This is a genomic window from Psychrobacter sp. 1044 (genome assembly GCF_904846525.1).
Lineage (GTDB): Bacteria > Pseudomonadota > Gammaproteobacteria > Pseudomonadales > Moraxellaceae > Psychrobacter.
In genome coordinates, this window is the sequence record NZ_CAJHAZ010000017.1 from 1 (window position 1) to 57671 (window position 57671).

The window sequence follows — 57671 nt, forward strand, 5'->3', positions numbered from 1 at the left end:
CCGATTGTACCGACGTTGACGTGTGGCTTTACGCGTTCAAACTTGGCCTTTGCCATGGGTATTTCCTCTTTTTTTGGGGTCAAATGCTAAGCTCGTATAAATACGATAACAAAGACGATCTTGACCACATTAAGATAATTGTTAAAAGGGTACACATACTAATGTGCAGACATTATAAGAAAATCACCGCCAATAACAAGTCTTTTAACCAATTATTGGCGTATTCTTCTACGACAACATAGAGATAATAGCTACATTGTCATATTTAATAGACGATTACTTACTCGTCATCATCTTTATTGTTGAATTTAGAGATGATGTCAGCAGCAACTGATTTTGGAATCTCAGCGTACTTTTGGAATTCCATTGAATAAGTAGCACGGCCTTGTGACATTGAGCGCATTTGTGTGGCATAACCAAACATTTCTGCTAATGGTACTTCGGCACGGATCTGCTTAGTACCGCCAGGTAGGTCTTCCATGCCCTGTACTAAACCACGACGACGGTTAAGATCGCCCATGATATCGCCCATATAATCTTCAGGCGTTTCAACTTCAACTTTCATGATTGGCTCAAGTAGCGCTGGATCTGCTGCCATGAAGCCTTTTCTGAATGCCATAGAACCAGCCATCTTAAATGATAGCTCATCCGAGTCGACGTCATGGTAAGAACCGTCATACAAGGTCGCTTTTACGCCAACCACTGGATAACCAGCAAGTACGCCATTTTTCATGCGTTCTCGGATACCTTTATCAACAGCACCATGGAATTCTTTCGGTACAGTACCACCAACAACTTCTTCAGCGAATTCATATTCAGTATCGCCCGCTGGATCAAGTGGCTCAAGACGTAACCAAACGTGACCGAATTTACCACGACCACCAGTCTGACGTACGAATTTGCCTTCTTGCTCAACCGTGTTACGGATCGTTTCACGATAAGCAACCTGCGGCGCACCGATGTTCGCTTCAACGTTAAACTCACGCTTCATACGATCCACAAGAATCTCTAGATGCAACTCACCCATACCACTGATGATTGTCTGACCAGATTCTTCGTCAGTGTGTACACGGAACGATGGATCTTCTTTCGCCAAACGACCTAAAGCGATTGACATTCTTTCTTGGTCAGCTTTGGTCTTAGGTTCAACCGCTAGGCTGATAACTGGATCTGGGAATTCCATGCGCTCAAGCGTGATAACATTTTGCTCATCACATAGCGTGTCACCAGTCGTTACATCTTTCATGCCGACCAATGCAGCGATATCACCAGTACGGATTTCTTGCAACTCTTCTTGAGAGTTAGCCATCATCTGTACGATACGACCAACGCGCTCACGCTTCATTTTAACTGGGTTATAAACGCTGCTACCTTGCGTTAAAACACCTGAATAAACACGAACGAAGGTTAAGTTACCAACGAATTTGTCATTCATGATTTTAAATGCTAAAGCTGAGAATGGCGCTTCATCTGACGCTTCACGAGTGCCTTCAGTTTCATCTTTGTCATCAAGGATACCTTTAATAGCAGGTACATCCATTGGTGCTGGAAGATACTGAATAACCGCATCCAACATCTTTTGTACACCTTTGTTTTTAAAGGCAGTACCACAAAGTAATGGAATGATTTGGTTATCAATAGTCAATTGACGAATAGCAACGTTGATCTGCTCCACAGACAACTCGCCATTTTCTAGATACTCATTCATCAATTCTTCTGTTGCTTCAGCCGCATTTTCTACAAGAATCTCACGATACTCTTCTGCTTTTTCTTGTAATTCAGCTGGGATTTCGCGCTCTTCAAACTCCATACCTTGAGATGCTTCATCCCAATAAAGAGCTTTCATCGTAACTAGATCGATAACGCCTTCGAAGTCATCTTCTTTACCAATTGGAATAACCAATGGCACAGGATTACCACCTAGACGAGTTTTGATCTGCTCAATGACACGATAGAAATCAGCGCCAACGCGATCCATTTTGTTTACAAATGCAAGACGTGGAACTTTATATTTATTTGCCTGACGCCATACGGTCTCAGACTGTGGCTGAACGCCGCCTACTGCACAATAAACCATGCAAGCGCCATCAAGTACACGCATAGAACGCTCAACTTCGATCGTGAAGTCAACGTGACCTGGGGTGTCAATAATGTTGATACGATGTTCGTCAAACTGTTTTGCCATACCTGACCAAAAACAAGTCGTCGCCGCTGAGGTAATAGTAATACCGCGCTCTTGTTCTTGCTCCATCCAGTCCATAGTGGCTGCGCCATCATGTACTTCACCAAGTTTGTGACTAACACCGGTATAGAATAAAACACGCTCAGTAGTGGTTGTCTTACCAGCATCGATGTGCGCTGAGATACCAATGTTGCGATAGCGTTTTAGGGGAGTTTTACGAGCCATAGTGTTTTCCTAGGAAAAGTCGTGTATATAATAATGTATTGTGTCTCTACCTCATACTCTATGACAAAGCGGTCAGCTTCATATTACTTACTGATTATTGAGCCTAATACGGACAAAAAAAGAGCAAATACTAAGAATAGTGCGGCATCAGATTTGGGATGCTCTCTTGTGACAAGCATGCTTAATTAAGAGAGACATCTTGATAGATGTCCGCCATCTCGCTGTTGATAGTCAAAAACTACTTACAACAAGATAAACGATGGCGGCAATCAATAGAATAAATAACAATGTAAGATTAGCTGACTTCAGCCAGCTAATCTAAAGCTACTACTAATAGACAGTAGCTTAGAAGCGGTAATGAGAGAACGCTTTGTTAGCATCTGCCATGCGGTGAACTTCGTCACGCTTTTTCATAGCAGCGCCTTTGCCATCAGCAGCATCATTCAATTCGCCAGCCAAACGCAAAGCCATTGATTTTTCAGAACGCTTAGCAGCAGCTTCAGCTAACCAACGCATAGCCAAGGCAGTACGACGGGAGGGGCGTACTTCCATTGGTACTTGGTAGGTTGCACCACCAACGCGGCGAGCTTTCACTTCTACCATTGGGCGTACATTTTCTAAAACTTCTTCGAAGAAAGATACTGGATCTTCGATTTTACGTTTTTCGCTTACTGTTTCAAGTGCACCGTAAACGATACGCTCAGCAGTAGATTTTTTACCATGACTCATTACATGGTTGATGAATTTTGCAACAGTTTGGCTACCAAACTTAGGATCCGGTAGGATCTCACGGGTAGCAACGACGCGACGTCTTGGCATAATAAATATCCTTTTCTTCAGGAGTGTCTGACATTCACAATCTCGCACCAATTAATATTGGATGGCGTTATATCGAGTTGTCAGTCAGCCTTACTGCACGGCGGTATGTTTTAACAGTGAATTACTAATTTAATAATACTGTCAACACCAGACCCATGCACAGTTAATGTTTGGTATAAAAAAGCTTAGCTAATAACGATTCGTTATTAAACTTTAGGCTTCTTAGCACCATATTTAGAGCGACCTTGCTTACGGTCTTTTACGCCTGCGCAATCTAATGCACCACGAACGGTGTGATAACGTACACCTGGTAGATCTTTGACACGACCACCACGGATAAGAACAACACTGTGCTCTTGTAAGTTATGACCTTCGCCGCCGATGTAGCTTGATACTTCATAGCCTGAAGTCAAACGTACACGACATACTTTACGCATGGCTGAGTTAGGTTTTTTAGGGGTAGTAGTATATACGCGAGTACATACACCACGACGTTGTGGGCACGCTTCCAACGCAGGAACTTTTGACTTTTCCTTGATGGTTTTGCGACCTTTACGAATCAATTGGTTAGTTGTTGCCATGAGGCATCCTTCTCCCGTTTGGTATAAAACAAAAAAATGGGGAAAAGCACCATCCATCTGACTTTAACGACAGATTTTGGTACACCCATTTTTAGGACAGTGTATTATAAAGAGTTGTTGCTGCTATTTCAACCACTTATGCGTGATTGCACTTTACAACATTTGATAGATATGCATTCACCCTACTACTATAACACTTTATCTATTTTTAGTTAAAAATCAGCTAAAAAGTAGATTGTCATACAGTATATCGAAAGTAGCATTACGAACGATTTAAATAGAATGTTTGACTATAAATAAATAGCAATTTATAAATACTAAATGGCGATATTATCTTGTTTTTCAAGAGAAAGAAGACACTATCGCCAAAATTAGTAGTAGATATCCAGCTCATAATCCTTCTATGATATAAGCTGGCTGAAGAAAGAAAACAGGTAAGTCTGATTATTTAGGTGTTCTTATTTGCTTTTCTTGTTAGCCGTCTTGTTTGATTTGCTGTCAGAGGATTTGTTCTGACTGCCTTGCTTATCATTGTTGTCATTGTCGTCTTTCTGCGTTTTTTTTACGACCTTTTCATCAGCTTCTTGATGGTTATTTTTTTCTTTAGTAGTATCTTTCTTGCTATCGGTATCCTTGCTTGACTCTTTCTCAGCATCTTGCTGCTTGTCATTGTCAGCTGTTTTGTTTACCTTAGCTTCATTACCGCTATCATCAGTGATTGCACGATTGGCAAGTTTGGCTTCTGGGGCAAAAGTCGCTTGAGCCACGCCAATCACTTCATCAATGAGCTGGCTGTTGTAGCGCATACCAACGATAACAGCGGTAACTGGTAAGAATTTGCGTATCCATGTTAAATTGATTTTATCCAAGTCAATACCGACCTGACTGGCAATACTGTCAACTTGTTCTGCATAAAAGTTGACGTTTTTATCCTTTAGACCTAGGTTTTTTAGCTCATTATGTAGACCACTGCTTTGGGCATTATCCAATAAGCCTTTGCCGATACCAATACCTGCTAGCAATGCTTGTTTTTCTTGCATCTTGCTCAGATCAGCATTCGCTAGCAGCTCGTATGCCATTTTGACGCCTTGCTTACCTGTGAGTGGTTTATTGTAGACAGCACCCAACTGATAGACGGTACGTAATGATACCAATAAAAGCCAAAGTGTATCAGCCAGCAGACCAGGAAGCCCAGCCAAACCTGTTAAGCCCCCTATCGTTGCCAATGCACGATTTTGATTGGCGATATCAGTGGCTAATGCATAACGCTCTTCATCATCTAAGCTTGCGATATTGGCGAAACGATGCTCATTAGGTAAATCAATCTGACTCCAATTAGAGGCAAGGTTTGCCACTTGTGCAAAAGCGCTATCGACCGTCGACTGAAAAAAACTGTTTGGCACTACTTTTTTGGCATATTTACCATAAGTGGCAAAACGTGGCCCTAATAATTGCTGAGTGGCTTTTAACGTTTGCTCACGGAATAAATCCTGCTGATAGTCTTCATCGCCTAAGTTGACTACTTTGTATTGACGCGGTTTGCCCGTCTTAGCATTCACGCTATCAATCATAGCGCCCACGCGCTCTAGATTGTTGCGAGTAAAAGAGCCAACGGTAGTGATACCTTTAGAGAGAGTGCTACGCTTCGCCATCTTGATGTCCTTAATGTGATGAGTAATTTTGTTTTATTGTAAGCGATTTATAATAATAGATGTGCCATTCTAGTCAATCACTATAATCGATGTCAGTGCGAACAATGTTATCGCAATCACAAATTTTGTATCCAAAAGTATCACTTAATGTATGATTGATACCATTGTGCAAGCTGTCTTAAGCCAAATAGTCTTTATAGATAACTTTAGACAGCAAGCGCGATTTTGTCGTTATTTTGCACTTGTACAAAGATTTTGGACGCTCGATACGTTATCATGTGCCATAACTCACAGTACACTTGTACTTCTATTTATAAGTAGTTCGTTACTTATAAATAATCAGTTACCAAGCATATAGTTTTACTATGATCATCACAATGACTGTAAAATGAGGCTTTGACGCTCACTACATCCTAATATTAAATAATAGAAATACATACTTAAAAACGATTATTAAAAGTAATTGTGAAAAATTGTTACTCATAAGGAATAGAATATGCGCCGCGTTGTTATCACTGGAGCAGGGATCGTCTCTTGTATCGGACATGATTTAGCCACGGTTACTGCCGCTCTAAAGCAAGGGCAGTCTGGCATTACATTTAATGAGGCTTATGCTGAGCATGGGTTTAAATCACACGTTAGCGGTAGTATCGACCAGTCGACGCTTGATACCAGTGGTATCGATCGTAAGTTGAAGCGGTTTTTTAGTGATGCCAGTCTATACGCTTATGTTAGTGCTTTAAACGCCATTGAGCAGTCTGGTTTGTCGCTTGAAACCATCAATAATAACCCACGCGTGGGCGTGGTCGCAAGCTCTGGCGGCGCATCGACAGAGAATATCGTCAATGCCATAGATGCCATGCGGGATAAAGGTCTGCGCGGTGTCGGCGCGATGGCTGTGCCAAAAACGATGGGCAGCTCAGTATCAGCGGCATTGGCAACAGGTTTAAAAATCCAAGGCGTATCATACTCGCTCACCTCTGCGTGTGCGACGTCGACGCATTGTATCGGTCATGCGGCTGAACTTATTCAGTTAGGCAAAGCAGATGTGATACTCGCGGGTGGTAGCGAAGCGGAACACTGGACACAGTCTTGTATGTTTGATGCGATGGGTGCAGTCAGTACGCAGTATAATGAGACACCGCAGCGCGCCTCAAGAGCTTATGATAAAGATCGTGATGGCTTTGTGATTGCTGCTGGTGGTGCGATGGTAGTGGTTGAAAGTCTAGAGCATGCCCAAGCACGTGGTGCCAATATACTGGCTGAAATCGTCGGTTATGGTGCCAGCTCTGATGGCGCTGAAATGGTTGCGCCAAGTGGTGAAGGTGCCGTGCGCTGTATGCAGCAAGCACTGGCCGAAGCTGGTTTGCAAACTGTCGACTATATCAATAGCCACGGTACTAGTACGCCACTTGGTGACATCACTGAGCTTAAAGCCATTGCTAAAGCATTTGGCGATGATATCAGTCAAGTACCTGCGATCAGCTCTACTAAATCTATGACAGGTCATAGCCTTGGTGCCGTTGGTGCGCAAGAATTAATCTATTGCTTATTGATGCTACAAGAAGGCTTCATTGCGCCCAGTATCAATGTTGATAATTTAGACCCTGCGGCTGAAGGCTTTGATATTGTCACCGAAATGCGTGAAGCCAAGCTTGAGACACTAATGAGCAACAGCTTTGGCTTTGGCGGTACTAATGCCACATTAATCATTAAAAAGTTTGACGCCTAACTATGCTCGCAGCACATCCTCTCAAAACTGAGCAAATAATGTCTGATCCATCGCCAGCTACTAAACCTAGCTGGCGTTTTGGTGACCTATCGGCTGCAGAACTTATGCCGCTGCTACAGCAGTATTTAATCGCACAAGATACTAAGGCAAACTGGCAATTGGTTTGGCTCAACAATGATGGCCGACCGGTGATTGGCTTATTGCCAAAAGTAAGCTGGTCTGTTTATGATTGCGCTGAAAACACGTCAAATTCGAACGAACAAGCAGCCCTTTATCAAGTCACAAAAACCTGCCGTGACGCCGTCCACAATGATATCACTCATATGAGTTATAACGACTGGCAAGATGAATTAATCAGTTATAGTCAAACTTATGAGATTGATAATGAAAACTCAGAATCAGTAAGCGATTTAAATGAAAAACCAAGTTATCATCATGGTCTGATAGGTTTTATTGGTTATGATATTGCGGCTCATGAGCTAAGCCCGGCCGCCAAAATTGAGCGAGCAGCACAGCCTTGTGCCGTATTAGGACATTATGATATTTACTTAGCACCTGAGAAAAATCATGGCAACACGGGTTGGAAATTAACGATAAAGGCAACTGCTAACGACTCTGATAATCAGCAAAAAAATAAAATTATCAAGGCACTTGTCTCTTATTTAGATATAGTAGATAAAAATCTGGCTGATAACTGTCTCAATAAAACGCAACTGACAGCATCACCACTGCCTGCTCCTTTAGTATTAAAGTCACGATGGCGCAAACAAGACTATCAACAAGCATTCAATCAAACCCAAAAATATCTACAGCAAGGCGACTGTTATCAAATCAACCTAACCCAAGAATGGCAAGGTTTTTTTGATCATAACCCTAGCGATAATAGCGCTTTGCCGATGCTGATTGATTACTTACCTGCTTTACATCGTAATACCCGAGCACCTTTTGCTGGATACTTAGCGGTTAATCCCTTTAACCGTGAAATCAAAAATAATACGTCCCAGCATCCGTTTGAATTATTGAGCTGCTCGCCTGAGTTGTTTTTTACATTTACCAAGGATATCGATACTGGCAAGCACCATATCATCACTAAGCCCATCAAAGGGACCATGCCGCGCAGCACTAATATTCAACAAGACCATGCTTATAAACAGCAACTGACTGATAGTGAAAAGGATCGCGCCGAAAATGTGATGATTGTCGATTTATTGCGTAATGACTTGGGTAAATATGCCAAGATAGGCAGCGTAAAAGTGCCGCAGTTATTCGCAATTGAGAGTTTTAGCAATGTGCACCATATGGTCAGCACCATTACCGCAGAATTACAGACGGACACTCACCCACTCGCCGTTTTGTTTGGTAGTTTGCCTGCTGGCTCGATTACTGGCACACCAAAAAAGCGAGCGGTTGAAATTATATCTGAGCTAGAAACTGCACCGCGCGGTGCTTATTGCGGCACATTGGGCTATATGAACTTTGATGGTAGTGGTCAATGGAATGTGCTCATTCGTACGCTGCAAGCTAACACTTCATCACATAATGAGTTGGATCAAAAAAGACATATCAGCTTATGGGCAGGCGGTGGTATCACTGTCGCCTCTGATTGCCATGCTGAATACCAAGAATGTTTGGATAAAGTCGGTAATCTATTAAGCGTTTTAACTCAAGAAAATATCCATAAATATCCTTAAGGTCGTTCTAAAAGTACGACCAAAGAAGTCCATCAAAAAGCCTGCTCAACACAATGTTGGCAGGCTTTTTGATCAATACAAGCATCGTGATGCAATTATAAAGATTTAAATCGCGAACCAGATATTAATCAGCAATGATTTCAGCCTCTTTTTGCAACATCTCTAGAGCATCTATCAAACGGTTGTTTTGCTCTGCTGTACCGGTAGTGATACGCAAATACTCATTGATGCGTGGCTTGTCAAAATGACGGACGATGATGCCTTGCTCACGTAACGCATTCGCTACCGTATTAGCATTACCGTCTTTAGGACGGGCAAAAACAAAGTTGGCATGCGATGGCAACACATCAAAACCTAACGCTGTCAGCTCTGCTGTCAGAGAGTGGCGTAAGTCGATGACTTGCTGGCAAGTCTGGGTAAAATACTCAACATCCAATACACTGGCAGTTGCCCCTACTTGCGCCAGCTTATCCAGTGGATAGCTATTAAAGCTGTTTTTCATACGGGTTAAGGCTTCAATCAATGAGGCATTACCAAAAGCCATACCAACGCGTAATCCAGCAAGCGAACGTGACTTTGAAAAGGTTTGGGTCACAAGAATGTTGTCAAACTCATTGATTAAACTCACTGCTGAAATTTCTGTATCTGAACTGCCATCAGCTGCCTGCGCAAAATCAATATAAGCCTCATCAATCACAATCACTGAATTTGAGTGCTCACTAGCCAGCTTGCGAATATCGGCAAGCGATAATAGCAGTCCAGTTGGGGCATTTGGATTGGCAATGATGATGCCGCTACAAGGCTGGCGATAAGCATCAGGATCAATACTAAAATCTTCTTCCAAGGCGATTTGTACCAGCTCGATACCAAAGGTCTGCGCATAGACTGGATAGAAACTATAGCTGATATCGGGTGCTAAAACAGGTCGCTCTTTTAGAAAAAAGCTGGCAAATACTAGCGCCAATACTTCATCAGAGCCATTGCCAACAAACACTTGGTTGATATCAATATCATAGAGTTGTGCCAATGCGGCACGCAAATCATCAGACTCAGGCGCTGGATATAAACGCAGATCATCCGCTTGCTGCTCTAGGACTTTTGCGATTGCCTCGCCTACTTTCGGTGACGGTGGGAATGGGTTTTCATTGGTATTTAATTTGCATAAATTTTCATGCTGAGGCTGCTCACCAGGAACGTAAGGTGACAAATTACGCGCTTTAGATGACCAAAGTCTGGTGTCTATCTTTAACTCACTCATAAGTTATCCTACTATTAGCCACATAAATTATTAAATATAAATCTCAAAAGTACAATTCAAAAGTAATCATTAAGCCACGTTACTGATAACGATAACGGGCTGAGCGCGCATGGGCTTCTAAGTCCTCACGTTGCGCTAAAATATCTGCGGTCTCAGCCAATGGCTTACTACCAGCTTCAGTACAATAAATAATAGAGGATTTCTTCTGGAAATCATAAACGCCAAGCGGTGAAGAGAAACGCGCAGTGCCAGAGGTTGGCAACACGTGATTGGGTCCTGCACAGTAGTCACCAATCGCCTCAGGCGTGTGACGTCCCATGAAAATAGCACCTGCATGACGAATATCGTTGAGTAGCGCATCAGGATGATCAACTGACAACTCTAAATGCTCAGGCGCAACCCTATTAATCACCGCCATACCTTCAACGCGGTCTTTAACCAGTATAAGCGCGCCACGATTTTTTAGCGAATCGCGGGCGATATCGGCTTTTGGCAACTCTGCCAGCGCTTTTTCAATTTCAGCCGCTACGTCTGCAAGCTGCTGTTCACTGGTCGTGACAAAGATAGCTTGAGCGATACGGTCATGTTCAGCTTGTGACAATAAATCCATCGCCAACCAATCGGCGCGATCTTGCGCCTCGCCCTCTGCATAGACCAATACTTCAGAAGGACCAGCAATCATATCAATCCCAACTTGACCAAATACTGCGCGCTTGGCGGCAGCAACATATTTATTACCAGGGCCAGTGATTTTATCCACCGCTGGAATCGTTTCGGTACCATATGCCAAGGCAGCAACCGCTTGCGCACCGCCGATGGTAAAGACACGGTCGACTTGTGCCAAATGTGCGGCGGCTAGCACCAATGGATTGAGCACGCCTTTTGGCGCTGGCACCACCATGATGACCTCTTTAACACCCGCCACTTTGGCAGGAATGGCATTCATCAATACAGAAGATGGATAAGAGGCCAAACCACCAGGGACATAGATGCCTACTCGATCAAGTGCAGTGACTTTTTGACCCAAGCGATTACCAAGCTCATCTTCATACTGCCAAGTCTCTTGTACTTGGCGCTCATGAAAGGTCTGCACACGCGTTGCTGCGGTGGTCAATGCGGATTTTACTGTATCATCAAGATTCGCAAACGCTTCAGCAAGCGTCTCTTTAGACAGCTCTAGCTCTTGCATTGTCGTCGCTGGATGCTGATCGAATTGCTGGGTTAACGCCAGTACGACGCGATCGCCATCATGCCGAACTTGCGCGATGATATCATCAACGGTCTTTAACAAATCGACATCATTGACGGTTTCAAAGGCAAGTAACTCTGTCAATTGACTGTCAAAATCGGCATCTTGGGTACTTAGTTGGCGCATGACTTAATCCTATATCTGAGCATAAAAGACTGCTGAAAATTAGCGATGTAAAAATGAGGGGTCTTGAGTATTAATAATAATTGTGATGGCTGATATACCAGTTTTTATATATTTAGTTTGTTCAGATTATACTAACCTCATACTTTCTGGCAAGCAAATACAACAAAACCAGTTTAGCACGCTATATCTATCTTATAGCGCTAAACTGGTTTAAAAATTTGTATGACAATGCTTGAGATTACCAATGATTAGTATCGTTTGATAAAGCATTGATTCATTAGGAATTAATTTATGAAGCGCTGGCAATACTGTTTTTAAAGCTATCTAAAATCGGCTCAAGTAACGCAAATTTACGCTTGTAGCTCACTTGATTGACGATAAGGCGTGAGGACACATCGCAAATATGATCGCGTGCTTCAAGACCGTTGGCGCGCAACGTATTACCTGTATCAACCACATCGACGATCAAATCACCCAATCCAACCAACGGCGCAAGCTCCATAGAGCCATACAGTTTAATCACATCTACTTGCTGACCTTGGCTGGCAAAGTAAGCGCGGGCAACATTGACGTATTTGGTCGCAATACGTAGGCGACGATTGGGTAGCGGCGCATCTTTTACGCCAGCTGTCATCAACTTACACTGAGCAATTTGCAAATCAAGTAACTCATAGACATGGTTGGCACCATGCTCAAGCAACACATCTTTACCCGCCACCCCAAAGTCAGCCGCGCCATGTTCAACGTAGGTTGGCACATCACTGGCACGCAAAATCAATACACGCACATTGGGGTTTGAGGTTGGAAAAATAAGTTTGCGTGAGGCTTCAGGATCTTCTAATAACTCAACACCAGCTGCGCGTAGCAGTGGCATGGTCTCTTCTAGAATACGACCTTTTGATAAGGCCAGTGTTAAACCTGAAAACTCATCATTTACTTCATTTAATAAACCATCATTTGGTAGGCTATTGCTTGCTTCAGTCATAATGACATAATGTCCATGTGCAGTTAACACCCCCGCTGAAGGGGGCTTTTAGTGGTAGGTTACTAATAATGGTAGATTGCTAAGCTATTCATATCAATGCCAATCGTATCAATCATTTAGGTCATGGATTTGATAAGCAAATCGATATTAGTCATTAGTATTGATACGTTCGATATTGACCCCAAGCGCACGCAGCTTTTCTTCGACATGCTCATAGCCACGATCGATATGATAAATGCGGTCGATTAAACTTTCACCTTCAGCAGTTGCCGCTGCCATCACCAATGACATAGACGCACGTAAATCAGTCGCCATCACAGGGGCAGCGGTGAAGTTTTCGACGCCTTTTACTACGGCCGTATGACCATCTACTTGGATAGAAGCACCTAGACGATTAAGCTCAGGGACATGCATGTAGCGGTTTTCAAAGATATTTTCGATAAAGGTACTCGTACCATCCGCCAAACACGCAATAGCCATGACCTGCGCTTGCATATCGGTCGGGAAACCTGGATGCGGCTGAGTACGGATATCAACCGCTTTAGGGCGACCTTTCATCTGCGCACGAATCCAACCATCACCAGTGGTAATAATGGCACCCATATCTTCGAATTTTTCTAACACAGGTGTTAGTAATAGCGCAGAGGTGTTTTTAGTCAACACATCGCCACGCGTCATGAGTGCGCCAGCAAGGTATGAGCCTGTTTCGATACGATCCGGTACAACCGAATACTCACAACCGTGTAAGCGCTCAACGCCTTCGATGGTCATAATCGAAGTGCCGATACCGCTGATTTTAGCACCCATCGCGACCAACATATTGGCCAAATCAACGACTTCTGGCTCAAGGGCACAATTACCTAAAACGGTCGTACCTTTGGCAAGTGCGGCTGCCATAATGACGTTTTCAGTACCGCCCACGGTAATCATATCAAAAGAGTAGTTACAACCAATCAGCTTACCACCTTTTGGCGCTTGTGCTTTTACGTAACCATTTTCGACACTAATTTCAGCACCCATCGCTTCAAAGGCTTTTAGGTGTTGGTCAACAGGACGTGAACCAATGGCACAGCCGCCAGGCAATGACACTTCTGCCTCACCAAAACGTGCCAGCAATGGTCCAAGCACTAAAATCGATGCGCGCATGGTCTTTACTAAATCATACGGTGCATAGAAATTATCGATATTCTTGGTATCGCAGGTGACAGTATCGTCCTGCTTTTGGATTTTGATACCCATACCACCGATCAATTCAATCAACGTCCGCACATCTTGTAACGATGGCACATTGTGCAATGTCGTTGGCGTCTCGGCCAATATCATAGCGGCAAGTAACGGCAAAGCAGCATTTTTGGCGCCTGAGATAGTAACTTCCCCTGCGATACGACTACTACCAGTGATTAAAAATTGATCCATAGAAGTGACAACCTAACGATGAGTATTAAAATAGTGAAAATCAGACCAATCACACCCAGCCAATATAATAGCCAGTCTAATAAGCCCAATCATATGTATAACGGTCTAGCCTTTGGATTGAACGTCCCATTCAGCAGGCGTCAGCGCTTGAATATTGAGCGCATGAATATCGCCACTGGCGATCTTATCATTGACTAATGCATAAATCGCCTGCTGACGTTGCACGGCACGCTTACCTTCAAAACTGGCATCAACCACGCGTACATCAAACTTATTACCTTGATTGGCAGCTTGAATAAAAGCGTCTGGGAAGTGAGTCTGTAAAAATGCAATCAAATCGTCAGCGTTCATGCTCATAGAATATTCTGCCTTAAAGTGTCAGATAGGGTATAGATTTAAAGTGACGACATTATAACAAGAGTTTAAGCATCTTACAGTACTGTCTTACGCAACTGCACCTAACTTCTGATTGCCATCCATTATTTGAGCATTTTATCCAAGTACGTCAGTACTTGCGCGCGTACATCATTGACCCAACGTAGCGGCGGTGCCATCGCACCAATACTGGTCGCATGACTGGCACCTTTTATTTCACCGTTTTCTACGGTGACGCCCGCCTCTTGCAACGCTTTGGTCATTTTAATCGTATTGGTCGCATATACCACTTTGTCTTTTTCGGCAGTCAACAATAAATACGGGGGCTGCTCGCCTTTGATTTGACGGTCTGGCATGACGTCATCTGGCGTAGCATCAGCAGCAAAGGCGGTGGCGCTATCAAATTTGCGGAAGTCATAACTATAAGGACCAGCAATACCCACGACCGCAGTAATATCCTCTGGCTTAATACCATAAGGCGCTAAAAAATCTTCATTGGCGACCGCTGCAACTGCGTTAAATGCACCAGCAGAATGTCCAATTACCGCCAAGCGTTTAGGATCAGCATGTAAGCTCGGAGCATTATTGATACTCCAAGCAATCGCTTGCGCCGTATCTTTGACATAATCAGGGTACACATGCTCAGGCGCTTTACGATAATTAATTACGGCGGTGACATAACCTGCTTGCGCCAAACTCTGACCAACAAAGGCATACTGTTCTTTATTACCACTCTCCCACGAGCCACCGTGGACAAACACCACCATCGGATAGCTATCATTAATCGCACCATCATTGATAGCGCTTTGGGCTTTCATCGCTTGTGCTAATGGCTTGGGATAATAAATATCCAAATCTTGATCGGGCTCATCACCATAGAGAATGTTTTTGCTGACGCCAACGCCGCCACTAGCAGTAATGCCATTGACGATAGCCAGTGGCGATAAGGCTTGCGCATTCTGGGTGGCTAGGGCAACGCTACCCAGTGCTAAGGCGGCGACACCTGTGAATTTTAGAATGCCTACTTTGCTAGCAGTATTATTAATCATGCTTTCATTATTTATTTTTTGACGGCTTTTATTATATTCTAAGCGCTTATTTGCATCCTTCATTGCCAGTATCCCTATTATATTTATACATGGATCAAAATTAACAGCACTGCGATAGCCCTTTTATAAAATAAGCACTAATCCTGTCTTATCTACTATTCGCTTTTATATCTTACTGGCTGGCTCAGACGTTCTCGTGTTTTTCCTGTTAACAGTGTTTAGGTTTCTTGTCATTAAACACGGTTTAAACTGACGGGGCAAATAGCTTACCCTACAAGCTATTTAGCCACTGTTTTTTTGTTTTATTAATAAATAACAGCTGTATTTTAGAATACTTTTTACTGATCTTGATACAGGTCTATATATGGGCTTGATGACGGTTGCTCAACGGTTGTGCCATCTTCGGTCACGACGATAGGAGTCGATGTAGCAACGGACGCTGGCGCTTCAGAATTATTAACGCTAGCAGCAGCTACCCCGTCCACAACGACTGGCGCTGAAGCAGGATTTACCAAGTTATTTTCAGACATAATGTCGTCTTTACTTATCTTTACGCCCCTGTCATCAACGACGGTCGTCAGCAGCACCAGCTCAGTCACACCAACGGTGCTATTGGCGATATCGATTAGGTGACTCTGCTGAGTCGGTGTCATACGTCCCATGATATAAACCACACCATCATTGGTCACGGCTTTGATCTGTGAGGCTTTGACGCCATCACTCGCGGCGACTTTTGCCAGCAGCTTTGAGGTGATATAGCCATCATGAACCGTCGAGCTATAGCCTTTAGACGCGCTGACGTTTAGCTCATTATAGACATGACGCACATCTGGCATAGAGCTGACGACTTTTTCGACTTCTACTTTGATGGCCTCAGTGGGTACTTCGCCTGTCAATAACACTTCACTATTAAAGCTATCAATACCCATACGACTGGTTTGTTGCAGGTCTTCTTTTAACCCATAAACATTGATTTTGACGGTATGTTCGATACTGCGATCCAGTAGTCTCTGCGGAATGGTACGCTCTGTCATCGGCACACCATACGTACCTTCTGTACTGTTGGTCAAATAATTGGTGGTACAGCCCGTAGTGACGATGCTGGTCATTAGCATAACGCCTATCGCGGTGCGGCTTGATGAGCCAAAAATAGCAGTGCGCAAATGCATCCGTGTCATGATTTACCTCTTAGAACATGAGTGTGACGATAGTATAAAGTCAATTGATTGAGCCAGTTTTAATCTAGTAACGTTTGTTTTGACAACTGTTAATTCAGTTAATAACAACTTAGCTACTTTACTTAATTTTTACTATCAGCGGTTAGGTTTTTGGTAACGCTCACTCGATGATAAGTACTTACTACCTTCTAGTTGGATTGCTTTTACATCCTATTATCACGTATCTGCTATAAAAGCACCTTTGAGCCATTGTGGTTGATTTGCTATGTTTTGACCACTGGTCTTAATATGAGTACCTACCGTATCATAAGCGATAACATCGAACCGGCAGTCATAATCCTCATACTCAGGATGCTGTTGCAAAAAATATTGCGCCGTTTTAATCACTTTACGTTGTTTGCTTGCCGTCACGCTCAGTGCAGCACCACCAAAACCTGAACGCTGCCGTTGACGCACCTCAATGAATACCAATGTCGACCATGCTGAACCTGTCTCCAGCATAATCAAATCCAGCTCACCCACTTTGGGCTGCTGCCAATTTTGGGCAATCAAAATCAATCCTTGCGATTGTAAAAACTCACACGCCTGCTGCTCGAACAGACTGCCTTGGCGCTGCTTTGGTGAAGTGAGGTTCAAAGGTTTATGACTGCACATAAGGTCGATGGGTCTCGTTAACATTTCAGAATTATCATAGCACATCATGCTAAACTAGCCACTTTCGCGTGCAGATGCTGGTATGGTGTTTTATGCTTTGCTTAAGCCCTATTTTTGACCAGTTTTGTCAGTCAGCGCGCCACATTATATTTTAATTCCCGCTTTTAATACTCCGAGGTTTTCATGTCTAGCCCTACCGCGATGCCAGCTTGTCTATATATCGTTGCCACGCCGATTGGCAATATGAGCGATATGACGCCGCATGCCATCGATGTTTTAAAACAAGTCGCCATCATTGCCTGTGAAGACACCCGTACCTCAGGTAAGCTATTGTCGCATTTTGGCATTGATACCAAAGGCAGTAAAGCCGACGACGAAAAAGAGTCAGAAGCTCCTAACACTAAAAATAATACCGATAGTAACGTGACAGACGCTGATATCGCGACCAAGCAAAAAGGTCATAACAAGCTTTGGGCATATCATGAACACAATAGTGCCATTCAAACACCCAAAATTATCGAGATGATCGGGCAAGGTCATTCGGTTGCTTTGATTAGTGATGCCGGTACGCCACTCATCAGTGATCCAGGTTATCAACTGGTACAGGCTGCTCATGCGGCTGGCGTTAGAGTCTCTCCTATCATTGGTGCCTCTGCTGCCATTGCCGCACTGTCAGTCGCAGGATTGCCCTCAGACCGCTTTAGCTTTATTGGGTTTTTACCTGCCAAAACCCACGGTCGCCAAAAGCAATTAGCAGCATTAAACTCACGTACTGAAACGTTGATATTTTATGAAGCACCGCACCGTATTATCGCCAGTTTAGAAGACATGGCGACTATATTTGGCGCAGATCGTGAAGTCACTTTTTGCCGTGAATTGACTAAGACCTTTGAGACTGTCCATAAAAGCACTCTTGGGGATTTGGTAGAATTTGTCAAAGCTGATGACAATCAACAGCGCGGTGAGATAGTCGTGGTCGTCGCTGGCGTGAATGTGGCGCAGGATGCGGATGACATCAGTATTCATGATAAATTATTGCAGCGCTTACTTGAGGACTTATCGGTTAAAAAAGCCGCTGCATTGGGCGCTGACATTACTGGCGTCAAAAAGAATGCGCTATATCAGCGCTTACTTGAGCTACAAGCTGAATAATTTTTGGATATTCATATTAAAGACAGTTATAAAACTATTGAGGAGAAGTGAGCAATGTACAATGTAATGGCGATAGGCAACGCATTGGTTGACCATGAATATGTATTGTCAGATGCGGCGCTAGAAGAGACTGATTTGACCAAAGGTAATATGACGCTGGCCGGTATCGACGAGCAACAGCAATTATTGGCGTATTTTAAACTGGCAGAAATTGCACCATCAAAGCAGGCTGGTGGTGGCTCAGCGGCCAATACGATGTACACCTTTGCAAGTTTAGGCGGCAAGCCATTTTATGCGTGCCGCGTCGGTGACGATCAACAAGGCGAGTTTTATCTCAAAGACTTACATGAAGCAGGTGTTGCAACTTCAGAGAAATCTATCCATGCAGGCGGAGTAACGGGTTCATGTGTGGTCGCAGTGACCGAAGATGGCGAGCGCACCATGCAAACTTATCTCGGTACTTCAAGCGAAATCACCGCAGAAAATGTCGATTTTGATGCGCTGACACAAGCTGACTGGTTATATATAGAAGGCTACTTGGCCATGACTGAGAGTATTCAGCCTGCCATGACTCAGTTGCGTCATCAAGCAGGGATTCATTCTGCAAAAATTGCCGTAAGTTTTGCTGATCCTGCCGTGGTGAAGTTTGCCAAAGACGGTTTACTCAATATGCTGGGCAATAAAGTGGCAGTGATATTCTGTAATAGTGAGGAAGCCAAACTCTTTACGGACAAAAAACAAGTCAAGGCAGCCGCACGCGCACTGCTTGAGTATTGCCAGACGGCAGTCGTCACTGATGGTGCCAATGGTGCAACGATCGCCCATAAAGCTGATGACAAATCAGAGATTGAGATTTATGAAGTTGCTACACCAATCGTTACTAATGTCATTGATACCAACGGTGCCGGTGATAATTACGCAGGAGCATTTTTATACGCGTTGTCGCAGCACTATAGCTTGCCTGAATGTGGTCGTCTTGCCAGCGAAGTGGCGGCGCAGGTGATTCAACAGTTTGGACCACGATTGGCCTCACAAGATTATAGAGATATTGCAAAGCGTGTACTATCTGCTTAACTTATAAAAATCTGTCATTGCCGATAATAAAAAAAGCCCATATCGATTGATATGGGCTTTTTTATTATCGGCAATGAGACAAATTATTCAGTTCACATTGCTCAGTTCACATGGTTCAGTTCAATAGAAAGCGTTTAATACTAAGCCGAGGCTAATGCTTGCGCAAGATCCGCTTTGATATCTTCGATGTGCTCGATACCAATTGATAGACGTACCATATCAGTGCTTACACCTGCATTTTCGAGCTCTTGCTCATTAAGCTGGCGATGCGTGGTCGTCGCTGGATGACAGGCTAGTGATTTGGCATCACCTATATTGACCAAACGAGTAATCAATTGCAGCGCATCGATAAAGCGTGCACCTGCTTCTAGACCACCTTTGACTCCAAAGGTCAAAATAGCAGATGGCGTACCTTTCATGTATTTTTTGGCAAGCTCGTGCTCAGGATGATCCGGTAAACCCGCATACTTTACCCAAGCAACCTTGTTATGGTCACGTAGATATTCTGCGACGGCTTGGGCGTTTTGCACATGACGCTCCATACGTAGACTCAATGTCTCCATGCCCTGCAAAATACCAAAGGCATTCAATGGGCTAAGTGCCGCGCCCGTATTACGTAGTGGCGCCACGCGAGCACGAGCGATAAATGCCGCTGCGCCCACGTCTTTGACAAAGTTCACACCGTGATAACTATGATCTGGCGTGTTTAATAACGGAAAACGCTCAGGATAGTCGCCCCATGCGAATTTACCACTATCGACAATCGCCCCACCAATCGACGTACCTGTACCACTCATATATTTGGTCAATGAATGAATCACGATATCCGCACCAAACTCAAAAGGACGACATAACGCAGGCGTGGCAACCGTACTATCAATCACGACTGGCACACCATATTCATGAGCAATATCACTTAATGCCTGAATATCTACGATATTGCCCAATGGATTACCGATGCTTTCGGCAAAGACCATCTTCGTCTTATCATCGATTAGATTACGAATCGCTTCAGGGTCTTTATGATCGAAGAATCGCACTTCGATGCCTTGACGTGGCAACGCATGGGCAAATAAATTATAAGTACCACCATACAAGGTCGACACAGCAACGATATTATCGCCCGCTTCACAGATGGTTTGAATTGCATAAGTGATGGCTGCCATGCCAGATGCTACGGCAAGGGCACCGATACCACCTTCGAGCGCCGCGACACGTTCCTCTAACACGGCATTGGTCGGGTTCATAATACGGGTATAGATATTACCTGCAACTTTTAGATCAAACAAATCAGCACCATGCTGAGTGTTATCAAAGGCGTACGAGCTGGTGTGATAAATCGGCACTGCGACCGCTTTGGTCGTTGGCTCAACGCTATAACCGGCATGAATAGCCAAGGTTTCAAGACGTTGAGGAGTCGCTGATTTTTGGGCTGTTTGCTGGGCTGCTTGTTCATCACTCATCATATATTCCTTTATTTCGATAAAAGCTATTAATCAATAAATGACTAATCAACAAATTATTAATCAACAATATGTCACTGAAAATTCAGCTAAAAAACAATCTACCAAATCATAGCAATAAAAAAAGCCAAGTTCATCAAAACTTGGCTTTTTAATTAAAATAACTCTTCAGATATTACTTAACGCTTTTGCTTTTACTGAGATTTCTATTTATAGTAAGCGTTTTCGGTACGGGTATGATCGGTTTCATCAATCACTTGGGTCAGCTCTGGAATTTGTTGTTTCAGCTGCACTTCAACGCCTTGACGTAAGGTCATGTCAACGGCTGAACAGCCTTGGCAACCACCACCAAACTTCAATACCGCAGTCAGACCAACGCCTTCTTCATCAATCAGTTCAAGCAACTGTACGTCGCCACCATGCGCCGCTAAGCCGGGATTAATCTCTGACTGCAATACGTAGTTGATACGCTCTTCGACACTGGCATCCGCACCCACTTTAGGCACTTTAGAATTTGGTGCACGGAAGGTCAGCTGACCACCAAAACGGTCTTTATTATAATCAATCACCGCATCTTCTAAATAAGGAACTGACGCCGCTTCGATAAAGGCAGAAAAACTGTCATACGTAAAACGCAGGTCAGCGCTATCCTCTTCGCCCGGTTGGTTATAAGCCATACAGCACTCTGCACGCGGCGTACCTGGATGCTCAACGAAAATACGCACGCCGATACCATCGGTATCCTGCTTGGATAACAAATCTGCTAAGTAGCTTTGGGCTGACTCAGTAATAGTAATATTGCTTTTTGCTACAGTTTGCTCAGTATCTAGCGCTGATTCATAGTCTGCTGACTGGTCTAGTTGGCTCTCAGCTTGGTTGTGCTCACTCATAATATGTCCTATGCGTTATGACACAAACGCTATATCTGTCATGGCTACTGTGTCGTGAATTTAAAATTAGGTAGCGGGTATAAGTTATGCGGGTTATCAATCATTACGGTCTGTTGTCTTAAAATACGGACTGCCGTTGTTATAACATTTTGCTCAATTTATAGCAGCTATTATAACGTACTCAGACGACAATTCCGACTGCGCTACTGTGAATTAAACCAAAATGCTCACAAATGACTGCTATCGGTTTTATCAATGCTTTATTAACAATGACGAAATAGTTACGATAAATAGCGCTTATCTAATGATTGATATATCCCCTACTATATAAAGACAGCTACCGTGATTATCAAGCACCTAGAACACTAACTAACCACCTACTTTCTTCCGAATGCTACGGCATGTCTAACACTGTGTGAAACCATACAACCAAAGCACTTATCATGTTTGCTATTTTCTAGCGCTAGTTTTAGATCTATTTACAAGGTAAAGTGTATTGTCATAAATATCTTTTTATAGGTTTACTTATTGATTATTATATTAGGCATTCTTGTTGCCCTTATTATAGTCGTCGCGCTTTTAGTACCGGAGGGTGTTGACTATACCAAAGCTGTAAAAGAAATTATGTCTCGCTATATCAAAATTCATGTAGCGTTGGTATTTTTTCGTAATCCATTACTCCAGTTGATATTCTTTTATATTGACTATAGAGATCGCTTAGATATCGAAGAAAAGAGGATGTTCAAACGTTATTTTATAACGCAATTTTTTAGCATCTTTATATTTATTACTATAATTTTCATTGTTAAACATTACATTTGAGCTAGCAGAAATTTCATATTTTAGTTGAATCAATCTTATGATGACACAAACACTGAATCTAGTAACGACCAAAGACGACGAACAAGTAGCCGTTTGGAAGATTGTGGATAATACAAAAGACGAAACAAAGAGCGATACCCCTACCACCAATACCTTTGCCATAAAATCGCAAAACATATTTTTGACGCACGGCACGTTTTCGGACAAACAAACCTGTTTGAAAATCGCTGAGTATCTAGCCCGCCTCGGTCATCATTGCTACATCATGGAATGGCGCGGTCATGGCGCAAGCTCAATACCCAAAGAAAAATTCAATTTCGAAACGGTTGCAACCTATGACTATGAAGCGACTTTTCGCTACCTTTTTGAGGAATTAAAACTCGATAATCTACATTGCGTCACCCATAGCGGCGGCGGGGTTGGCTTAACGATGTTTTTGATCCAGTATCCCTGCTATATCGATAAGATTAATAGCGCCAGCATGTTTGCCTGCCAAGCTTATGGCGCTGCAATAAATCCGATAAATCATACTAAAATTCTTGTAGCAAAATTATTCACGCGGCTGGTTGGCTATATCCCTGCTAAAAAAATCAAGCTAGGGCCTTTTAATGAAAGCTATCATATGATGAACCAGTGGTACGACTGGAATCTACAAAAAAACTTTAACAGCAGTTTTCTTAAGCAACGTACATTTAATACAGCCAGCATGGATACATTCGCCGCTGATGATGCACCTTTAGACTACCGGCAACAGATGCCAAAAATCACGATACCTATCTATGCTATCAGCGCAAAAGGCGACAATTTCATCTCCCCTACTCGTGGTTGTCAGCTGTTTTTTGAACCCTTTAAAAACCCTGCCAATATTTTTCGAGAATACTCGCTCAGCCATGGGGATTTGGACGATTATACGCACAGCCGCATTATGATCAGTCGCAATGCGGCGACAGAGATTTGGCCAACAGTTACCGCGTGGATTGAGCAGCACGCCCGTTAAAATAGCGGTGCGGTTGTAGCCTAACTACAGCATGGTACGAACTATAATCAGAAACCGCACACCTCTAAACATCTTTATACTTGTCAGCGAGTGATAGGCTGTGTCAGTATTGGCGTCATTACTTTTTACTCAATAAATTTTAACCAATGAAATATCCGTAGTAGGAAAGTGGCGTATATGAGCGAATCATCAGAGCAAAGTTCAGCTAAAGATAATAAACACTATCGTTATTTGGTTTTTATCGGGCGTTTCCAGCCCTTCCATCGTGGACATAAAGCGGTCATTGACGAAGCATTGAAGCGTGCTGATAATGTCATTATGTTGATCGGCTCTGCTAACTTACCGCGTAGTTTACGCAATCCATTCAGCGTCGCTGAGCGTGCTGCCATGATTAAAGGCGCATATTCAGCAGAAGCAGCAGCACGTATTCACTGCGTTGCTCTAGATGATGCACTCTACAACGACACACGCTGGCTACAGTACGTGCAAGCAGGCGTGAAGTCTATCACTGGTGATTTGCAAACTGATATCGGCTTGATTGGTCATTCCAAAGACAGCTCCTCATATTATTTATCACTATTCCCCAACTGGGCGTCCGTCTCAGTACCGAGCTATCACAATCTATCCGCCACCCCAATTCGTGATAGCTATCTAATGGGCGCGACCCCGACTCCTGAACGCACGCCTGAGTCGACGCGCAAGGTTTTGAATGACTTCAAAAAAACAGACGAATATCAAAGTCTGCACGAAGAAGCCGACTTTATTGATAAATATAAAAGACAGTGGGAATCAGCGCCTTATCCACCAACCTTTATGACAGCAGATGCCCTGATTGTCCAGTCAGGACATATTCTATTGGTTGAGCGCCGCAGCATGCCAGGGCGCGGACTTTGGGCATTACCAGGCGGATTTTTAAATCCAAAAGAGACCTTATTCGATGCCTGTATCCGTGAGCTACGTGAGGAGACTCGCTTAAAAGTCCCTGAGCCAGTATTGCGCGGCTCTTGTCATAGTCAGCATACCTTTGACGACCCATATCGCTCAGCACGTGGTCGGACGATTACCCAAGCCTTTTATTTTCAACTTAAAAATGACCCAAAAGGCTTGCCAAAAGTAAAAGGTGGCGACGATGCAGCCACGGCTTTTTGGCTACCACTCGCTGAGCTTGACGCTACTATGATGTTTGAAGACCATTATGCAATTATCACTAAAATGGTTGGTTTATAGAATTTTATCAGATGACTATCCGATTTTTCATTAACAATTTTCCACGCCCAAGCTGATAGACAGCAAGGGCTAACCGCCGTAACTGTTCTTTCATTAACGCAGCTACGGCATCTCAAAGCAGAGGAGTTCTGTGATGTATACCAGCAATTTAAACAATTTAATTCTAAATAGCGACAGCTACAAAACCTCACATTGGGTGCAATACCCAAAAGGTAGTGAGTATCTGTCCAGCTACATTGAGGCGCGTAAAGGTGACTACGATGTGGTGTTCTTTGGCTTGCAAGCCTTTATTAAAGAATATCTAAGCACGCCAATCACTCATCAAGACATTGATGAAGCCGAAATGGTCATTCAAGCACACGGTTTGACTTTTAACCGTGCTGGCTGGGAACGTTTGGTTGATAAACATGGCGGTTATTTACCACTGCGCATCGAAGCCATACCTGAGGGTAGCATCGTACCCGTGTCCAACGTCGTCTGCCAAGTTATCAATACCGATCCTGAGTTTTATTGGTTGCCAAGCTATATCGAGACTGCCTTGCTTCGTGCCATCTGGTATCCATCAACCGTCGCTAGTGTCTCGCATTATTGCAAAGGCATCATTCGTCAAGCGTTAGAAAAATCAGCAGACAATACCGAATCACTCACTTTTCGTTTGCACGATTTCGGCTCGCGCGGGGCATCTAGTCAAGAGTCTGTCGCGCTCGGCAGCTTAGCGCATTTGGTGAACTTTTCTGGTACCGATTCGATGACAGCGTTGGTGGCTGCCAGCCGCTGGTACCACATGGATAAGGACATGCCAGCCTTTTCTATTCCTGCCGCTGAGCATAGCACTATGACCGCATGGGGTCGTGATGGCGAAACCGCTGCTTTTGCCAATATGATTGAGCAGTTTGGCGGCGCTGGTAAAAGCTTCTCAGTGGTCTCTGACAGCTATGACTTATGGAACGCCATTGATAATATCTGGGGCGGCAGCTTAAAAGATGATGTAAAAAATATGGGCGGGACTTTGGTTATCCGACCCGATAGTGGTGAGCCTGCCAAAGTGGTTCGCGAAGCCTTAGAGCGCTTGGCAGTAAAATTTGGAACAACAATTAATAGTAAAGGCTATAAAGTGCTGCCTGATTATGTACGTGTCATCCAAGGGGATGGCATAAGCCCACAAAGCTTAACTAAGATCATTGAGGTGATCATGAAAGCAGGCTTTAGCGCAGAGAATGTGACATTTGGTATGGGCGGTGGTCTATTACAACAAGTCAACCGCGACACCATGAGCTGGGCGATGAAAGCCAGTGCTATCTCTATCGATGGCACATGGACAGACATCTATAAAGACCCTATTACCAGCCGCTCAAAACGCTCAAAGAAGGGACGTTTGGCGCTGGTCAAAAACAGCAATGGACAGCTAAAAACCATCAAGGCTGAAGACCTATCTGCAGACGCAGATAACCTACTGCGTGATATTTATGTCGATGGTAAATTATTAATTGAAGACAATCTCACCACTATTCGGGAGCGTGCAGGATGGTAGTAATATGATAAATAGCAATAAAATCGCCTCGGTGGCAAGAGATGTACTGCTTGCTCCTATTTATTTTTATCAAGGGCGCAAAATTAAGCGTGATACGGTACGTCTACCTGAGCCAAATGGTGAAAGGCACGGGCAAGTTCAATTAAATGACGCGATTGAGTCGCCAAAAGAAGCGCACAAGCGGACATTAAACCTAATGGTCGTTGGCGATTCGGCGGCGGCTGGCGTCGGTAGTGAGACGCAGCAAGAGGCGCTTGTCGGTAACTTAATTCCTGTTTTGACGCAGCAGTCTGCTATCCAAAATCAGTTTGATATACTGAACTGGTCATTGCAAGCGACGACGGGGCATACCAGCTTTGATATCTTGCGTAGGCTTTATGTTCTACCCGCGCCTAGCCAGCCTGTTGATGTGATGGTACTGAGTGTCGGCGTCAACGACACCACATCTAAAGTCTCTGTGGATAAATGGCAACAGCAAATTGAAAGTATTATCGCTATCGCTCAGCGTAAATTTGGCGTGCGAGAGTTGATTTTTTTAAGCCTGCCGCCGATGGCACAAATGCCTGCGATACCTGCTCCGCTAAGTAATTTTGTGGGTGCTAAAGCCTCTATCCTTGATAACACGTTGCAGCAAGTTTGCGCCGCTCATGATAGTGTCACTTATATGGCCACTGACTTTCCAAGAATGATAGCAGAGCATTCAAACGGGTCACCCATCGATATCAAAGTGATGTTTGCCAGTGACGGTTTTCATCCTAGCAGCCTCATGTATGGCTATTGGGCGCAGCAATTGTCAGAGTTGATTATACAGTTACTGAACCCTTCCGATGCTGAGTTGACTGATTAAAAACCATTGAGCCATTAATTCTAAAAATCTAAATAAAAAAAACCGCTGAATAGTCAGCGGTTTTTTTATGTTCTTAATACTATAGCTGTGCATGTTTGAAAAAACACATGCTCAAAATAATATCACGCAATACGTGTGAATTATTCTGCAGCGTCAGTATCAGCAGCTTTCTTACGGCCACCAAATGCACCAAAGCGTTTGTTGAAGCTAGCAACACGGCCTTCAGTAGAAGTTTTGCGTTGTTCGCCAGTATAGAATGGATGCGACGCACTTGAGATATCAAGTGGGTAGTATGGATATTCTGACCCTTCGTATTCACGAGTGGTTTTGGTTTTAACGGTTGAACGAGTTAAGAAAAACACGTCAGCGTTAGTGTCATGGAATAAAACTTCTTGGTAATTAGGATGGATATCTTTACGCATAATAAACTCTCTATGTCCGATGTATGTATAGCGCTCTTGAACACCATCTTAGACGATGTGTCAAACAAGTCATGACATACGTAACTGAGGCACTAAGGGACATTGATAAGTATGGCAGCTGCGTCACTGGCTTATTCCAGCACCCAACACCATTCCTCTGCTCACTTAGCCTTTCCCCAGCGGGAAAATCAAACCGCGATTTTAACGGTTTTTACCGCTAGACGCAAGCAGCAGTTGTGAGTGATATATGTGATAAGTTGTGACCAAAATCTCTATTTTGTTGAGAGGCATACGCTATATTAGTATAATATTAAATAAATTAAAATAACCAATAGACATTTTAAGTTTAGATTTATTTAATAATTTATTTTTGATATTCATCACTTGTCAATGATGATGATGATGGATACCGTCTTATTTCGTCTCATTAATCAAGCACCCACTATTTATAAACACTCAATAAGGACAATATAATGATAAATACTGTTATGAAGAATAGCGCAAAAGCCCTGCTTATCAGCTCAGCACTGGCACTCACTACTGTTGCAGGTGCGGCATTACCTAATCAATGGCAATTAGACGACTCGCATACCCGTGTGGGATTTTCTGTCAATCACTTAGGATTTTCGACCACCATGGGTCATTTTAACGACGTCAAAGGGGTCGTAAATTACGATGTTAAAGCACCCAGTAAAACCAATATGAGCTTCACCATTGCAACCGATAGCATTGACACCAATTGGGATGCACGTGATGAGCATTTAAAAAAGGCTGAATTTTTTAACGTCGCCAAATATCCAACCATGACCTTTAAATCAACCAGCGTAAAATTTATAAATCCGCAACAAGCCAAGGTCACAGGTGACTTTACTATGCTGGGTCAAACCAAACCATTAACTTTGGATGTGACTTTGAATAAAATCGCCAACAGCCCTCTTACCAAAGAGCCAGTTATTGGCTTCCGTGCAACGGGTAATATTGATCGCGCAGCCTATGGTATGACAGCTTTCGCAGATGGCATTACCACCAATGTCCCGATCCAAATCGATGGTGAGTTGATAGAGAAAAAAGCGCAAACCAACAAAAAATCTAAATAAGTCTAATTTTAGCCAAGCACAAATCTCTACATACTCTAAAAAAAGCAGCCATCATAATGGCTGCTTTTTTGACAATAATGAATCAACTCACTCGACATTTATATATATTCAATAAATCGCATAAATACTTTCTATTTGCTTGTTAACCTCAGTTTTTATTGTTATATTCATATATACGGATTTACGAATATAAAACATAACGCTGAGGGAGCAGAAAGATGGATACAGTACAGGTAGACTTTGCCGAGATAAATAAAGACTGGGATAAAAACATCGCTGATTATCACTTTGATATTTATCACTTATCTGGTTGGATTGCTGCGTCAGCTATTGTCGATAAAGGCACTCCTCAAGGAGTGATTGCCACTTATAACAATAAAAAAATCTTTTTACCTCTTATTATAAGAGAACTCGACTCAGAGCATTGGGATGCGACTTCTACTTATGGTTACGGCGGTCCTGTCATGGATAAGTCTCTCACTGATGCCGAATTAGACATAATATTGGCAGAAGTAAGGGGCTTTCTCTTAGCAAAAGGCTGTGTGTCTTTATTCATGCGACTGCATCCAATCATCAATAAAGAGTGGCTACCAACGGTCGGCAAAGCACTCACTCATGGATTGACATTGATGTCTGACTTGAATAAATCTGAAGAGGAGCACTGGAGCGAGACTCAAAATCGTCATCGTAGAGGCATTAAAAAAGCCTTAAAAATGGATGTCGTGACAAAAATTGAGCGTTTAACCAGAGAGAATGCAGTGATGTTTTCCAATATTTACAAAGAAACGATGGCGCAGGTGAAGGCAGATCAGTACTACTTCTTTGATGATGATTACTTTTTTAATTTGCTCGAAAATCTGCAAGACAGAATACTACTGATAACTGCCTATCAGGATAATAAAGCCATTGGTTCCTCTATCTACACAATCTGCAAAGAATCGGGCATTATGCAATTTCATCTCGGAGGCACGCTCAACGCCTATACCCCTCTACAACCTTCCAAACTCATTACCCATGTGGCTCGTGATTGGGGCCGAACCAATCATTATAAATTACTGCATCTTGGCGGCGGCGTAGGCTCTAATCTAGATTCTTTATACGAGTATAAAAAAGGGTTTAGCTCACAAGAGTTATTATTCAAAACTTATAGACTCGTCGTTAATCCAGCAAAATACGAAGCATTAGTCGCTGATAGCTGGTTCACCGAAAATGATTTACGCTCCGACTTTTTCCCTTTATATAGAAAAGAGCCTACTAAAGAAACTATCTTGGAGACTGAACAAGCTGAAGCTTTGGCAGATATTTGATAGCGTTATTTTACAATTCTAATCATTCAAGCCAATAAAAAAGCAGCCATTACGATGGCTGCTTTTTTGATGCTAATTGTCTTTCATTTCGGTAGACAATGGGCTTACTTTACTTGGTTTTGACGATATGCCAAACGCCCAGTTTATTGTCACCATCTTTATCGCCCACCTTTGTATCATTGGCGTAGAAATATAACGGCTTACCATTTACCGCCCATTGATACTTGCCATCTTCGCGTTGAAATGCTGCAAACTGCCCTGACGCTTTGGCATTACTCGGTGCCATAAATGCTGGCCAAGCAATTAGACAGGCACTCCCACACTCTGATTTATTCATCCCATCTTTGTCAAAGGTATATAAGGTCATGTGATTGCTTGCATCGACTAACATGCCGTTTTTACTCGCGACTGGCGCGGTATTTTTATTGGTGGCTTGTACATCATGCATGCCAGAATCATCATTGCCGAATACATTGTTTAACGTAGTACAACCAGTAAGCGTTAAAACACCGGTGAGAGCCGATAATATAAGCATACGTTTCATAATAACTTCCTTGTCATTTTGATTGTGATTGTGATTGTCATCATAAATTTCTATTTGGGTTTTTCTCATCGTCAGACGATTTAAACGGCAAAAAAACCTATCGCTGACTTCAAGCAGTTTTAATATAGCATATGCAACCGCGCAGTCGTTTCTATCCATATATAAATTTACAAAAGCTTATGTATTTTCAAATTGGGTAAACTGGCATAGCCATTGCTATCAAGCGCCATAGCCATTCATTGACAAAACTCACCTATCTACTTACGTATTTGCCATCATATTGGTTGTCATTTTTCGTAGAATACCCTATACACATTAAGAATTACTACACAATGACAAATATGACCCTTGCGGCTTCATATGCATATTGAACTTGACGTCCTTTGCACGCATATCAATAGTTATAAACAGCTTGGAACAATATCCATTAGGACAAATTTTTTAAAATAAGATTTTAGAATAGAACATTTAACAAATACACCGAGCATGACCTGCTGTAACTGCTATTAAGGATATAACAACGACAATGACTCACTCTTTCATTAAAAACCCAGTGAAAAACCAAGCGCACTCTGCCAAACGTGTCGGTATTCTTGGTGGTGGTACGGCAGGAGCAACCATTGCTATTCGCCTTGCGGCATTGGGGCTTGAAACTTATGTATTTGAAAAAAACAAATCGCTGATTGATGGTCCACCGATGTGTCACTTGCATGCTGGCGGCAATCTATACCGCGAGATTCCTGATGAAGATTGTGTGGCTCTCCTCAAACAATGTATCGATATATTGCGCCTTTATCCTTATACCATCGATGTTCGCCCAACAGTATTTGCCGTGCCAACTCGCGATGAAGGCTTGCCAGAAGACTTGCTACCACGTCTTGATATCTTAACTGATGCGTATCGTAAGCTTATCGCCGAAGATGCTAATAACAAAGTGTTGGGCGAACCTGAGAACTATTATCAGCTTTATAGTCATGAGCAACTCATTGCGCTGTCAGAACGTGAACAAGTCACTGTGCCGCGCTCGGTTGATGAATGGATGATACCAGTCGCTAAGTATTTGGACTTAAATAAAGTCAAGTTTCCGCTGATTGTCGTGCAAGAGTACGGCTGGAATATTTTTCGCTTGGCGGCCTCTGCGCAATTGGCATTAGCAGATTATGAGCATGCACACGTCTTTACCGATACACAGGTTAAGCAAGTCATGCCTGTTGATTGTGAAAATTGCTCAAACGCTGACCATCATGTCACTAAATGGCGTATTGATTATCAACAAGCTGCCAGCTCTGAAACTAAGCTTACAACCGAATCTGAGACCAAAAATACAACCGAATCTATCGAAGTGGATTACTTAATCAACGCTTGCGGTTTTCGTACTGGCGTCATCGATGATATGGTCGGGGTCAAAGTCACGCGTATGGTCGAGTTTAAATCGTCTTATATTACCCACTGGGATGATACTGGCGGACAGATACCGGAGATTATCGTTTATGGCAGTCGCGGCACACCAGAAGGCATGGCTCAACTCACGCCTTATCCCGGTGGTTATTTTCAAATACATGGCATGAGCAAATTTATCACGCTATTCGATGATGGCTTGGTCGCCTCTAGCAAAGACAGCGCCCAACCTAAGCTGCCGCCGCAGTATGTGCACTATATCGAAGATGGCTGGGATAAAGCACCGTTACAAGCGCGTAGTCAGCAAGCGATTGATTATGTGGCGGAGTTTGTACCGACCTTCCATAGCGCACGTACGGTCGGTAACGCGCTATATGGTGGGCAGCAAATTCCCGGTGAGGACGATACGCTGCGAGTGGCTGATGTAAGCTTGTACTCTAATATTCGCTATGCTCGAGCTGAAAACGTCAAAGCATCCTCGACTTTGATTGCTGCCGATCAAATCGTTGATGAATTGACTGAACTTGGCTTAATCGATCATGACACGCCAGCCAACCGCAATCGTTATGCTCATAATTGGGCGTATTTGACAAAACACGATAGCAGGGCGATTGATGAAGTCGCGCGTACACTGGCTGAGCAACGAGGCTTTCCATTAGCAATGGCTGATGTGAATCACGGTATTGGCGAGACAACTTTAAAGGGTTTCAACACCGCTAATGATGCAGGTGCTACTGAGATCTAAAAAGCGTTCTATTAAAAATTGAAAAAAAAGGAGAGAACGGCTAACAATCAGCCATTCTCTCCTTTTTTATAGATGAAACATTTATATATAAAAGCATTTACAGATGAAAACATTTATAAATAAGAATACGTACTCTTAATTACCAGCCATTTTTTCAGTATCGACTGCATCGTCTATTTTTACGACTGTTTTTAATAGCTCAATAGCTTCATTAATCGTGTTACATACCACCAAACGCTCCAGATCTTCTTGTTTCATAAACCCTTGGTCAGCCGTATATTTTAAGTGCTCGATCATACGATCATAGAAACCATTGATATTCAAAATAATCATCGGTTTTTCATGTTGATAGAGCTGACGCCACGTGGCGATTTCCATAATTTCCTCTAAAGTACCAAGCCCGCCCGGCAAGGTAATAAAAGCATCTGCATACTCCGCCATCACGGTTTTGCGAGTGTGCATGGTATCTGTCAAATGCAGGCGAGTCAGCTGCTCATGAGCAATCTCATGTTTGAGCATAAAGGTTGGAATCACACCGACCGCTTGCGCGCCGCCTTGAATCACTTCATCTGCAACGGCACCCATCAGCCCGATGCTCGCGCCGCCGTAGACCAAACCCATGCCATTGTCAGCAAGCGCACTACCCAACTCGCGGGCTGCCTGCTCGTAGACTTCATTATTGCCCAAACGCGAACCACAATAAACCGCTACCAACGGCATCGTTAACGTTGATTTATCCACTGCTTTTTCAATATTGGTAATGTCTTGACTGGTAATGACTTCATAAGTGTCATTGTTAATTTTCATTTGCATATAGCTTCCTTAATTTTTATATCGATTGTTTTTGTTAAATACTCGTTAAAACCCTGATGGATAGTATCACCCCAGATAAATAGCATAGAACTTGAAAGTCATAATTGAACGCCTTGCTTGCCAGCATTTATCTTAACATAAGCGATGCTATCAGGTGGCTATCAGCTAATTTAAGCGGTTTATCACTACGTAATGACTACATTTTAAGAGCAAATTATTGATAAATAATTGCAAATAAATAACCACTCCACACCGCATACAACCCTAACAATATGAAGGTTAAAGCATGGAAAATAAACAGTGTCAGACGGATATTTACTCACTGAGCATCATGACTGAGCGCAATCAAGCATTGGCAGCGACTGTCTATCGTCCTAAAAATGAGGTAAAAAAAGCGATTATGATCGCGCCAGCAACGGGTATCAAACGCCAGTTTTATCACAATTTTGCCACTCACTTAGCAGAAAATGGCTTTGGTGTACTAACCTTTGACAATGAAGGCGTCGGTGAATCGCTGTCGTCTGCATTGGCTAAATGCGATGCATCGCTGATTAGCTGGGGTCACCATGATATGCCAGCCGTCCTTGATGCATTGCAAGACGAATTTGCCGACGCCACTTATCATTTAATTGGTCATAGTGCAGGCGGTCAGCTGATTGGTTTGATGCCAAATTATAGTGCGCTCGCTTCAGTGTTCAATGTCGCCTGCTCATCAGGTCGTATTAAAAATATGACCATGCCCTATAAACTCAAAGCGATGGGTTTTATGGATGCCTTTATTCCACTCGCTAACTTGACGTTAGGGTACACGCCGTCAGATAAAATTGGTATGGGCGAACCGCTACCACGGGGCGTGTCTCGGCAGTGGCGCGAATGGTGTAATGGCGCAGGCTATATCAAAACAGCCTTTGGCAAAAGTATACAAACGCACTTTTACAATGACATTACTATGCCATCATTATGGCTGGGGTTTAGTGATGATGATATTGCCAATAGCAAAAATATGGATGATATGATTCGTGTTTTTACTAAAATGCCAGTCGAAAAGCAGTTTTTAGATCCCAAAGACTTTGGTCTAAACAGCATCGGTCATATGCGCTATTTTAGTAGCAGAACCAACGCTAAAGCACCGCAGCTGTGGCAAATGGCGATTGATTGGCTAAAGAATCAATAGACTTCAGAGCCTATTTAACTACGGATTCGTCTATTGATTCTTTCATGTTTGCTGCCTGTTCTACTTTGACACGCTTGGTTAAGGCAGAATAAAGCGACGGCTGCATATTATGTATATTACCTAGCATCCATTTTACGTAGCTGATGGGCACGTCTTTAATCAGCGTGCCTTTATGTTTGCCAAAGGGCATTTTGCTCACTGGATTGGCTTTATTGGCGATAGCATGGACAACAGCAAAATCCGTCGGTGCAATGGCTAAGCGCTCACAACACGCCTGATAAAGCAGATAACACATACGCGCATCACCCAGCGCATCATGAGCGGCAATCGTCATCCTGCTTGCTTCCTCTTTACCTAATAATTGCTCGATACATTTGGACTGACCATAAACACTCCACTCTGGAAAAGCCACACGCGCCAGCCGAACCGTACATATCAACTTAGTAGACGGACTGCCAATAACCCGCCAATCAAAGCGCACATTATGACCAATCAAATACTGTGGCAACTCAAACGCCTCTAAATCAAAGCGCTCAAGACCAGCGACATCCTCATCGGTGATACCATGAATTCTAATGACAACTGGCGATATCGAGCGACCACTATTAAAATACTTCATCCACTCAAAACCCGTCACTACATTAATAGTCGCCACTTGAATCGGACGCGGATCACGACCTTGATCGGTTTCGGTATCGATAATCAGCGCAGTGTCAGTCATAAAGATTCAGCCATAGATAACAATAATAGATAACAACAATAGATAGCAACATTGGTATTTTATGTAACGTTTTAAAAATACGTAAACTTTAAAAGAAACGTTATATTTATGGGGATAAAAACTAGAGATAACAATGGCATACAAAGAATAGACGACTTCACTTATATAATAATAAGGAAAACTAATTTAAAAAACTAAAGAGAGATCGATGCTAGCAGATAGCAGTAACCCGCAATCAAAGCCAAAGAAAAGGCTAACTTTTTTAAGCCGTGTACTCAGTGTGCTCATTAAAGCGGCTATATTGTTGATGCTATTATTTGTATTTGATAGGCTCTTACCCAGTATCAGCCAACAAACTCAGTCATTTGTGATAGCAAAATGGCAACAGCTCAGTTTATTACAGCAAGAACTACCGACGGAAAATAGCTTACTCAGTCCACTCCCAGAACAACATCTAACAGATACGTGGGGCGCTGCACGCAGTCAAGGTCGCAGTCATGAAGGTATCGATATCTTTGCCGCACGAGGCACACCAATACGAGCCACGACACAAGGCATCGTCAGCAAAGTTGGTGGAAATACGTTAGGCGGTCGTGTGGTGGTGGTGGTTGGACCAGGCGGCGCAGGGCATTATTATGCGCATTTAGAAGATTATGCAGATATTAGTCCAAACGACTGGGTTAATGCCGGCGATATCATCGGCTACGTCGGCGACAGTGGCAATGCAAAAGGTACGCCGCCACATGTGCATTACGGTATTTATATCAATGGTAGTGCAGTGAACCCTTACCCACTTTTACAAAAAGATTAGGGTATCGCGGCTGATCTAATGTGGGCAGCTGGAAAAACCATACTGAACGTCGAGCCCACCCCTTCTACTGATTCAATTTGCAAATTAGCCTCATGCTGATATAAAACGTGTTTAACGATTGCCAAACCCAGCCCTGTGCCGCCAGTCGCCCGACTACGACCTTTATCAATACGATAAAAACGCTCCGTCAACCGTGCGATATGCTCAGGTGCAATACCAATACCGTTGTCTTCGACGGCAAATCGGCAACCTTCTGACGTCTTTGTCCAGCTAATGGCGATATTACCGCCCTTGGGCGTGTATTTGATGGCATTAATCACCAGATTAGAAAGCGCACTATTTAGATACATCTCTGAGCCATACAGTCCGTCATAAGTGTCTATCTGCAAGTGAATGGTATGCCCATACTCTTGATTGTACGCTTGCGCATCATCATAAACATGGGTCAGTAGCTTGGTCATATCAATATAACTGAGCTCATGGGTTTCTTCGATTTCGATGCGAGATAACAGCAATAAGTCATTCACAATTCTATTCATACGCGCAGTCTGTTGGCTCATCAGCTCAAACCCGCGTTTCCAATGCGGCGGCATATCTGGCTGATCCGAAAAATTTTCTAGATAACCCATCATGACGGTCAACGGTGTGCGTAACTCATGCGAGACATTCGCCACAAAATCGCGGCGCATCTCCTCTAAATGATGCAAGCGCGTCACATCATAAATAATGAGCAGCTTCTCATCGCCAAAAGGCGTGAGCTCACACTTTAAATAACGCTTGGGCGCGCGCCACGAGACAATGTGTACACCATCCTGAGCACCATCGTTAGGGTTAGTCGTCGCCTGATAATACTGACGAAATTCAGGCGCACTGATAAAGTCAAAGATGCACTTACCTTTATCTGACAACTGTAACAACATTAAATCTTCGGCAGCCTGATTCCACCATTCAAGCCCATCATCGTCATTGAGCAAAACCACCGCATCACGCAATGCGCGTAGTGCGCTTCTAATTTTTTTGAGTTGATCCGTTGTATTCTGCTGAGTTGCTAGCAGTGACTTATTTTGTTGGTCGCCTTGAGCCGATATTAGGGTGTTCATCCATCATCCTTATCACTATTCGCCGTTTTTCACTGTGCTGCGATTAACATACTGCTTTTATAGCGAATAAAAACCGTCCGTTAAATTGGTTCAATAAAGCTAGAAAATCGATAGCCTGTCCCGCGTACTGTCTGTATCAACGTATCACATTGATGTGGTCGTAGTAATGTCCGTAAACGTTTGATATGCACATCAATGGTTCTATCTTCGATATATACATTACCGCCCCATACTTGGTCTAGCAGCTGCGTCCGCGTATAGGCACGCTCTGGATGACTCATAAAAAATGCCAGTAATCGATACTCCGTAGGCCCGACATCAACCACTTTACCAGCCGCTGTCACTCGCTGACTTTTGGGATCAAGGCTCAGATTGCCGATTTCGATAGGTTTATCGCTACTGAGCGCGTTACTACGCCGCAATACTGCTTTGATTCTGGATATTAACTCACGTGTCGAAAAAGGCTTGGTCATATAATCATCAGCACCAGCATCGAGGCCATGCACCTTGCTGTCCTCTTCACTTTTAGCCGTCAACATAATGACTGGTATCTCAGCGAGTAGCTCATCGTTTTTGAGCAATCGGCAAAAATCAATGCCACTTTTATCGCCGGGCAGCATCCAATCTAGCAAAATCAGCGCAGGTCGGTGATCGACCACTTGTTGGTGCGCCTCAGATACATCCGCTGCCTGCAGACTATCAAATCCCGCCATCTCTAGCGTCATGACGATCATTTCACGAATCGCAGGTTCATCTTCAACAATCAAAATTTGCTCATTATACATACGGCATTCTCAGTGTTAGAGGACAACATTTAGCTGACAAAAAAGGCGATAAATGCTCGCCTGCTGCTCCCTATTAAACGGGGTAATTATGACAGTTTAATGACATTCAACTTTTAAGCGCTTCATAGGTCTCGTGACGGCTAATGCTGAGTTTACTCAATTTATTTCTAACAAGAAATTCAATGGCCCGTCATTGACGCTCGACACTTGCATATTGGCACCAAACTGACCCGTTGCCACGTTTGGATGTTGCGTGTTGGCATAGGCGACCAATTGCGCAAACAACGCTTGCGCCGCATCAGGTACCATCGCCCCACCAAAGTCAGGGCGACGACCCTTGTCTGTTTTTGCCATTAGCGTAAACTGTGATACCAATAATAGTCCGCCACCAACTTGCTGGACATTTTTATCCAGTTTGCCGTACTTGGCAGGGTCATCATCATTGTCAAAAATACGATAGGTGAGGATTTTATCTACCATGCGCTGGGCGCTTGTTAGGTCGTCATCAGGCCCTAAACCAATATAAGCCAATATGCCTTGCTCAATCGTACCAACACACTGCGCATCGACGGTGACACTAGCACGGCGTACGCGCTGTATAAGTGCTTTCATTTACGGATTCCTTACCAATTATGCCCATACAATAATACGCCGTCCATGATAAAATACGGCCATTCTCTTGCTTATTAATTATTACATCACACCCTATTTTGGTAGCCTCATTATGAATGTATTCACTACTTTACAACAGCTTGTCCCGCAGCAGCAACTGAGTAAAGTTGCTGGGCGTCTAGCCGCTAGCCGCCATCCTTATGTTAAACGCACGTTTATCCGTAGCTTTGCTAAAGCCTATAACGTCAGCTTGGACGAGTATGAGCGCCAAAGTCTCAACGCCTATGAGAGCTTTAACGATTTTTTTACTCGTGAGCTAAAAGAAGACGCGCGCCCTATCGACATGACGCCTCATGGTATCGTCAGTCCTGCCGATGGTATTATCTCGCAGTTGGGTCAAATTGACGACCATAAATTGCTCCAAGCAAAAGGTCGCTATTATGACGTTGGTCAACTGCTTGCTGACAGTGAAGATGGCCGCTATTTTGCGGATGGGAGTTTTGCAACGGTTTATCTTGCGCCCAGTAACTATCACCGTGTCCATATGCCCTTCGCTGGTACTCTGACCAAAACCCGTTATGTACCGGGTACGCTGTTTTCGGTCAACAATACTACAGCGGCGAACGTGCCAGACTTATTTGCGCGTAATGAACGCTTGGTTTGTCTGTTTGATACAGCATATGGCAAAGCAGCGGTGGTGATGGTTGGGGCGATGATTGTCGCTGGTATCGAAACAGTGGCGACTGGTAAAATTGCCCGCACTGATGATATTCAAGAAGCTGAGCACAATATGAGCTTTGAAAAAGGCGATGAGCTGGGTCGTTTTTATTTAGGCTCAACCGCAATTGTCATTCTACCAAAAGGCGCAAAAGCAGATTGGCAAGACAGTATGAAAGCCGATAGTGTGGTAAAAATGGGACAACTACTGGGTGTCGCTAACACTCAATAGGCAAGCGATTTAACGACTCAAAAAAGCTCAGTTCAGCATCCTAATTTATGCTTAACTGAGCTTTTTATTGTGGGTAATTATCTTATCGCAACATATTAGGGCGTGTCATCAATTAGCACATGAATACATTTAGTGGTCTTAAAATGGCTAAATTTTGCTAAACATCGTCAGAAATCTTGTCAATATATTCATATTAACGGCAATTTCTTCCTTGTTTATCTACAATTTTTCTCATTTTAAGCCTCACAATCTAATTGATGACACACCCTAGTTAATAAAGAAAGTAGTCAATAACGAAAGTGCTTGAGAATAGGATAAGCAAATAAGATGTTTTCTTCTTGCGTACCGCGTCCGATATTGTGAATAATCAGCGGTGTACCATCCGCAGCGACTTTATCAGAGACGATACCTGTATGCGGCAAATTGCCATTCGGTAATCGCCACGTCACCACATCCCCTGCTTGAAAACTGGCTTTATCAGTCGTCGATAATGTCTTTGCGTGACGCGCAAAAAACACTTCAAGATTGGGCACTCGGCGATGGTCGATATTCTTATCGGTTGATTTCAATCCCCAAGTCTTTGGATAAGCCGACCAATTTGACTTCATATCATGGTTGACTAATTGCTGTAGATCTATATTTTGCAAGCGATAAGCACGGACGATAACATCGGTACAGACGCCAGTTTCTATCGGTACATCACCACGCGGAAAATCCAACTTGCGGTAAGCAGGATCATAGCTGGTGGTAATACCTATCTGTTTTTTGGCATCGTGCGCCAGTTTATCACCATTACTAATAGGTGCGGCAGCTTGCGTTAGTTGCGCCAAAGTTAATAGGCTAACAAAGACGAGCGATTTAGCAAAAACCTTATAAGTGCCAGTGACTCTCATTTAATAATCTCTCTATATAATGTACTTAACCGCGCATTTAGCTATGGTATGAATGCTTTAATATTTAAAGAATACAAATATTTGCAAACACTAAACGGCAAGATAATGGCTCTATTTAAGCATCAATCAACCACCCTTGCCGAGTCGCATAGTCGATATTTTTTGATAGCCAATCATGAATGGGAGGAAAGCTGTCTTTGATAAAAGCAAGTGCCGCAGTCACTTGCGAGCACGTGACGTTAGCATCAATCCACGTTTTTCCATTGGTATTTAAATTCAATAAAAAAGGCAATAAGCGATCAACCACTCTGAGCAGCTGACTTTCATTGCTGCTACCCGTCTCCTGCTCTTCCCAAATCTCATTTAAATCCATGATGCCATTGCCACGCTCACGTTGTAACCTGGCAATACCAGCGCGTTCTTCAATGTGCGCCTCGCTACGACTATTTGCGAATAAAAACGTATCGCCTGCGTCAATCTCACCCAAGTCATGTACCAATGCCATCTTGAGTAGTTTTTCATGATTGACATCTAGCTCAAACTGTTCAGCGATAGACCAGCACGCCATGGCTAAATGCCATGAGTGTTCGGCAGAGTTTTCTTTGCGTGTGGTATGCGTCACATAGCTACGACGATTGATACGTTTAAGCGCATCAAGCTCTAATAAGAAATGAGTGACATGATCTATATCAATGTTTGAGGCAAGCGTTGGGTTGGTTAATAAAAGGGGTTTGGTTGATGGCATAAATTTTCTCTTAATTTTTCTACGAAGATATAGCGCTTCATTTTACCTTTACGCATAAGCAAGTATTATACATTTTATGAGCGCTATAAAAGAGCATGCCAACCTATAGCTAATGAACACCACTATAAAAAATAGCGCTTATGTGAGTAAGCGCTATCGGTTCTAGCTTGAGTAAAAGAACTATTTAATCAAGTTACTAATGGTTTTAAAAGCAGGGTCTTGACTACTACGGCAAAGCTCAAACAGAATGGTTTCAACCGTGGTAATCACGCCACCAGCACGGCGAATACGGCGAATTGCTTGCTTTTTATCATATGGAAAACGAGATCCCACCGCATCACCAATGATGACGGGCTGCATACCATTATCTAGCAAATCAAGCGCTGTTTGTAGTACGCAGACATGTGTCTCTACGCCAAATAGCAAAACAATACTTCGATTTTGCTGCGCTAAATAATGCCACGAATCATCATTATCACAAGCGCTAAAAGTGACCTTTTCAAAGCTTTTGGCGTTATCGCCTTCTAACACCTCGCGTATTTCAGGTAGCGTATCGCCGAGCCCTTTTTTATACTGTTCATTGAGCATAATAGGAATATTCAGTGCTTGTAGACCTTTAATAAGCGTCACTGTTTTTTTGACGATATTTTCATGGTCATAAATATGCGGTGTTAAGCGTTCTTGAACATCGATTATCATCGCTTGGGTATTTTCGCGAGCGATTCGATAGGTACGATCGGTAATCATAGTAGACATGGCACACTCCTTGTACGGCTGACTTTATTGTTAAAGGCTATGTTAATTTTATCATTGATATTGTCTTTATTAGCCTTACTCTTATTTAGTCATAGTTTGCTGAGGGCGTCAATGGAGATAGCCTCTAATAATGATTAATAACAATTCATCACGTTTGATTCATACTGCTTAGCATAGTTTCTTAATGAAGAATAGCCAATAACTATATATTATGGCGTCTAGCATTACGTAATAAAGACTGTTTTTGAGTCATAACCATGACCACACCGAGAACAACGCCAAAACATAAAGTTAAAAGATAATACACCATATAAATGAGCGTGTTTATAAATGCAAAGAACATGCTGTTTAAAGTAATGATTAATATCGCAGCGATAGTACCGCCAAATAGCTCTCGATATTTTTTATTAAAAATCTTAAAGGCCACCAACGGTATCGCGATACCAAATAAGCCAAATGTAGTACCCCAAACACCTGCCATGTCCATATCAAAATATAGCACCCCTAAAACATTAGCGAAAATACCACATATAAAAAAGGCAATCGTAAAACGTATAGGACCCAATACTTTTTCCAAAATATAACCTGTAGCAAACAGCATCCCCAGACTCATTACTAAATGCATAATCCCTGCGTGTACAAAAAGCGATGTCACTACTCGCCAATACTTACCAGCTTGCAGCGCGTCCATCGTCAACCCACCTACACTATTTATCTGTCTAGATAAAGGGTCAATGATATCCATACCCATGAATACGGTCAGTATAAATGCACCTATACAGGTCAGTATTAACACCAACGTCGCAGGTCGCTCTTTATTACTTCTAAACCAAACTACTAGGCTTTTTGATACATCACTTACTGGTGCTCGTTTTTTTACAGGCTTTTGTTTTTGTATATGTTTTCGCTTTTGTATATGTTTTTGCGTACTTTTCTTTTCTTGACTATCAAACTCTGCTGCTAGAACGAGCAACAAACACAGCACCATACCAATAAAAAATGAACCAAATCCCCAAACAAAATCACGATCTAAGCTATCAGCAAGTAATCCTGTTTCAGGCTTCAATATCAAGGGTGGCAAATTAGATTGCCTATTAGCCGTAGAAATCGTGTGTAAGTAAGCATTTCTGCTATTTGATGATTTAAGTTTCTTAAAGTAGCTGATATTAGAGAGGTCTTTGGCTGCGTACTTATGGCGCGAGTCGTTAATAAACGCTGAATATTGACTGTCTTTAATACTTTGGTCTGCACGATTATCGTATTTCGTGTGGTAGCTAGAACCTAGCCAAATATTCTCAGCGGCTATAAATGGCGTCGCAATATAATAATCAATATGCAATGTTGAGTCAAAATTTCGTCCACTGATTACTTGTGTTTCTATATAAGAAACGCTCTCTAATTTGAGTGGCTCAAAATCATTTACTCTGAAATACTTTTGCTTTGGATAATGACGAATATCATTCAAGCTATTTACTTCAATGACCTCGTAGGCAGCCTTGGACAAATAGTTTTGGCTGAGAACGAGCGGTATCACTAATGCTAGAACCATCGTTATAAAAAAGTAGCCTGAACTACTGCGCTTAACCCACTTTAAAGTCAGAAGCTCATACCTCGGCCACATCCAAATACTAACGACCAAAACAGATAACAAACAAGGAATGCCAAAATCCCAGTAGCCTTCCTTTAAAGGTAAAATATCTAGATAAATATCAAGCAACCAACGTAAAACACCAAAAAGCAGAATGGTCAGGATACTCAAACTCAAATAAGGCAGAAATACCTGCTTTAGTTTTATTTTGATCGATTCTTTAGCGCTTAGGCTTTGTATTCGCTTCTGTTTATCCCTTTTGCTTACTCTATTCCTGTTTCTGCTTCTATTTTTATTCTTATACCTATACTGGCTTCGCTTGTTATTATCATCCATGCACTATCACCACTAATCTAGCGTACCTTAAACTGTTGAAATGCTTTTTTATCAATCGTTGCTTTTAAGACTAATAGTAAGCAAATAAACATGCCAATGATAAAAAACCTAAAGAATTTTGCTAACTCTTTATATGTTTTTTCGTTAAGTGTGCTCAACTGAGATACAAGTATTATTGGGTCATTAATATGTTGCTGACCTGACAATCTAATCGCTTCTAAATAACCATACTTAGTATCTGAGTTTTGCAATTTTTCAAAATAATCAGCAGTAGATATCTCTTCATTTGCATATTGTTGTCTAGAAATCTTTTTAAAATTTTCTATTTGTTGAACTTTCTCTTTTTCTTCAAGATCATTATCAATAACCTTAGTAAAAGCCTGTCCCCACCAGATATCTTTATCTCCATAAAAAGGAGTGGCAAAATATAAGTATATTTTTAACTCTTGTCTAGATTTCCCCATCTCCCTAGCATTGAAGTAAGAAACAACCCCTTGTTTCTCAATACTTTTATTATCAAATTGGAAGTATTTTTGTTTTGGATATAATTTAATATCACTTATATTACTTATATCAATAATGTCATATGCTGCTTCATATAAGTAAGCTTGACTGATTGATATAGGCGGAAATAAAGCAAGTATCATCACCAAGTAAAATACATTAGCGCTATTATCATCAAATAATTCAAATCGTAGCAGTCTAATCCTTGATCGCATTATGACAAGCACTAAAGTAACACTGATAATTATTGGGATAATTAAGTTCCAGACCGTATCTTTTAGAGGCCATATCCCTAGACAGATGTCTAACATCCATCTTATGATGTTGTAGAATAAAATGGCGCCAATACTAAAACCTAAAAAAGGAAGAAAGATATAGCGCATTTTTAACTTAAACACCTCTAAATCTAAGCGCCTCTTATCTGACGATTTATGATGTGCCATTTATACTCTACCTTTCATTACTATGACTTAAACCAAAAAAAAAGCGCCTCCAACATTAAGTTAGAGGCGCTCATCTTACAAGATATTAAAACATATTAATCAACAAATATTAGCTTAGCTGAAACTTAAACACGCTCAATAATAGTCGCGATACCTTGACCAAGACCGATACACATCGTCGCAAGCCCAATTTCAGTATCTGACTGCTCCATGGCGTTTAGCAAAGTAACCGTGATACGAGCACCTGAACACCCTAGTGGATGACCTAATGCAATCGCGCCACCATTAATGTTGACGATGTCTTGCTTGTCCGTCAAGTTTAAGGCTTTTAGTACTGATAAGCCCTGCGCTGCAAATGCTTCGTTTAGCTCAATAGTTTGCATATCATCCATGCTCATGCCAGCGCGCTTCAATGCTTTTTGCGTTGCAGGTACTGGACCATAGCCCATGATAGCAGCATCACAACCAGCAACCGCCATGCTACGAATACGCGCACGTGGCTTTAGACCTAGCTCTTTGGCTTTTTGCGCGCTCATGATTAGCATCGCTGATGCGCCATCAGATAATGCAGATGAGGTAGCAGCAGTCACGGTACCACCTACTGGATCAAAGGCTGGACGTAGCTTTTGCATTTGCTCCATCGTCGCATCAGGGCGAATCACTTCATCAACGGTACATAGTTGCAGGCGACCTGCTTCGTCATGACCTTCGATACCGATAATTTCATTATCAAAACGACCTTCAGTAGTCGCAGCCCATGCACGGCGATGCGACTCAAGACCAAAGGCATCTTGCTCTTCACGGGTGATGTTATTCATACGACCTAGCATTTCAGCGGTCAAGCCCATCATGTTTGAGGCTTTTGCATAGTGCTTTGATGCTTCAGGATTAAGGTCAACGCCATGCATCATGCCGACGTGACCCATATGCTCAACACCACCAATGATGAACACATCACCTTGGTTGGTCATGATTTGAGCCGCTGCAGTGTGAAGCGCCTGCATAGAAGAACCACACAGACGGTTGACTGTTTGGCCACCAGCAGTTTTTGGAATACCAGCTAGCAGACCGATGTTACGACCGATGTTCAAGCCTTGCTCTAAGGTCTGATTGACACAGCCCCAAATGATGTCTTCGACGTCACGTGGGTCAAAGTCATTACGTTCAACCAATGCACGAACCAATTCAGCAGACATGCTATCAGCGCGGACATGACGGAACATACCGTTTTTGGTTTTACCCATCGCTGAGCGTACGCCATCTACGATGACCACGTCTTTTGGACTTAAAATTGTCATACTATACTTCCTTTTCAATTTTTATTGTCAGTGTAGTCAGCCCATTTCAATGCTATTACTTCGTCAATCTCACTTGAAGTACAATACGTACCTCTGCGCTCGATTTCCTTGTACTAGCATTAAATAAAACTAACTATAATCGTACGTCTACTATTAAAGAACCTTGCTACTAAAGAGTAGTGATAAACTAATTTTTCTCAGCCTAAATAGTAAACGTACGGCACTTCATCCTAGTAATGACTACCCATTACGCGGTGGCGTAAAAGGTCTCGCCTGCTGCTGCCATGTCGCGAATCTTTTGCGGGGCTTCATAGGCTTTGCCAAGGTATGCGTATTTTTCACACAGTGCCAAGTAGTTATCTAGACCCATTTGGTCGATATAACGGCAAGGACCACCGCGGAATGGCGGGAAACCAACACCCATAATCATCGCCATATCGGCTTCAGATGGCGTGCTGACGATGTTGTCTTCTAGGCAACGGACAGTTTCATTACAGAAAGCTAGCATGGTGCGATCGATAATCGCTTGATCTTCAAACGTTTGCTTGTCACTATCAGTCGTGGTTTTTAATAGCTCATAAGTGGCTTCATCGGCAACTTTCTTTGGCTTGCCGCGCTTGTCCATTTCATACTTATAGAAACCAACACCGTTTTTCTGACCCAAGCGTTTGTTTTCATATAAAAGCTCAATCGCGCCTTTATAATCAGGCTTCATACGGTCAGGGAAACCTTCAGCCATGACTTCTGCGCCATGTACGCCCGTGTCTAGACCGACGACGTCGATTAGATAAGCAGGACCCATCGGCCAGCCAAATTTTTCCATGACTTTATCGACATGAGCAAAATCTGCACCTTGCTTGAGGAGCAAATCAAATGCACCAAAGTATGGGAACAACACACGGTTCACTAAGAAACCTGGGCAATCATTGACCACTACAGGTACTTTACCCATTTTAGAGGCTAGCGCAACAGTGGTTGCAATCGCTTCTTCAGATGATTTCTCACCGCGGATAACTTCAACCAATGGCATACGGTGTACTGGGTTAAAGAAATGCATACCAACGAAGTTTTCTGGACGCTCAAGTGCTTCAGCCAAGAAAGTAATAGAGATGGTTGAGGTGTTTGACGCTAGGATACAGTCGTCTTTTACTAGACCTTCTACTTCTTTTAGTACCGCACGCTTCACATTTGGATTTTCTACGACCGCTTCGATAACGATATCAGTCTCAGCAAAATCTCCATAATTCAAAGTAGGACGGATACGGCTTAAGGTTTCGCCCATTTTTGCTGGGGTCATTTTGCCGCGATCGACCATTTTGCCCAGTAACTTGCTAGCTTCGCCCATACCAAGATCTAATTGCTCAGACTTGATGTCTTTCATGATGATTGGCAAGCCTTTGCTGGCTGCTTGATAAGCGATACCGCCACCCATGATACCAGCGCCTAGTACGGCCGCTTCATTGATTTCATGTGCTTTTTTGCTATGCTGCTTGGCTAATTTTTTAACCAACTGATCGCTTAAAAACAGACCAACCAAGCTTTCTGCTTGTGGCGTTTTCGCCGCTTTTGCAAAACCAGCCGCTTCTACTTCAATCGCTTTATCACGTGGTAAGTTAACGTGTTTTTCCATCGCAGCGATAGCAAGTGCTGGCGCAGGATATTGCTTAGGATTGGCTTTAGCAAAGATCATACCTTTTGCGCTGTTAAATGCCATCGCTTGCTCAAGCTGATTTAGCTTAACAGGAACGAGTTTCTCTTCACGCTTCGCTTTCCAATCAAGCTCACCTGAGATACATTTTTTGACCAAATCAATGGCAGCATCTTGCAAGTCATCAGCAGCAACGGTCGCATCAACCAAGCCCAGTTTTAGGGCATCAAGTGGTTTCTTTGGTGTACCAGTCGCAATCAGCTCAAGCGCATTATCGATACCAATCACACGCGTACTACGAACCGTACCACCAAAACCTGGGAAGATACCCAGTTGGGTTTCTGGTAGACCGATGATGGCTTTGTCGCTCATGACGCGGTATTCACAAACCAAAGTCATCTCACAACCACCGCCAAGCGCCGCGCCATTGATGGCCGCTACTTTCGGGAAAGGCAGGTCTTCAAAGCGGTTAAAGGCGTCATTGATACCTACGACCCAATCTTTAATCTCGCTTTCTGGCTTTTTAAAAGAGCCAACGAATTCTGTGATATCAGCACCAGCGATAAAGACGCCTTTGCCTGAGGTCACGATTAAACCTTTGACGTCGTCGGCTTTTTCTAAAGCAGTAACCGCTTCACCAAATTGCTTATTGGTTTCAGCATCAAACTTGTTCACGCTCTCATTTTCGGCGTTGTACTGCATATTGGCGATGCCATCCTCTAGCATTGTCACCGTGATGCGATTTCCTTGGTATACCATTTGGAACTCCTTGCTATATAACGAAAGCTAGTTTTAAAATTAAAAGTTTTAAAATTAAAGGTCATAGCCAGTTATTGTTAGAAAAACGAGTAATAACACTGCCAATATACTGTGTTATAAAGTCAGTATAGAGTAAGCATTGAAGATGTCTTTATTATCCAGCGCTCATGGTTATATATTCATTTTTTATGCTTAATGTTACCGCGTTAGCACAAGTGAATACGGCGCTTCATTTATATATATTGTTACCAGTACTGATATTGAACATACTAACATTAAAAATATGGACTGAGATTTGAGCAAATTTTTCGCTGAAATAAGCACGCAAACCTCTAGCCCTAAATCATCAGATCATTTTTACGCCAATTAGTGTAGGGGATTATGCCCCTAACTGTCACAAGCTAATACCATACTCACAAGTCACTCTTAAATCAGCAGCAGCCCTTTACCTGACTAGTAATGTGCTTTAAGTGACGGTTTGTATACTGAAATTGTATACTAAAAATTCGTCTTTTAAAGATTATAATGACAGATGCTTATCGTCACACGCCGTCACACGCTTAACGTGATTCTTTATCAAAACATATCCACTGACTAAGTTAAATCACCAATACGTAACGAGGGCTTGTTGCATTATTTCGGTGTACTTAATCGAATTTTTAACAGTAAGCTGCCAAAAATATGGCATTGATGATGTTCAGCCCATAAGCTATATAATCTATCATGCTACACTAGCGATATTTTTATTATTCACCTGATAAATGGTTGGGTTATGACTGTTTCCTCTACGCCAAGCTTTATACCTGAAAGCCTTATGCCTTCAAGACTTGTATCTTTTACTAGCTTTAATAACAACACCGAGCAATTTCATAGCGCCGTGCGGGCGCAACTTGCACAAGATATCGACGTGCTGTTTGCGTATGCCAACCTGCCAAGCCCCTTGGTTGATGCCTGTCGTTATGTGATGACCGGTCAAGGTAAATTGGTGCGTCCACTATTGGTTGCCAGTGCCTTTGATAGTGTCAATCAAAGCAATGCTAATGCCAATGAAAATACAGATAAAAGCACTGACAATAAAAACAGTATGGCTAACGCTGATGGTTTGGAAGCTCTGTTAGAAAACGAATCCGATTATGATATGGCGCGCCGTGCGGCATTAGCGGTGGAGCTGCTGCATACTTATTCATTGGTACATGATGATTTGCCCTGTATGGACGATGATGAGCTGCGCCGTGGTCAGCCAACGGCTCATATCGTCTTTGAAGAATCGACCGCCCTACTCGCTGGTGACGTATTACAGACGCTCGCCTTTGAAGTATTGACCGCAGAGCTGCCCACTTTTGCACCCTTTGATTCAGCCATCGCCAGCCAGCTTATCGCAATATTTGCGCCACGTGCACGGCGTATGGTTTCTGGTCAAATGCTTGACCTGAATGCTGAGGCTAGTGCTAATATTTCACAAGGCGATCTAGAAGCTATCCACCGTGATAAAACAGGCGCATTGATTGAAGCAGCTATGCTTATGGGCGGTATCTGTGCTGGTGCAACCGCTCCGCAGCGCATGGCCTTGCAGGAGTGCGCCCAGCATATTGGTCTCGCCTTTCAGGTTCAAGACGATATTTTAGACGTCACGACCTCTACTGATACCCTTGGCAAACCTGCTGGCAGCGATGAAAAATTAGACAAATCTACCTATGTGAAATTGATGGGCGTTGAGCAGGCGACTAGCTACGCGCAATCACTATTTAATGATGGACGTGCAGCCATCATTCGTGAACTCAGTCATCATAAACCAAGCAGTAGCGAGCTTGGTAATGACGCAAACAATGATGCTTTACTGGCATTAATAGAATGGCTATGGGCACGTAAAAAATAGCCAAAAATTTAACCATCAAAGAACGGTAATGAGTGGTCAACATGGACAGTAACCCTATCCCGCGTATTTATCTTGGCACTGGTGGCTATAGCGATACCGACTTGCTTGGTACGCTGTATCCAACTGGCACAAAGAAAACGGACTTCTTACGCGAATACGCCAAGCAATATGGCGCGGTGGAGATTAATAGCACCTTTTACGCGCCTATCGGACAAAAAGCCTTTGCTGGGATGGTTGATAAAGCTTATGTGCAAGCAAATAGTGAATTGAAGTTTGCGGTCAAGCTGCATCAAGACTTCACTCATGCACGTAAGGGCACTGCTGAACATGCGCAAGCGTTTTTAAATGCCCTATCCCCGCTTATCGAAGCCAATGCTCTAGCGCCTTTACTATTACAATTTCCCCATGGCTTTGATCGTACCCGTGAGCATCGACTCTATCTAGCAAATCTCGTTAGTTGGTTTCAAGATTATCCATTAGCGGTCGAGCTTCGTCATAACGGCTGGCATACCCCGCAAGTGGTCGATAGCTTCGTCAAGCAAGGTTTGATTTGGTGTAGCGTCGATTATCCGAAAGTCAACGGTCTACCACCATCACGGCTGATATTTACTGAGCGTACTGGCTATCTGCGGATGCACGGTAATAATCTGAACTGGTGGGATGCGATGAGCGCCGCTGACCGGCATGATTATCGCTATAGCGAGACAGAAATGCAGGACTGGGCGCAAGCGATTGCTAATCAGCGTCAGCATTTTGATACGCTATATATTTTTTTTCAGAATACCGTCAACGCCCATGCTTATTATAATATTGCTATGTTGAGAGAAGCGTTGGGTAAGTTTGGGTTTGAGGTGTTTTAGTGCTACATTTTTATTAGTCACCATACAGATATAGGATAGAAGAACCTATGAAAGTTTTTAAATATAGAGGTGGAGATGAATGTGTCTTTAAGAGAGATTTAAAATCTATTGAAAACGATACTTTCTGGGCGCCTACTACAGAAGTATTAAATGACCCATGTGAAGGTTTTGTGTCATCAGAAAATCTTTTTGATCAAATTAGCAGAGTTACAAATATCACAGGAAAAAGAGATAAAGAAATTAATATTTCTTCAGATTCTTTTAGAGAATCTATCGATGATCTTATCAAGATGAAAGATTTAGTAGGCATTTACTCTCTTAGCAAGAGCTGCACTGATGAACTGTTATGGGCACATTATGCAAATAATCATCAGGGTTTCTGTATTGAGTATGACTTAAAAACTTTGATTTCTTTCCAGCATAATGATTACTCTAAATTTGATATAGAATATAGAAACTATCCACCGAAACTAAACCTTAATGACATCATCAAAAGTGAAGACAGTATCAGTTTCATTAGAAAGCTAATTGGAGTTAAGTCTAAAAGATGGGATTATGAAAAAGAAATAAGAGTAATCACACCTGAATCTGGTTTGCAAAATTACGATTACAGAGCATTAAAAGCTATTTATTTTGGTCTACGAATGCCCAAAGAACAAAGATTAGAATTGATGAAAAGACTTTGCGGAAGAAGCATCAAATACTATCATATCAAACTCAAAGATAGTTCTTACCAATTCACTATTGAACCACTTGAAGACTTATATACAACAGAAGAAAAATATATGTACTCAATTGCGCCTATAGATGATTATGCAGTTGATCCACATACTTTGGATAAAAAGTGGGTCGAATTTTCTTCATATCTTTATAAAATGGCTGAAATTACAAGGCGCGAACCATACTGTAATGCTGTTAGCAATGTCGACGTAAGCACTGATAAGAGTAAGCTAGGTAAACCAGTATTTTTTGGACAATATGAAGTATCTAAATTTAGATATGAGAACTTATATCTTACTATAGAAGAAATTGACGAAAGGTACTCGCGTATTTCTGACTTAGATGTGAAAGTTGGAAATACATAGCAAATTATTTCAAATACTTTGGGCTGTAGACAAACTGTTACTCTCAATCTAATAAACCAAAAAAAGGACGCTTCTCAGCGTCCTTTTTTTAAATCAAATACTTAATAGTTAAAGATTACTCTTCAACACCAGCATCTTGACCTTCATATTTAGCGTTTGCGTAATCCCAGTTCACTAGCTTGTCTAGAAAGGTATCTACATAGTCAGGACGACGGTTACGATAATCGATGTAGTACGCATGTTCCCATACATCACAAGTCAATACTGCGATTTGGTCATGTGCAAGTGGCGTGTCAGCGTTAGCCGTTTTGGCGATAGACAATTTGCCACCGACTTTATCAGCGACTAGCCATGCCCAACCTGAACCGAACTGAGTCAATGCTGCGTTTTTAAACTCTTCACGGAACTTATCATAGCTACCGAAGTCTTCTTCGATTTTAGCTTTTAGATCGCCAGTAGGTTCGCCGCCGCCATTTGTTGGCGTCATGCAGTTCCAATAGAACGTGTGGTTCCATACTTGGGCTGCTTGGTTGAACATACCTTGCTTGCTGTCATCTTTAGCAGTTGCTACGATGATTTCTGGCAATGTTTTGTCTTCTAGACCAGAACCTGGTAGCAATTCGTTGAGCTTAGTCACGTAAGCATTGTGATGCTTGTCGTGATGATACTCTAGCGTCTCGGCACTGATATGTGGCTCTAGTGCGTCTTTTGCGTATGGTAGCTCTGGTAAAGTAATGTTTGACATAGTTATTTTATCCTTGCTGTTTTTAGCCGTCAGTTTATAAAAACTCATTATAGAAACTGAATTTTACGCTATTTTTACATCATAAAAAACACGATAAAATAACGGACTAAATTGGCTGAGTTTATTGTTTGAAATGAATGTTATTGCTTAATACCGTTTATTGTTTAACACAGTATCACGTATTATTATGAATCCAAAATTAACTTACTTTTGTTACAGTTTGCTCAAAAGCCAAGTGCTTGACTTCATAAGCATTTATTAACTTAATATTCACAAGCCATAAGATATCATTCACGGTAGCTTGGCGGCTATTATAGCAACAGTGGCGACAAATATCAGTTACCAAATGTTATGGATAACACTGTTAGTATAGCCTTTGGTTGTCTATAGACTAAGCGTAGAACGCCTTACCATACCAATCGTGCTAGGCACTTAGCTGACTAATAAATTGATGAAATTGGCATTAAGATACCGCTATAATTTAAAAACCGATCATACTTTCACTAACCATATTCTTAATAATGACATAACGGAATAACCCTATGAGTACCACGAATACCTCACGATCCTTCACCCAATCGACTCCTGATAATCAATGGGTGCTCGCCAGTAATAATAAAGGCAAACTGGCTGAGTTTAAAAGGCTGTTTGCCGAGGCAGATTTGGATGTGACGATTATCCCGCAGGGTCAGCTTGATATCGAAGATGCAGTTGAGGATGGGCTAAGCTTCGTAGAAAATGCCATTATTAAAGCCCGTCATGCCAGCCGTATCAGCGGACTGCCTGCGATTGCTGACGACTCAGGACTGTGTGTGCCTGTATTAGGTAACGCACCGGGCATCTACTCTGCTCGCTATGCTGGTGAGCATGGTAACGATGGTAAAAACAACATCAAGCTCATCGCTGACTTGCAGCCTATCCGTGATGCGCAAGCTAACAAACCTATTAAAGGGTTATTTGTTTGCGTACTGGCGATGGTTCGTCATGCTGATGATCCGCTACCTATTATCGCGCAAGGTCTATGGCAGGGTGAGATTTTAGAGACAACGCATGGTGACGGCGGTTTTGGTTATGACCCGCTATTTTGGTTGCCAGAGTTACAAGCTAGCGCCGCGAGCTTAAGTGCTGCTGATAAAAATAGCATTAGTCATCGTGGTCAGGCGATTCAGCAATTATTGGCGCAGTTGCCGTTGTAGATAACCCTTAAATCTTATAGTCGATTCAATTTAGCCCTTTAGCTATTAATGCTGATACAAGAAAGTCTAGCGCAGAGGTACAAATCGTACTTTAAGCGAGATTGACGATGTAGCAGATTCAAAGTGAATTGACGATAAAGAGATAATTTTTACTTTAATAAACAGATAGATTATACTGTTCTACTTTTAAAATTTTGTTGAAAGCCGTTATTTGTCTGTATAATTCACCAAAAAGCGTTATTATGCGGTGCATTAACGGTTTATGATTGATATCTGATAGCGCCTATTACTAAGATAACCGTTTCACATTTTAGTACCAGTCAGCGCCAGTGGTGACCAAAGGCGATTGCTCAAGGTACTGACTTTGACATTGCGCGCTATCGCTATCCCCTATTTATTCCAACGGCAACCCATGGTACACGCCCGTAATTTGAGGCACGGTTTGTCTATTACCATTTAACCCTAAGTACTATTTAATCAAACGTACTATTTAATCCTAAAGGTGTAATTAACATGGCTACAGATTTACAAGTCACAACCAACAAGCTATCTAATAAAGAAACCCAATTGACAGTTAAAGTACCTGTCGAAAAAATTCAAAACAAAGTCGAAGGTCGTATTCGCCAAGTTGCGAAAACTGCCAAGATTGACGGTTTCCGTAAAGGTAACGTCCCTATGTCACATATCCGCTCTCAGTACGGTGCTGGCATTCAACAAGAAGTCATCAACGATGTGATCCGTGATACCGTTTTTGAAGCGATCAAATCTGAAGACATCCGCGCGGTTGGTATGCCTAACATCGACGACGTAAAACTTGAAGACGATTTCTTGGTTTATCAAGCCACTGTTGAAATCTTCCCAGAAGTAGACGTGCAAGGTATCGATGAGATCGAAGTTGAGCGTCACACGGCTAAAGTAAGCGAAGAAGACGTCGACACTATGATCGAAAACCTTCAAAAGCAACGTGAGGAATTCGTTGAGAAAAAAGGTAAAGCGGACAAAGGCAATCAAGTAACTTTTGACTTTGAAGGCTCTATCGATGGCGAAAAATTCGAAGGCGGTTCTGCTGAAGACTTCAAACTGGTTATCGGTAGCAACCAGATGATTCCTGGTTTTGAAGCGGGTATCAAAGGCATGAAAGCTGGCGAAGAGAAAGTTATCGACGTCACTTTCCCAGAAGACTACCAAGCTGAAAACTTAGCGGGTAAAGAAGCTCAGTTCAAAATCAATGTAAAATTGGTTGAAAAATCTAAGCTACCAGAAATCAACGAAGAGTTCCTTGAGCTGTTCGGTGTGAAAGAAGGCGGCGTTGAGAAGTTGAAAGAAGACGTACGCAAAAACATGGAACGCGAAATCAAAAACGCGGCTCGTAGCCAAGTTAAGCAAGCGACTTTTGATGCATTGCTAGAAAAGAATGAATTTGACGTACCAAACGCTATGCTAGAGCAAGAAATCGAGCGTCAGCGCAATATGATGATGCAACGTTTTTCTCAGCAGTTCGGTGCCAATGCTGATAGCTTCGATAAAGACATGCTACCAAATGAGCTATTTGAAGAGCAAGCGCTACGTGCTGCCCGTCTTGGCATCATCGTTGCTCGTGTTATCGATACCAAAGGCTTAGAAGTCGATCAAGAACGCGTTGAAACCTTCATCAAAGAAGCCGCTGAAAACTACGAAGATCCAAGCGAAGTAATCGAGTATTACACCAATGACAAGCAGCAGCGCGCGAACATTGAGTCTGTGGTATTAGAAGACCAAGTAGTTGATTATCTAATCGAGCAAGGCAAAGTAACTGACAAAGAAGTTAGCTACCAAGACCTATTAGCTGCACAGCAACAACAGCAGCAAGGCATGTAATTTAGTGAGATAACTTAGCAATTTGCCATTCAATGGCAAATTGCTAATCTCAATCTAAACATGCTCTAACATAATGCTCTAACGCAATGCTCTAACATATGTGTTAGGGCATTTTTATTGGGGATTTATATGCTATCTTTATGGACAGTTTATAACCAAGCCCCTTGATAAATGGTTACAGACGCCTTATTAATAGTGAGTCAATCATTTTATTAATAGCACTCATGTTATAAATAGAAAATTATTTTTCACATGAAAAAGTTACTATTGCCTCAATAAAAAAGTTACCATTAGCTCAATTATTTTTAGCGATATCTGGCGCTTATTATTTCAGCCAGCGAATATTATTAAAAAGCGGCAACATCTAGCATGATGAGCAGCCATACAAGCGTAACCGCTCGCTAGCTTCAATCCCTTTATTTTATGTACTTATAAACAGGACATCTTTATGACAGATTATGATCGCATCACTGCCAACCCACATTTTGATATGCTGATGAGTGCGCACAATGACGCACAAGGCATGCAATATACCCAAAGTGCCCCTCAAGCTGCGCATGCAGCATTAGTGCCAATGGTCGTTGAACAATCCTCTCGTGGTGAACGCTCGTTTGATATTTTCTCGCGTCTATTGCGTGAGCGCGTTATCTTTTTGACCGGTCAAGTCGAAGACCACATGGCCAATCTGATTGTTGCACAGTTGCTATTTTTAGAAGCAGAAAACCCAGACAAAGATATTCACTTGTATATCAATTCACCAGGCGGCTCAGTGAGTGCAGGCTTGGCAATCTTTGATACCATGAACTTCATCAAACCTGAGGTATCGACCATCTGTATGGGCGGCGCTTATAGCATGGGCTCGTTCTTGCTTGCGGCTGGTCAAAAAGGCAAGCGTTACTCTCTTGCCAATGCTCGTGTCATGATTCATCAGCCGTCAGGCGGCGCGCAAGGTCAAGCAACCGATATCGAAATTAATGCGCGTGAAATTCTAAAAACGCGTGCCCGTTTAAATGAGATTTTGGCAGAACGTACTGGTCAACCATTAGAGAAAATCGAAAAAGACGTTGAGCGTGACTTTTGGTTAGATGCGAAAGAAGCCAAAGAGTACGGTTTGGTTGATGAAGTATTAGAGCGCCGCCCTACTTCTTTATAATTACCGCATAAGAGCAAAAGCTTTGATGGGCATCAAAAGCCTGAGCGTTATACGTTTTGGCTTTGATGTAAAAAATCAAAATATTTGTAAGTTTTAAATTTTAGGAGCGCCTTTTATGGCAGAAGATAACACCCCGCATTGCTCGTTTTGCGGCAAAGCCAAAAGCGATGTACAGCAGCTGATTGCCGCTGACGATGCCAATATCTGTAATGAATGTATTGAGCTATGTACCGATTTAATCGCTGACAGCGCTGAAGATGGCGATGATGACAGCGA

Annotated in this window: 50 protein-coding genes (1 of these 50 running past the window's edge); 21 read left to right on the forward strand and 29 right to left on the reverse strand. The window is 42.6% G+C overall.

Annotation, left to right across the window (positions count from 1 at the left end; genetic code table 11):
• Nucleotides 1–280: 280 nt before the first annotated feature.
• The 4 genes from fusA to JMX82_RS11575 form a co-directional block, all read right to left on the reverse strand.
• On the reverse strand, nucleotides 281–2407 hold the full coding sequence (gene fusA, locus JMX82_RS11560) for an elongation factor G (RefSeq protein ID WP_055125899.1): 2127 nt from the start codon (nucleotides 2405–2407) through the stop codon (nucleotides 281–283).
• Between the two features lie 345 nt (nucleotides 2408–2752).
• Nucleotides 2753–3226, reverse strand: a complete 474-nt coding sequence (gene rpsG / locus JMX82_RS11565; protein WP_021814163.1) for a 30S ribosomal protein S7 — start codon at nucleotides 3224–3226, stop codon at nucleotides 2753–2755.
• A 206-nt stretch (nucleotides 3227–3432) separates the two neighbouring features.
• Complete coding sequence (gene rpsL / locus JMX82_RS11570) at nucleotides 3433–3807, reverse strand: 30S ribosomal protein S12 (RefSeq protein WP_011281154.1); 375 nt, start codon at nucleotides 3805–3807, stop codon at nucleotides 3433–3435.
• Nucleotides 3808–4265: 458 nt separating this feature from the next.
• Complete coding sequence (locus JMX82_RS11575) at nucleotides 4266–5459, reverse strand: EcsC family protein (protein ID WP_201540646.1); 1194 nt, start codon at nucleotides 5457–5459, stop codon at nucleotides 4266–4268.
• 496 nt (nucleotides 5460–5955) lie between these two features.
• Here JMX82_RS11575 and JMX82_RS11580 point away from each other — a divergent pair, with 496 nt between their 5' ends.
• Both JMX82_RS11580 and JMX82_RS11585 read left to right on the forward strand, forming a co-directional pair.
• The gene (locus JMX82_RS11580; protein WP_201540647.1) at nucleotides 5956–7191 is read left to right on the forward strand and encodes a beta-ketoacyl-ACP synthase II; all 1236 of its coding nucleotides are present in this window, start codon (nucleotides 5956–5958) and stop codon (nucleotides 7189–7191) included.
• A gap of 38 nt (nucleotides 7192–7229) precedes the next feature.
• Nucleotides 7230–8882, forward strand: coding sequence for an anthranilate synthase component I family protein (locus tag JMX82_RS11585; RefSeq protein ID WP_227676704.1), 1653 nt, complete (start codon nucleotides 7230–7232; stop codon nucleotides 8880–8882).
• 124 nt (nucleotides 8883–9006) lie between these two features.
• Here the strand turns inward: JMX82_RS11585 and hisC are convergent, their stop codons facing one another.
• From hisC to JMX82_RS11625, 8 genes are all read right to left on the reverse strand, one after another.
• Complete coding sequence (gene hisC, locus JMX82_RS11590) at nucleotides 9007–10140, reverse strand: histidinol-phosphate transaminase (protein ID WP_201540649.1); 1134 nt, start codon at nucleotides 10138–10140, stop codon at nucleotides 9007–9009.
• Between the two features lie 79 nt (nucleotides 10141–10219).
• Nucleotides 10220–11515, reverse strand: coding sequence for a histidinol dehydrogenase (gene hisD, locus JMX82_RS11595; protein WP_201540650.1), 1296 nt, complete (start codon nucleotides 11513–11515; stop codon nucleotides 10220–10222).
• Nucleotides 11516–11804: 289 nt separating this feature from the next.
• On the reverse strand, nucleotides 11805–12500 hold the full coding sequence (hisG, locus tag JMX82_RS11600; RefSeq protein WP_045447985.1) for an ATP phosphoribosyltransferase: 696 nt from the start codon (nucleotides 12498–12500) through the stop codon (nucleotides 11805–11807).
• A gap of 147 nt (nucleotides 12501–12647) precedes the next feature.
• The gene (murA, locus tag JMX82_RS11605; RefSeq protein WP_201540651.1) at nucleotides 12648–13916 is read right to left on the reverse strand and encodes a UDP-N-acetylglucosamine 1-carboxyvinyltransferase; all 1269 of its coding nucleotides are present in this window, start codon (nucleotides 13914–13916) and stop codon (nucleotides 12648–12650) included.
• 105 nt (nucleotides 13917–14021) lie between these two features.
• On the reverse strand, nucleotides 14022–14273 hold the full coding sequence (locus tag JMX82_RS11610; protein WP_010200621.1) for a BolA family protein: 252 nt from the start codon (nucleotides 14271–14273) through the stop codon (nucleotides 14022–14024).
• A 122-nt stretch (nucleotides 14274–14395) separates the two neighbouring features.
• Entirely contained in the window at nucleotides 14396–15403 is a 1008-nt protein-coding gene (locus tag JMX82_RS11615; RefSeq protein WP_227676707.1) for an alpha/beta hydrolase, read from the reverse strand.
• A gap of 275 nt (nucleotides 15404–15678) precedes the next feature.
• Nucleotides 15679–16518 carry a BON domain-containing protein gene (locus JMX82_RS11620; RefSeq protein WP_201540652.1) on the reverse strand — a complete coding sequence of 280 codons (840 nt, stop codon included), beginning with the start codon at nucleotides 16516–16518 and terminating at the stop codon, nucleotides 15679–15681.
• A gap of 216 nt (nucleotides 16519–16734) precedes the next feature.
• Entirely contained in the window at nucleotides 16735–17220 is a 486-nt protein-coding gene (locus JMX82_RS11625) for a YraN family protein (RefSeq protein WP_201540653.1), read from the reverse strand.
• 135 nt (nucleotides 17221–17355) lie between these two features.
• Here JMX82_RS11625 and rsmI point away from each other — a divergent pair, with 135 nt between their 5' ends.
• A complete protein-coding gene (rsmI, locus tag JMX82_RS11630) occupies nucleotides 17356–18324 on the forward strand; it encodes a 16S rRNA (cytidine(1402)-2'-O)-methyltransferase (protein ID WP_201540654.1) in 969 nt (322 codons plus the stop codon).
• A gap of 54 nt (nucleotides 18325–18378) precedes the next feature.
• Entirely contained in the window at nucleotides 18379–19398 is a 1020-nt protein-coding gene (locus JMX82_RS11635) for an adenosine kinase (RefSeq protein ID WP_198330257.1), read from the forward strand.
• Nucleotides 19399–19538: 140 nt separating this feature from the next.
• Here JMX82_RS11635 and JMX82_RS11640 read toward each other — a convergent pair whose 3' ends face one another.
• Nucleotides 19539–20861, reverse strand: coding sequence for an O-acetylhomoserine aminocarboxypropyltransferase/cysteine synthase family protein (locus JMX82_RS11640; protein WP_201540655.1), 1323 nt, complete (start codon nucleotides 20859–20861; stop codon nucleotides 19539–19541).
• A 206-nt stretch (nucleotides 20862–21067) separates the two neighbouring features.
• Nucleotides 21068–21751, reverse strand: coding sequence for a Fe-S biogenesis protein NfuA (gene nfuA / locus JMX82_RS11645; protein ID WP_045455268.1), 684 nt, complete (start codon nucleotides 21749–21751; stop codon nucleotides 21068–21070).
• 859 nt (nucleotides 21752–22610) lie between these two features.
• Here nfuA and JMX82_RS11650 point away from each other — a divergent pair.
• The 4 genes from JMX82_RS11650 (at nucleotide 22611) to JMX82_RS11665 (ending at nucleotide 27175) form a co-directional block, all read left to right on the forward strand.
• Entirely contained in the window at nucleotides 22611–23570 is a 960-nt protein-coding gene (locus tag JMX82_RS11650; RefSeq protein ID WP_201540656.1) for an alpha/beta fold hydrolase, read from the forward strand.
• A 177-nt stretch (nucleotides 23571–23747) separates the two neighbouring features.
• Nucleotides 23748–24797 carry a bifunctional nicotinamide-nucleotide adenylyltransferase/Nudix hydroxylase gene (locus JMX82_RS11655; protein ID WP_201540657.1) on the forward strand — a complete coding sequence of 350 codons (1050 nt, stop codon included), beginning with the start codon at nucleotides 23748–23750 and terminating at the stop codon, nucleotides 24795–24797.
• A gap of 133 nt (nucleotides 24798–24930) precedes the next feature.
• A complete protein-coding gene (locus JMX82_RS11660) occupies nucleotides 24931–26328 on the forward strand; it encodes a nicotinate phosphoribosyltransferase (protein WP_201540658.1) in 1398 nt (465 codons plus the stop codon).
• Between the two features lie 4 nt (nucleotides 26329–26332).
• On the forward strand, nucleotides 26333–27175 hold the full coding sequence (locus JMX82_RS11665) for an SGNH/GDSL hydrolase family protein (protein ID WP_201540659.1): 843 nt from the start codon (nucleotides 26333–26335) through the stop codon (nucleotides 27173–27175).
• A gap of 140 nt (nucleotides 27176–27315) precedes the next feature.
• On the opposite strand, the gene JMX82_RS11670 is transcribed toward JMX82_RS11665, so the two are convergent.
• Nucleotides 27316–27597 (reverse strand): type B 50S ribosomal protein L31, encoded by a 282-nt coding sequence (locus JMX82_RS11670; protein ID WP_011281173.1) that lies wholly within the window; start codon nucleotides 27595–27597, stop codon nucleotides 27316–27318.
• A gap of 473 nt (nucleotides 27598–28070) precedes the next feature.
• Here JMX82_RS11670 and JMX82_RS11675 point away from each other — a divergent pair, with 473 nt between their 5' ends.
• The gene (locus tag JMX82_RS11675; RefSeq protein ID WP_193008921.1) at nucleotides 28071–28694 is read left to right on the forward strand and encodes a YceI family protein; all 624 of its coding nucleotides are present in this window, start codon (nucleotides 28071–28073) and stop codon (nucleotides 28692–28694) included.
• A gap of 218 nt (nucleotides 28695–28912) precedes the next feature.
• A complete protein-coding gene (locus JMX82_RS11680; protein WP_201540660.1) occupies nucleotides 28913–30001 on the forward strand; it encodes a peptidoglycan bridge formation glycyltransferase FemA/FemB family protein in 1089 nt (362 codons plus the stop codon).
• A gap of 109 nt (nucleotides 30002–30110) precedes the next feature.
• Here the strand turns inward: JMX82_RS11680 and JMX82_RS11685 are convergent, their stop codons facing one another.
• Nucleotides 30111–30545: a hypothetical protein gene (locus JMX82_RS11685; RefSeq protein ID WP_045447953.1), complete on the reverse strand. Its 435-nt coding sequence runs from the start codon at nucleotides 30543–30545 to the stop codon at nucleotides 30111–30113.
• 526 nt (nucleotides 30546–31071) lie between these two features.
• Between JMX82_RS11685 and JMX82_RS11690 the strand changes: the two genes are divergently transcribed.
• Nucleotides 31072–32688 (forward strand): FAD-dependent oxidoreductase, encoded by a 1617-nt coding sequence (locus JMX82_RS11690; protein WP_201540661.1) that lies wholly within the window; start codon nucleotides 31072–31074, stop codon nucleotides 32686–32688.
• Nucleotides 32689–32823: 135 nt separating this feature from the next.
• On the opposite strand, the gene JMX82_RS11695 is transcribed toward JMX82_RS11690, so the two are convergent.
• Nucleotides 32824–33501 carry a TIGR00730 family Rossman fold protein gene (locus JMX82_RS11695; protein WP_045455284.1) on the reverse strand — a complete coding sequence of 226 codons (678 nt, stop codon included), beginning with the start codon at nucleotides 33499–33501 and terminating at the stop codon, nucleotides 32824–32826.
• Between the two features lie 286 nt (nucleotides 33502–33787).
• Between JMX82_RS11695 and JMX82_RS11700 the strand changes: the two genes are divergently transcribed.
• On the forward strand, nucleotides 33788–34675 hold the full coding sequence (locus JMX82_RS11700) for an alpha/beta fold hydrolase (protein ID WP_201540662.1): 888 nt from the start codon (nucleotides 33788–33790) through the stop codon (nucleotides 34673–34675).
• Nucleotides 34676–34685: 10 nt separating this feature from the next.
• On the opposite strand, the gene JMX82_RS11705 is transcribed toward JMX82_RS11700, so the two are convergent.
• The gene (locus JMX82_RS11705; RefSeq protein WP_201540663.1) at nucleotides 34686–35396 is read right to left on the reverse strand and encodes a putative quorum-sensing-regulated virulence factor; all 711 of its coding nucleotides are present in this window, start codon (nucleotides 35394–35396) and stop codon (nucleotides 34686–34688) included.
• 208 nt (nucleotides 35397–35604) lie between these two features.
• Between JMX82_RS11705 and JMX82_RS11710 the strand changes: the two genes are divergently transcribed.
• Nucleotides 35605–36207, forward strand: coding sequence for a M23 family metallopeptidase (locus JMX82_RS11710; RefSeq protein ID WP_201540664.1), 603 nt, complete (start codon nucleotides 35605–35607; stop codon nucleotides 36205–36207).
• Here JMX82_RS11710 and phoR read toward each other — a convergent pair.
• The 3 genes from phoR to dtd all read right to left on the reverse strand — a co-directional run bounded on the left by phoR (nucleotide 36204) and on the right by dtd (nucleotide 38704).
• Complete coding sequence (gene phoR, locus JMX82_RS11715; RefSeq protein ID WP_055125877.1) at nucleotides 36204–37307, reverse strand: phosphate regulon sensor histidine kinase PhoR; 1104 nt, start codon at nucleotides 37305–37307, stop codon at nucleotides 36204–36206. The two genes, JMX82_RS11710 and phoR, sit on opposite strands and share 4 nt — an antisense overlap.
• An 80-nt stretch (nucleotides 37308–37387) precedes the next feature.
• Nucleotides 37388–38092: a phosphate regulon transcriptional regulator PhoB gene (phoB, locus tag JMX82_RS11720; protein ID WP_055125876.1), complete on the reverse strand. Its 705-nt coding sequence runs from the start codon at nucleotides 38090–38092 to the stop codon at nucleotides 37388–37390.
• 156 nt (nucleotides 38093–38248) lie between these two features.
• Nucleotides 38249–38704: a D-aminoacyl-tRNA deacylase gene (gene dtd, locus JMX82_RS11725; RefSeq protein ID WP_201540665.1), complete on the reverse strand. Its 456-nt coding sequence runs from the start codon at nucleotides 38702–38704 to the stop codon at nucleotides 38249–38251.
• A gap of 112 nt (nucleotides 38705–38816) precedes the next feature.
• On the opposite strand from dtd, the gene asd reads away from it, so the two are divergent.
• Complete coding sequence (asd, locus tag JMX82_RS11730) at nucleotides 38817–39653, forward strand: archaetidylserine decarboxylase (RefSeq protein ID WP_201502575.1); 837 nt, start codon at nucleotides 38817–38819, stop codon at nucleotides 39651–39653.
• Between the two features lie 287 nt (nucleotides 39654–39940).
• Here asd and JMX82_RS11735 read toward each other — a convergent pair whose 3' ends face one another.
• From JMX82_RS11735 to fadB, 7 genes are all read right to left on the reverse strand, one after another.
• Nucleotides 39941–40546, reverse strand: coding sequence for a DUF1287 domain-containing protein (locus tag JMX82_RS11735; protein WP_045447939.1), 606 nt, complete (start codon nucleotides 40544–40546; stop codon nucleotides 39941–39943).
• Nucleotides 40547–40661: 115 nt separating this feature from the next.
• A complete protein-coding gene (locus tag JMX82_RS11740; protein ID WP_201540666.1) occupies nucleotides 40662–41291 on the reverse strand; it encodes an HD domain-containing protein in 630 nt (209 codons plus the stop codon).
• A gap of 180 nt (nucleotides 41292–41471) precedes the next feature.
• Nucleotides 41472–42047, reverse strand: coding sequence for an isochorismatase family protein (locus tag JMX82_RS11745; RefSeq protein WP_045447933.1), 576 nt, complete (start codon nucleotides 42045–42047; stop codon nucleotides 41472–41474).
• Nucleotides 42048–42249: 202 nt separating this feature from the next.
• Nucleotides 42250–43971 carry a rhomboid family intramembrane serine protease gene (locus JMX82_RS11750; protein WP_201540667.1) on the reverse strand — a complete coding sequence of 574 codons (1722 nt, stop codon included), beginning with the start codon at nucleotides 43969–43971 and terminating at the stop codon, nucleotides 42250–42252.
• A gap of 17 nt (nucleotides 43972–43988) precedes the next feature.
• Complete coding sequence (locus tag JMX82_RS11755; RefSeq protein WP_201540668.1) at nucleotides 43989–44918, reverse strand: hypothetical protein; 930 nt, start codon at nucleotides 44916–44918, stop codon at nucleotides 43989–43991.
• A 125-nt stretch (nucleotides 44919–45043) separates the two neighbouring features.
• Nucleotides 45044–46216: an acetyl-CoA C-acyltransferase FadA gene (fadA, locus tag JMX82_RS11760; protein ID WP_201540669.1), complete on the reverse strand. Its 1173-nt coding sequence runs from the start codon at nucleotides 46214–46216 to the stop codon at nucleotides 45044–45046.
• 247 nt (nucleotides 46217–46463) lie between these two features.
• On the reverse strand, nucleotides 46464–48623 hold the full coding sequence (fadB, locus tag JMX82_RS11765) for a fatty acid oxidation complex subunit alpha FadB (RefSeq protein ID WP_201540670.1): 2160 nt from the start codon (nucleotides 48621–48623) through the stop codon (nucleotides 46464–46466).
• Nucleotides 48624–49395: 772 nt separating this feature from the next.
• Between fadB and JMX82_RS11770 the strand changes: the two genes are divergently transcribed.
• The 3 genes from JMX82_RS11770 to JMX82_RS11780 are packed head-to-tail and all read left to right on the forward strand — an operon-like array spanning nucleotide 49396 to nucleotide 52444.
• Nucleotides 49396–50499 (forward strand): polyprenyl synthetase family protein, encoded by a 1104-nt coding sequence (locus tag JMX82_RS11770; protein ID WP_201540671.1) that lies wholly within the window; start codon nucleotides 49396–49398, stop codon nucleotides 50497–50499.
• Nucleotides 50500–50540: 41 nt separating this feature from the next.
• Entirely contained in the window at nucleotides 50541–51359 is an 819-nt protein-coding gene (locus tag JMX82_RS11775; RefSeq protein ID WP_201540672.1) for a DUF72 domain-containing protein, read from the forward strand.
• Nucleotides 51360–51406: 47 nt separating this feature from the next.
• Complete coding sequence (locus JMX82_RS11780) at nucleotides 51407–52444, forward strand: DUF2971 domain-containing protein (protein ID WP_227676709.1); 1038 nt, start codon at nucleotides 51407–51409, stop codon at nucleotides 52442–52444.
• 115 nt (nucleotides 52445–52559) lie between these two features.
• On the opposite strand, the gene JMX82_RS11785 is transcribed toward JMX82_RS11780, so the two are convergent.
• Entirely contained in the window at nucleotides 52560–53189 is a 630-nt protein-coding gene (locus tag JMX82_RS11785; RefSeq protein ID WP_201540673.1) for a superoxide dismutase, read from the reverse strand.
• A gap of 542 nt (nucleotides 53190–53731) precedes the next feature.
• Here JMX82_RS11785 and rdgB point away from each other — a divergent pair.
• The 4 genes from rdgB to clpX form a co-directional block, all read left to right on the forward strand.
• The gene (rdgB, locus tag JMX82_RS11790; protein ID WP_201540674.1) at nucleotides 53732–54385 is read left to right on the forward strand and encodes an RdgB/HAM1 family non-canonical purine NTP pyrophosphatase; all 654 of its coding nucleotides are present in this window, start codon (nucleotides 53732–53734) and stop codon (nucleotides 54383–54385) included.
• Between the two features lie 513 nt (nucleotides 54386–54898).
• Nucleotides 54899–56242, forward strand: coding sequence for a trigger factor (tig, locus tag JMX82_RS11795; protein ID WP_193008522.1), 1344 nt, complete (start codon nucleotides 54899–54901; stop codon nucleotides 56240–56242).
• A 448-nt stretch (nucleotides 56243–56690) separates the two neighbouring features.
• Nucleotides 56691–57395: an ATP-dependent Clp endopeptidase proteolytic subunit ClpP gene (gene clpP, locus JMX82_RS11800; RefSeq protein ID WP_270896824.1), complete on the forward strand. Its 705-nt coding sequence runs from the start codon at nucleotides 56691–56693 to the stop codon at nucleotides 57393–57395.
• Between the two features lie 115 nt (nucleotides 57396–57510).
• Nucleotides 57511–57671 carry the beginning of an ATP-dependent protease ATP-binding subunit ClpX gene (gene clpX / locus JMX82_RS11805; protein WP_087814795.1) on the forward strand. Its footprint extends 1153 nt past the window's final position, so only the first 161 of its 1314 coding nucleotides appear in the window; it begins with the start codon at nucleotides 57511–57513; its stop codon lies off the right edge, out of view.

Coding starts and splice junctions, on each gene's coding strand:
- fusA (WP_055125899.1), bottom strand. CDS start 2,407: ATGGCTCGTAAAACTCCCCTAAAACGCTATCGCAACATTGGTATCTCA.
- rpsG (WP_021814163.1), bottom strand. CDS start 3,226: ATGCCAAGACGTCGCGTCGTTGCTACCCGTGAGATCCTACCGGATCCT.
- rpsL (WP_011281154.1), bottom strand. CDS start 3,807: ATGGCAACAACTAACCAATTGATTCGTAAAGGTCGCAAAACCATCAAG.
- JMX82_RS11575 (WP_201540646.1), bottom strand. CDS start 5,459: ATGGCGAAGCGTAGCACTCTCTCTAAAGGTATCACTACCGTTGGCTCT.
- JMX82_RS11580 (WP_201540647.1), top strand. CDS start 5,956: ATGCGCCGCGTTGTTATCACTGGAGCAGGGATCGTCTCTTGTATCGGA.
- JMX82_RS11585 (WP_227676704.1), top strand. CDS start 7,230: ATGTCTGATCCATCGCCAGCTACTAAACCTAGCTGGCGTTTTGGTGAC.
- hisC (WP_201540649.1), bottom strand. CDS start 10,140: ATGAGTGAGTTAAAGATAGACACCAGACTTTGGTCATCTAAAGCGCGT.
- hisD (WP_201540650.1), bottom strand. CDS start 11,515: ATGCGCCAACTAAGTACCCAAGATGCCGATTTTGACAGTCAATTGACA.
- hisG (WP_045447985.1), bottom strand. CDS start 12,500: ATGACTGAAGCAAGCAATAGCCTACCAAATGATGGTTTATTAAATGAA.
- murA (WP_201540651.1), bottom strand. CDS start 13,916: ATGGATCAATTTTTAATCACTGGTAGTAGTCGTATCGCAGGGGAAGTT.
- JMX82_RS11610 (WP_010200621.1), bottom strand. CDS start 14,273: ATGAGCATGAACGCTGACGATTTGATTGCATTTTTACAGACTCACTTC.
- JMX82_RS11615 (WP_227676707.1), bottom strand. CDS start 15,403: ATGAAGGATGCAAATAAGCGCTTAGAATATAATAAAAGCCGTCAAAAA.
- JMX82_RS11620 (WP_201540652.1), bottom strand. CDS start 16,518: ATGACACGGATGCATTTGCGCACTGCTATTTTTGGCTCATCAAGCCGC.
- JMX82_RS11625 (WP_201540653.1), bottom strand. CDS start 17,220: ATGATGTGCTATGATAATTCTGAAATGTTAACGAGACCCATCGACCTT.
- rsmI (WP_201540654.1), top strand. CDS start 17,356: ATGTCTAGCCCTACCGCGATGCCAGCTTGTCTATATATCGTTGCCACG.
- JMX82_RS11635 (WP_198330257.1), top strand. CDS start 18,379: ATGTACAATGTAATGGCGATAGGCAACGCATTGGTTGACCATGAATAT.
- JMX82_RS11640 (WP_201540655.1), bottom strand. CDS start 20,861: ATGAGTGATGAACAAGCAGCCCAGCAAACAGCCCAAAAATCAGCGACT.
- nfuA (WP_045455268.1), bottom strand. CDS start 21,751: ATGAGTGAGCACAACCAAGCTGAGAGCCAACTAGACCAGTCAGCAGAC.
- JMX82_RS11650 (WP_201540656.1), top strand. CDS start 22,611: ATGATGACACAAACACTGAATCTAGTAACGACCAAAGACGACGAACAA.
- JMX82_RS11655 (WP_201540657.1), top strand. CDS start 23,748: ATGAGCGAATCATCAGAGCAAAGTTCAGCTAAAGATAATAAACACTAT.
- JMX82_RS11660 (WP_201540658.1), top strand. CDS start 24,931: ATGTATACCAGCAATTTAAACAATTTAATTCTAAATAGCGACAGCTAC.
- JMX82_RS11665 (WP_201540659.1), top strand. CDS start 26,333: ATGATAAATAGCAATAAAATCGCCTCGGTGGCAAGAGATGTACTGCTT.
- JMX82_RS11670 (WP_011281173.1), bottom strand. CDS start 27,597: ATGCGTAAAGATATCCATCCTAATTACCAAGAAGTTTTATTCCATGAC.
- JMX82_RS11675 (WP_193008921.1), top strand. CDS start 28,071: ATGATAAATACTGTTATGAAGAATAGCGCAAAAGCCCTGCTTATCAGC.
- JMX82_RS11680 (WP_201540660.1), top strand. CDS start 28,913: ATGGATACAGTACAGGTAGACTTTGCCGAGATAAATAAAGACTGGGAT.
- JMX82_RS11685 (WP_045447953.1), bottom strand. CDS start 30,545: ATGAAACGTATGCTTATATTATCGGCTCTCACCGGTGTTTTAACGCTT.
- JMX82_RS11690 (WP_201540661.1), top strand. CDS start 31,072: ATGACTCACTCTTTCATTAAAAACCCAGTGAAAAACCAAGCGCACTCT.
- JMX82_RS11695 (WP_045455284.1), bottom strand. CDS start 33,501: ATGCAAATGAAAATTAACAATGACACTTATGAAGTCATTACCAGTCAA.
- JMX82_RS11700 (WP_201540662.1), top strand. CDS start 33,788: ATGGAAAATAAACAGTGTCAGACGGATATTTACTCACTGAGCATCATG.
- JMX82_RS11705 (WP_201540663.1), bottom strand. CDS start 35,396: ATGACTGACACTGCGCTGATTATCGATACCGAAACCGATCAAGGTCGT.
- JMX82_RS11710 (WP_201540664.1), top strand. CDS start 35,605: ATGCTAGCAGATAGCAGTAACCCGCAATCAAAGCCAAAGAAAAGGCTA.
- phoR (WP_055125877.1), bottom strand. CDS start 37,307: ATGAACACCCTAATATCGGCTCAAGGCGACCAACAAAATAAGTCACTG.
- phoB (WP_055125876.1), bottom strand. CDS start 38,092: ATGTATAATGAGCAAATTTTGATTGTTGAAGATGAACCTGCGATTCGT.
- dtd (WP_201540665.1), bottom strand. CDS start 38,704: ATGAAAGCACTTATACAGCGCGTACGCCGTGCTAGTGTCACCGTCGAT.
- asd (WP_201502575.1), top strand. CDS start 38,817: ATGAATGTATTCACTACTTTACAACAGCTTGTCCCGCAGCAGCAACTG.
- JMX82_RS11735 (WP_045447939.1), bottom strand. CDS start 40,546: ATGAGAGTCACTGGCACTTATAAGGTTTTTGCTAAATCGCTCGTCTTT.
- JMX82_RS11740 (WP_201540666.1), bottom strand. CDS start 41,291: ATGCCATCAACCAAACCCCTTTTATTAACCAACCCAACGCTTGCCTCA.
- JMX82_RS11745 (WP_045447933.1), bottom strand. CDS start 42,047: ATGTCTACTATGATTACCGATCGTACCTATCGAATCGCTCGCGAAAAT.
- JMX82_RS11750 (WP_201540667.1), bottom strand. CDS start 43,971: ATGGATGATAATAACAAGCGAAGCCAGTATAGGTATAAGAATAAAAAT.
- JMX82_RS11755 (WP_201540668.1), bottom strand. CDS start 44,918: ATGGCACATCATAAATCGTCAGATAAGAGGCGCTTAGATTTAGAGGTG.
- fadA (WP_201540669.1), bottom strand. CDS start 46,216: ATGACAATTTTAAGTCCAAAAGACGTGGTCATCGTAGATGGCGTACGC.
- fadB (WP_201540670.1), bottom strand. CDS start 48,623: ATGGTATACCAAGGAAATCGCATCACGGTGACAATGCTAGAGGATGGC.
- JMX82_RS11770 (WP_201540671.1), top strand. CDS start 49,396: ATGACTGTTTCCTCTACGCCAAGCTTTATACCTGAAAGCCTTATGCCT.
- JMX82_RS11775 (WP_201540672.1), top strand. CDS start 50,541: ATGGACAGTAACCCTATCCCGCGTATTTATCTTGGCACTGGTGGCTAT.
- JMX82_RS11780 (WP_227676709.1), top strand. CDS start 51,407: ATGAAAGTTTTTAAATATAGAGGTGGAGATGAATGTGTCTTTAAGAGA.
- JMX82_RS11785 (WP_201540673.1), bottom strand. CDS start 53,189: ATGTCAAACATTACTTTACCAGAGCTACCATACGCAAAAGACGCACTA.
- rdgB (WP_201540674.1), top strand. CDS start 53,732: ATGAGTACCACGAATACCTCACGATCCTTCACCCAATCGACTCCTGAT.
- tig (WP_193008522.1), top strand. CDS start 54,899: ATGGCTACAGATTTACAAGTCACAACCAACAAGCTATCTAATAAAGAA.
- clpP (WP_270896824.1), top strand. CDS start 56,691: ATGACAGATTATGATCGCATCACTGCCAACCCACATTTTGATATGCTG.